At 64.7% G+C, this 40,454-nt stretch carries 34 protein-coding genes and 1 riboswitch; of the genes, 9 read left to right on the plus strand and 25 right to left on the minus strand.

What is annotated here, in order from left to right; translation table 11 throughout:
• The 6 genes from MUW49_RS05460 to MUW49_RS05485 all read right to left on the minus strand — a co-directional run.
• A partial coding sequence (locus MUW49_RS05460) for a hypothetical protein (protein ID WP_244812489.1) occupies positions 1–487 on the minus strand: 487 nt, incomplete at its 3' end.
• Positions 488–620: 133 nt separating this feature from the next.
• Complete coding sequence (locus tag MUW49_RS05465) at positions 621–3,413, minus strand: FAD-binding and (Fe-S)-binding domain-containing protein (protein WP_244812490.1); 2,793 nt, start codon at positions 3,411–3,413, stop codon at positions 621–623.
• The gene (locus MUW49_RS05470; RefSeq protein WP_244812491.1) at positions 3,413–4,057 is read right to left on the minus strand and encodes an LUD domain-containing protein; all 645 of its coding nucleotides are present in this window, start codon (positions 4,055–4,057) and stop codon (positions 3,413–3,415) included. The genes MUW49_RS05465 and MUW49_RS05470 overlap by 1 nt, the downstream gene beginning before the upstream one ends.
• Before the next feature lies 1 nt (position 4,058).
• A complete protein-coding gene (locus tag MUW49_RS05475; RefSeq protein WP_244812492.1) occupies positions 4,059–5,495 on the minus strand; it encodes a LutB/LldF family L-lactate oxidation iron-sulfur protein in 1,437 nt (478 codons plus the stop codon).
• Positions 5,488–6,279: a (Fe-S)-binding protein gene (locus MUW49_RS05480; protein ID WP_244812504.1), complete on the minus strand. Its 792-nt coding sequence runs from the start codon at positions 6,277–6,279 to the stop codon at positions 5,488–5,490. The genes MUW49_RS05475 and MUW49_RS05480 overlap by 8 nt, the downstream gene beginning before the upstream one ends.
• Positions 6,280–6,291: 12 nt before the next feature.
• Complete coding sequence (locus MUW49_RS05485) at positions 6,292–7,989, minus strand: L-lactate permease (protein WP_244812493.1); 1,698 nt, start codon at positions 7,987–7,989, stop codon at positions 6,292–6,294.
• A gap of 61 nt (positions 7,990–8,050) precedes the next feature.
• Here MUW49_RS05485 and MUW49_RS05490 point away from each other — a divergent pair, with 61 nt between their 5' ends.
• Positions 8,051–9,028: a LysR family transcriptional regulator gene (locus tag MUW49_RS05490; RefSeq protein WP_080767962.1), complete on the plus strand. Its 978-nt coding sequence runs from the start codon at positions 8,051–8,053 to the stop codon at positions 9,026–9,028.
• A 15-nt stretch (positions 9,029–9,043) separates the two neighbouring features.
• Here the strand turns inward: MUW49_RS05490 and MUW49_RS05495 are convergent, their stop codons facing one another.
• On the minus strand, positions 9,044–9,838 hold the full coding sequence (locus tag MUW49_RS05495; RefSeq protein WP_244812494.1) for an alpha/beta fold hydrolase: 795 nt from the start codon (positions 9,836–9,838) through the stop codon (positions 9,044–9,046).
• A 106-nt stretch (positions 9,839–9,944) separates the two neighbouring features.
• On the opposite strand from MUW49_RS05495, the gene MUW49_RS05500 reads away from it, so the two are divergent.
• The 3 genes from MUW49_RS05500 to MUW49_RS05510 are packed head-to-tail and all read left to right on the plus strand — an operon-like array spanning position 9,945 to position 11,195.
• On the plus strand, positions 9,945–10,316 hold the full coding sequence (locus MUW49_RS05500; RefSeq protein ID WP_244812495.1) for an MmcQ/YjbR family DNA-binding protein: 372 nt from the start codon (positions 9,945–9,947) through the stop codon (positions 10,314–10,316).
• A 3-nt stretch (positions 10,317–10,319) separates the two neighbouring features.
• Complete coding sequence (locus MUW49_RS05505) at positions 10,320–10,799, plus strand: GNAT family N-acetyltransferase (protein ID WP_244812496.1); 480 nt, start codon at positions 10,320–10,322, stop codon at positions 10,797–10,799.
• Positions 10,800–10,859: 60 nt separating this feature from the next.
• Entirely contained in the window at positions 10,860–11,195 is a 336-nt protein-coding gene (locus MUW49_RS05510) for a DUF3802 family protein (protein ID WP_244812497.1), read from the plus strand.
• A gap of 310 nt (positions 11,196–11,505) precedes the next feature.
• Here the strand turns inward: MUW49_RS05510 and msrA are convergent, their stop codons facing one another.
• Positions 11,506–12,138 (minus strand): peptide-methionine (S)-S-oxide reductase MsrA, encoded by a 633-nt coding sequence (msrA, locus tag MUW49_RS05515; protein WP_010674365.1) that lies wholly within the window; start codon positions 12,136–12,138, stop codon positions 11,506–11,508.
• A gap of 252 nt (positions 12,139–12,390) precedes the next feature.
• Between msrA and argA the strand changes: the two genes are divergently transcribed.
• Positions 12,391–13,719: an amino-acid N-acetyltransferase gene (gene argA / locus MUW49_RS05520; RefSeq protein ID WP_041215931.1), complete on the plus strand. Its 1,329-nt coding sequence runs from the start codon at positions 12,391–12,393 to the stop codon at positions 13,717–13,719.
• A 109-nt stretch (positions 13,720–13,828) separates the two neighbouring features.
• Positions 13,829–14,054: riboswitch (Lysine riboswitch) on the plus strand.
• An 87-nt stretch (positions 14,055–14,141) separates the two neighbouring features.
• Positions 14,142–15,494, plus strand: coding sequence for a lysine-sensitive aspartokinase 3 (lysC, locus tag MUW49_RS05525; protein ID WP_244812498.1), 1,353 nt, complete (start codon positions 14,142–14,144; stop codon positions 15,492–15,494).
• A 114-nt stretch (positions 15,495–15,608) separates the two neighbouring features.
• Here the strand turns inward: lysC and MUW49_RS05530 are convergent, their stop codons facing one another.
• The gene (locus MUW49_RS05530; RefSeq protein WP_010674362.1) at positions 15,609–16,703 is read right to left on the minus strand and encodes a hypothetical protein; all 1,095 of its coding nucleotides are present in this window, start codon (positions 16,701–16,703) and stop codon (positions 15,609–15,611) included.
• 251 nt (positions 16,704–16,954) lie between these two features.
• Here MUW49_RS05530 and MUW49_RS05535 point away from each other — a divergent pair, with 251 nt between their 5' ends.
• Positions 16,955–19,225 (plus strand): LTA synthase family protein, encoded by a 2,271-nt coding sequence (locus MUW49_RS05535; RefSeq protein ID WP_244812499.1) that lies wholly within the window; start codon positions 16,955–16,957, stop codon positions 19,223–19,225.
• A 478-nt stretch (positions 19,226–19,703) separates the two neighbouring features.
• Here the strand turns inward: MUW49_RS05535 and MUW49_RS05540 are convergent, their stop codons facing one another.
• From MUW49_RS05540 to MUW49_RS05565, 6 genes are all read right to left on the minus strand, one after another.
• Positions 19,704–20,021, minus strand: a complete 318-nt coding sequence (locus MUW49_RS05540; RefSeq protein WP_010674360.1) for a heavy metal-binding domain-containing protein — start codon at positions 20,019–20,021, stop codon at positions 19,704–19,706.
• A gap of 378 nt (positions 20,022–20,399) precedes the next feature.
• Positions 20,400–21,692: an NAD(P)/FAD-dependent oxidoreductase gene (locus MUW49_RS05545; protein WP_244812500.1), complete on the minus strand. Its 1,293-nt coding sequence runs from the start codon at positions 21,690–21,692 to the stop codon at positions 20,400–20,402.
• Between the two features lie 74 nt (positions 21,693–21,766).
• Positions 21,767–22,306 carry an alpha/beta hydrolase YcfP gene (gene ycfP, locus MUW49_RS05550; RefSeq protein ID WP_005331594.1) on the minus strand — a complete coding sequence of 180 codons (540 nt, stop codon included), beginning with the start codon at positions 22,304–22,306 and terminating at the stop codon, positions 21,767–21,769.
• A gap of 184 nt (positions 22,307–22,490) precedes the next feature.
• Positions 22,491–24,299, minus strand: a complete 1,809-nt coding sequence (locus MUW49_RS05555) for a M3 family oligoendopeptidase (protein WP_244812501.1) — start codon at positions 24,297–24,299, stop codon at positions 22,491–22,493.
• 78 nt (positions 24,300–24,377) lie between these two features.
• Complete coding sequence (locus tag MUW49_RS05560) at positions 24,378–26,168, minus strand: M3 family oligoendopeptidase (RefSeq protein WP_041212857.1); 1,791 nt, start codon at positions 26,166–26,168, stop codon at positions 24,378–24,380.
• 169 nt (positions 26,169–26,337) lie between these two features.
• Entirely contained in the window at positions 26,338–27,249 is a 912-nt protein-coding gene (locus MUW49_RS05565; protein WP_223937867.1) for a DUF808 domain-containing protein, read from the minus strand.
• 206 nt (positions 27,250–27,455) lie between these two features.
• Between MUW49_RS05565 and MUW49_RS05570 the strand changes: the two genes are divergently transcribed.
• Complete coding sequence (locus tag MUW49_RS05570; RefSeq protein ID WP_223937866.1) at positions 27,456–28,058, plus strand: DUF924 family protein; 603 nt, start codon at positions 27,456–27,458, stop codon at positions 28,056–28,058.
• A 54-nt stretch (positions 28,059–28,112) separates the two neighbouring features.
• Here MUW49_RS05570 and MUW49_RS05575 read toward each other — a convergent pair whose 3' ends face one another.
• The 10 genes from MUW49_RS05575 to hinT all read right to left on the minus strand — a co-directional run bounded on the left by MUW49_RS05575 (position 28,113) and on the right by hinT (position 38,130).
• Positions 28,113–29,732: a methyl-accepting chemotaxis protein gene (locus tag MUW49_RS05575; RefSeq protein WP_244812502.1), complete on the minus strand. Its 1,620-nt coding sequence runs from the start codon at positions 29,730–29,732 to the stop codon at positions 28,113–28,115.
• A gap of 249 nt (positions 29,733–29,981) precedes the next feature.
• Positions 29,982–30,896: a protein translocase subunit SecF gene (gene secF, locus MUW49_RS05580; protein WP_174213908.1), complete on the minus strand. Its 915-nt coding sequence runs from the start codon at positions 30,894–30,896 to the stop codon at positions 29,982–29,984.
• Between the two features lie 109 nt (positions 30,897–31,005).
• Positions 31,006–32,808, minus strand: a complete 1,803-nt coding sequence (gene secD / locus MUW49_RS05585; RefSeq protein ID WP_244812503.1) for a protein translocase subunit SecD — start codon at positions 32,806–32,808, stop codon at positions 31,006–31,008.
• Between the two features lie 148 nt (positions 32,809–32,956).
• Positions 32,957–33,424 (minus strand): hypothetical protein, encoded by a 468-nt coding sequence (locus MUW49_RS05590; protein ID WP_041212852.1) that lies wholly within the window; start codon positions 33,422–33,424, stop codon positions 32,957–32,959.
• 106 nt (positions 33,425–33,530) lie between these two features.
• A complete protein-coding gene (locus MUW49_RS05595; protein WP_039038970.1) occupies positions 33,531–34,391 on the minus strand; it encodes a DUF6279 family lipoprotein in 861 nt (286 codons plus the stop codon).
• A 51-nt stretch (positions 34,392–34,442) separates the two neighbouring features.
• Entirely contained in the window at positions 34,443–35,306 is an 864-nt protein-coding gene (locus MUW49_RS05600; protein ID WP_201872442.1) for a phosphotransferase, read from the minus strand.
• Positions 35,296–35,892: a penicillin-binding protein activator LpoB gene (lpoB, locus tag MUW49_RS05605; protein WP_010674346.1), complete on the minus strand. Its 597-nt coding sequence runs from the start codon at positions 35,890–35,892 to the stop codon at positions 35,296–35,298. Before lpoB ends, MUW49_RS05600 begins: the two co-directional genes overlap by 11 nt.
• Complete coding sequence (locus tag MUW49_RS05610; RefSeq protein ID WP_041212850.1) at positions 35,892–36,290, minus strand: YcfL family protein; 399 nt, start codon at positions 36,288–36,290, stop codon at positions 35,892–35,894. The genes lpoB and MUW49_RS05610 overlap by 1 nt, the downstream gene beginning before the upstream one ends.
• Before the next feature lie 68 nt (positions 36,291–36,358).
• On the minus strand, positions 36,359–37,780 hold the full coding sequence (locus MUW49_RS05615; RefSeq protein ID WP_041212849.1) for a hypothetical protein: 1,422 nt from the start codon (positions 37,778–37,780) through the stop codon (positions 36,359–36,361).
• Positions 37,780–38,130, minus strand: coding sequence for a purine nucleoside phosphoramidase (hinT, locus tag MUW49_RS05620; RefSeq protein WP_010674343.1), 351 nt, complete (start codon positions 38,128–38,130; stop codon positions 37,780–37,782). Before hinT ends, MUW49_RS05615 begins: the two co-directional genes overlap by 1 nt.
• A gap of 256 nt (positions 38,131–38,386) precedes the next feature.
• On the opposite strand from hinT, the gene MUW49_RS05625 reads away from it, so the two are divergent.
• Entirely contained in the window at positions 38,387–40,348 is a 1,962-nt protein-coding gene (locus MUW49_RS05625) for a methyl-accepting chemotaxis protein (RefSeq protein ID WP_348521182.1), read from the plus strand.
• Positions 40,349–40,454: the final 106 nt, after the last annotated feature.

A 40,454-nucleotide genomic window follows, 5' to 3' on the forward strand; every position in this document is an offset into this window, starting at 1 on the left:
GGATCAGATACCAGTAAGGTGCGAATTTGAGGCGGCAGGCCAGATCCGGGCAGAACACCCTTGTCTGGGTGGTCAACCGGGTGGTGCCGTTTGGCTGGCGGCTGGCCGAAAACCCCAGGGCCAGTTTTGCAACGCCTGGCGCCGCAAAGTCCAGATACGCCTGACTGTCCGCTATGGTCACCAGACCAAAGTCCGGCCGCCAGAACCGGCCGACAAGGCCGTAGAGCAGCGTGTTGTCGTCATGGCTGTCGAGCGGCACGAATCTGTCCAAGCCAAAGGGAGGCGGGCTGGCGCTCTGTTGGCGACCGAGAAGATGCCCAAGGCGCATCGGCACTTCCCGCAAGCCGATCAGGTGGCGAAAGGCCGGATCCGCTTCCGGTCGATAGTTGGACGCCGCCTGGATGACGGTGCGCGGGTCGGCGGCAATGTCGCGAGCGTGCTCTTCACAGAAGTGATAGGCAGGCAGATAGTGGTTTAGCGGCGTCATCAATCCTTCCTTGCCATCGTTCGTATCAGCATCGGCCCCTTTCATAGCACGTAGCACCAGACAAGTCCCGTTTTTAAGCCACCTTGTTCACCCCATTGAAAACGGCAGGATAGTTATCCTGCCGTTTTTTTCTCTATCTCGCCGCCTGATCCACCAGATAGAGGATGCTGTGATAGGGAATGCCGGCGTGCTGGCTGAGCCCCATTTCGCAGGTGCGGCTGTTGCTGAATCCCTGACGGCAATTGGCGGGGACCTGGTCAGGCAGGCTTGCCAAGGCGGCTGCGTTGAGCTCCGGGGTCATCAGCCCCTTGTCGCCGGCAAAGCCGCAGCACTGGATATGCTCAGGCACGATCACCTCGCGGGCACAGGCTCGGGCCAGCGCCAGCATCTTATCCCCCAGCCCCATGCGCCGGCTGCTGCAGGTGATATGGAGCATCACAGTCTCATCAAGGGGGGTCAGCTCAAGGTATGGCAGCAGGTGTTCCAGCACAAAGGTAGCGGGCTCGAACACCCGAAGGCCCTTGCCGAGCGCCCCCGAGAGCAGCCGCTGCACGCAGGGGCTGGTGTCGAGCAGCACGGGCCAGCGCCCCTGCTCGCTTGCCTGCCACAGGGCCTCGGCCAGCTCACTGCGCTTGGCTCCCGCTACCTCGCTCATCCCCTTGCTGTCATAGGGCATGCCGCAACAGAGCCCCTCAACTCTCGCCGGCACTATGACCCGGCAGCCCGCCTTCTTGAGCAGGGATAACACCACGTCCGGCAGTGACGGGGCCTCCTCCTGCTGGCCGAACACTCGACTGGCGCACGACGGCAGATAAACCACAGAGCGCCCGCTGGAGTCGTCATGGCTTCCCTCCCCTGGTGGCCATTGGTAGCGGCTCGGCCCCGGCAGGGTGGGCAGCCAGGCGGGTGTGCGCTGGCCGCTCAGATGGCGAACCCCGTTCACCAACCCTGCCAGCGCTTTCTCTCCCAACACCTTGCCGGCAATGGCTTTGAGGCCCAGCGCCCCACGGGCCGTGCGGGTAACGCCGGCGAAATGATCGGCGCTCCAGCGGGCGATGGGCACGAAGCGCTGGTACTTTTCGCTACGCAGCTTCTTGATCAGGCTGCCGGTGTTGATGCCGACAGGGCAGCGATCGGCGCAGAGCCCGGTGGCGGCGCAGGTCTCAATCCCCTGATAGTCAAACAGCCGGGCCAACTGGTTGGAGGGCTCATCGGCACGAGTGCGGCGGGCCAGTTCGCGATAGAGCACGATGCGCTGGCGCGGCGAGAGCGACAGGGTGCGCGAGGGGCAGACCGCCTCGCAAAAGCCGCACTCGATGCACGGATCGACGATGGCATCACTCGCCGGCATGGGTTTGAGGTGTGCCAGGTGGGCCTTGGGGTCGTCGTTGATGATGACGCCGGGATTGAGCAGGTTATCGGGGTCGAGCAGCGCCTTGATGCGCCGCATCAGCGCCATCCCCTCCGGCCCCCATTCCAGCTCCACATAGGGGGCCATGTTGCGGCCGGTGCCGTGCTCGGCCTTGAGGGACCCGCCAAAGCGCACCGCGACGAGCTCCGCCACCGCATCCATAAAGGCGCCGTAGCGGGCCACCTGCGCCGGATCCTCGAACCCCTGGGTAAAAACGAAGTGCAGGTTTCCCTCCAGCGCGTGGCCGAAGATGATGGCTTCACCGTATGCGAAGCGATCGAACAGTTGCTGCAGCCCCGCCACCCCTTCGGCCAGACGCTCGATGGGAAAGGCGACATCCTCAATGATGACGGTGGTGCCGGTGGTGCGCACCGCCCCTACCGCCGGGAAGAGCCCCTTGCGAATGGCCCAGAGCCCGGCGCTGTCGCCGGTAAAGGGCACAGAAGCGACCTGAGCGAACTCGGCCGCCATGGCCATCACCTGCTCGCAGCGATCCACCAGCTCCTCTTTCGATTCTCCATGCACTTCGATCAGCAAGGCGCAGGCAGCCAGATCCAGCGCCTTGATAAAGTCCGGCAGGCCGGGCTTGCCCGCTACCGAGCGAAGGGATCGCCCATCCATCAGCTCCACCGCCGCCACCGGCGCAGCTTTAAGGCGCGAGGTGGCCAGACAGGCCTGCTCAGCGTCCCGAAACACCAGCAGGGCCGACGCCTTGTGGGGGTATTCGGGCACGGTGTCGAGCACCACCTCGGCGATAAAGCCGAGGGTCCCCTCCGAGCCGATCATCAGGTGGGTGAGGATGTCGACGGGGTCCTCATGGTCGAGCAGGGCGTTGATGGCGTAACCGGTGGTGTTCTTGAGCCGGTACTTGTGGCGGATCTTGGCGGCAAGTTCAGTATTCGCCAGCACCTCGGCGCGCAGGGCGGCGAGCCCCGAGAGCAGCTCCGGACGCTGGGCCGCCAAGGCGGCGCGACTGTGAGGGTCGCCACTCTCCAGCACGGTGCCATCGGCCAGCAGCAGGGTCATGGCGTGCAGGGTGTGATAGCTGTTGTGGGCGGTGCCGCAGCACATGCCGCTCGCGTTGTTGGCGGCGATGCCGCCGAGCTTGCAGGCGTTGATGGAGGCGGGATCCGGACCAATCTTGCGGCCCAGAGGTGCCAGATAGCGGTTGGCATCGGCACCGATCACCCCGGGTTGCAGGGCGATGCGGGCCCCCTCGTCCAGAATGCGGTGGCCGCGCCAGCTGTCGGTCAGGGTGATGAGCACCGAATCGCTCAGGGCCTGGCCCGAGAGGCTGGTGCCGGCGGCGCGAAAGGTACACGGCAGGTGCAATTTGCGGCACACCGACAGCACGAAGCGCACTTCATCCAAAGAGTCGAGGCGCACGATGCGCTCGGGCACCAGGCGGTAGAAGCTGGCGTCCGTGCCGTGGGCCAATCGCAAGTCCGGGTCGCTCACCAGCCGCTCCGGCGGGATGCGCGAGAGCACGGCGGCGTCAAATTCATTCCAGCGCATCAGCAATCCTCCACCAGCACCACCAGCAGGCGACTCGGGCCATGGGCGCCGTAGGCCAGGGTCTGCTGGATGTCGGCGGTCTTGGAGGGGCCGGAGACCAGCAACAGATTGGTGGGCATGGCCTGCTGCCAGCGCCCGGCCGCCACCAGCCCCGCCAGGTTGTCGGCGATGGTGGAAGCCGCCAGCAGGGCGATATGGCAGGGGGGCACCAGGGACAAGGTGCGCGGCTCGCCGCCATCCGGCAGCAATACGAGCGTCCCGGTATCGGCGATGGCGCCCGCGCAGTGGGTAATACCCGCCTGACAGACGTCGAACAGATCGTCCTTCCAGCTTGCGAACTCGCCAGAGGGGATCAACACAGATCGCCCGGCGCAAGCCGCCGCGATTTCGACTTGCCAGCGACCGCCCTGGCCACAGGCCAGATGCGTCACGCCTTCTTCATTCAGCCAGGCGGCCAGATCTCGGGCCAGGGTTGCCTGTTGGACTGTGAGGATCTCGGCATGGCTGGCGCTGATCCCGGCAACAAAGCGCTCACGCCGCGCGCCGTCATCTGCCCCGCGCCAGGGCTGCCAGCCATGGGGAGTGCGGGCAATGGGGGTGGCGGCGCCGCGCAGGCGACTTAATATGGCCTCTTTGCTCGACATATCAGGACTCCTTCTTCTTCTGGCGCAGCAGGGCGTGCAGGCTCTGGGGGGCGGGTTTGGGGGCTTCGCGGCACTGGGTCCAGGGGCCCAGGTGTTTGGGCATCAAGCCCCGCAGACGACCGGCCACCCCGGTTGCGGCGTGATAGAGGCGCGGGTGGGTGGCGGCAAAGGCAAAGCCCTGCATGGCAAACGTCTCGAGCCGGCTCCTGGCCGCCCCCTGCCCCGCCAGCGGTTCGTGGCCGGGCTGTGCGTCGTGCTTGGCCTCCCGGCGCAGGCGCTGCAACAGGTCGGGAATGGGGATGCGCACCGGGCACACCTCGCCGCAGGCACCGCACAGGCTGGAGGCCGTCACCAGATCGCTCGTGCTTTCCAGCCCCAGCAGGTGGGGGGAGATGATTTTGCCGATGGGCCCCGGGTAGATGGTGCCATAGGCGTGGCCGCCGATGCGGGTGTAGACCGGGCAGTGGTTCATGCAGGCGCCGCAGCGGATGCACTGCAAGGTCTTGCGCAGCTCCTCATCCCGGTAAGCCTGGCTGCGGCCGTTGTCCAGCAGCACCAGGTGCACCTCGTCCGGGCCATCCAGCTCCCCTGCCCGGCGCGGGCCGCTGATGACGTTGAAGTAGGTGGTGATGGCCTGCCCGGTGGCCGAGCGGGTCAGGGCGCTGTAAAGGGGCGGCACATCGGATAAGCACTCCACCACCTTCTCGATGCCGGTGATGGCCACGTGGACCTTGGGCACCGTCGTACACATGCGCCCGTTGCCCTCGTTCTCGACGAGGCACAGACTGCCGGTCTCGGCCACCGCGAAGTTGACGCCGGAGAGCCCCATGCCGGCGCGGCGAAACTCTTCGCGCAGGGCCCGCCGCCCGGTCTGGATCAGGGCGTCCACGTCGGTGGTGGGGGTGAAGCCTTCCAGGTTGCCGGCGAAGGTGTCGCTCACCTCCTGCTTGTTCTTGTGGATGGCGGGCATGATGATGTGGGATGGGGTGTCGCCGTCGAGCTGGACGATAAACTCCCCCATGTCGCTCTCAAGGCAGCGGATGCCGTGGCGCGCCATCTCGTGGTTGAAGCCCACCTCCTCGCTCACCATGGACTTGCCCTTGACGATGCTGCTCACCCCGTGTTGCTGGGCGATGCGAAGGATGATGGCGTTGGCCTCGTCCGGCGTCTGGGCCCAGTGCACCTTTATGCCGTTGCGCTCACAGTTGGCATCGAGCTGCTCCAAAAGATCGGGCAGACGCGAGAGACAGCGCTGGCGAATTTGCTCCGCCGCATCGCGCACCGCCGCTTCTTCGGTGGGGTCGGCGAAGGCATCCCGGCGCTTGGCGCGCAGGTAATCCATGGCACCGCGAAAATTCTGGCGCAGCACCGGGTCGGCCAGGGCCGCCTCGGCCTGGGGATGGAAGCGGCGCGGCGAATACTTGGCGTGCTCACTCATGATGGGCCTCCTGTTTTTGCGCTTGTAAGCCCTGCGCCACTGGCTCGCTATGGGCGAGCAGGAAGCTCGCCAGATGGGTGGCGGGAAGCGTCTTGCCCTGATAGGCCAGGGATCCCTTGATGTTCAAGAGGCACCCCCAGTCTGCACTCACCAGGGTGTCGGCGCCGGTGGCCAGCAGGTGGCGGGTCTTGTCTTCGACCATGGCCTGGCTGATGTGGGGATGGCGCACCGAGAAGGTGCCACCAAAGCCGCAGCACTCGCTCTCGTAGGCCTGTTCATGCAAGGTGACGCCATCGAGCTGCCCCAGCAGGCTGCGGGCCGTGGTGTGTACCTGCATCTCGCGCCGGGCCGAGCAGGAGGTGTGCATGACGATGCTCGCCTCCCCCACCCCGTGCCAGCGCACCCGGCAGATCCGGGCCAGAAACTCGGTGAGCTCGAACACCCGATCGCAAAAATCGGCCACCTCGGGGCTCTCGGGGAAGAGGCGGCGGTAGTGGTGGTGCATCATGCCGCCGCAGGAGCCCGACAGCACCACCACCGGCCAGGGCTCGGGGAAGAGCGCCATCTGGCTTTGCGCCACCTTGCGCGCCTCCTCCTCGTGACCCGAGGTGTAGGCCGGCTGCCCGCAACAGGTCTGTTTCTCGACAAAGTGCACCCTTATCCCTTCCCGCTCGATCAGGGCGATGGCATCGAGCCCCGCCACCGGGTCGAACAGGTCCACCAGACAGGTGGCGTAGAGATAGACATCGGCCGGCTTGGCCGGGTAGACCCGCATTACCTTCATCACTTGCTCTCCTTACTTGAGCTGCAGCAGTGCGTCCGAGATGTGGAAGCTGTACATGAGCGCCAGCCCGATAAGGCCGGTGACCAGCAGGTAGTAGAGGGTCGGCAGCGCCGTCTTGCGCAGCGTCGCCCCCTCACGGCCGAGCAGCCCCACGGTGGCCGAGGCCGCCACCACGTTGTGAATGGCGATCATGTTGCCCGCAGCGGCGCCGACTGCCTGCAGGGCCAGCATGGCGGCGGTGGAGACCCCCAGGGTCTGGGCCACTTCAAACTGGAACTGGCTGAACATCATGTTCGATACCGTGTTGGAGCCGGCGATAAAGGCCCCCAGCGCGCCGATGGTGGCGCTGAGGGCCGGGAAGAACTCCCCCACCAGCCCGGCGGCAAAATTCGCGGTGGTCACCGGCATGCTGGCGAGATCCGCCCCGTTGACGCCGGAGTTGATGAAGATACGCACCATGGGCACGGTGAAAATCAGCACGAAGCCGGCGCCGATCAGGGTGCGGCTGGACTCGCTCACGGCGCGGCCGAGGGGCGCCAGGGCGCGGGCCTGAATGAGGGTGGCGAGCAGGGCGCAGAACACCAGCAGGCCCCCCGGCAGGTAGAGCGGCTCAATGGAGGCGCTGACCCCCTTCTCACCCAAGAGGTCGGTGAAGGCGAGGCTCACCGACAGGAGGCTAGCCTTGAATGCCGGGCTCACCCGGCTCGCCACCAGCAAGAGGGCCAGCGCCACATAGGGGAGCCAGGCCAGCATGAGCGACATGGGGCGGCCGGCAGCCTCTTTGAGATCGAGCTTGAGGGATCCCAACCACTCGGCGGGCCACTCTTTCTCGGGGGCGAAATCCCAGATGTTCTTCGGCACCAGAAAACCATGGCGCGCCGCCGTCACCACCAGAGCCAGCCCCACCAGGCCGCCGATGAGGGACGGGAACTCGGGGCCGAGCAGCATGCCGGTGAGGGCGTAAGGCACGGTGAAGGCGAGCCCCGCGAAAATCGCGAACGGCAGGATGGAAAGCCCCTCGGTCCAGCTGCGGTTGCGGCCAAAGAAGCGGGTCAGCATCATCACCATCAGCACCGGCATCAGGGTGCCGACGGTGGCGTGGATGAGGGCCACGTTGGTGGTCACCTGTTGCAGGTAGATGTCCCAGCTGCTGCCACCGGCGCTCAGGGTCTGGCCGATGGCCTGGTTATCCAGCCCCTTGTTGATGCCCACCAGGATGGGGGTGCCCACCGCGCCAAACGACACCGGGGTGGACTGGATCATCATGCCGAGCAGCACGGCGGCGAGCGCCGGAAAGCCGATGGCCACCAGCAGCGGCGCGGCGATGGCGGCCGGAGTGCCAAAGCCCGAGGCCCCTTCGATAAAGGCGCCGAAGCACCAGGCGATGATGATGGCCTGGATGCGCCTGTCCGGCGAGATGTTGGTAAAACCGCCGCGAATGGCGGTGATGGCGCCGGTGTGTTTGAGGGTATTGAGCATCAGGATGGCGCCGAACACGATCCAGAGCACGGTCACCGTGATCACCAGCCCCTGCAGGGTGGAGGCGAAGACCCGGGTCGGGCTCATCTGCCAGCCCCAGAGGGCGATGAACACGGTCAACAGGAAGGCGACGGGCATGGCGCGCTTGGCGGGCCAGTTGAGGCCGACCAGCAGCACGGCGGCCACCAGGATCGGCGAGAAGGCCACCAGGGCCAGCAGGGTGTCTGTCATCATTGCGTCCTTGTCCAGAGGGGTGCAGAGGCGCACCTTGTTGTTGTTTTGTTAAGCGGACGTGACCTTACCCTGTTCCTTTTTCGCAATATATGGAAATAATGAACAACATTCGTTCCAAAAGTTGATCAATATGGCCAGTACCGACGACCTCATCCTCTTCGCCCAGGTGGTGGAGGCCGGATCCTTCAGCAAGGTAGCTGAACAAAATTCCCTGACAAATTCAGTGGTTAGCAAGCGGATCGGGCGCCTTGAGGAGGAGCTCGGGGTGCAGCTCCTCTATCGCACCACCCGCCGGCTCACCCTGAGCGAGGCGGGCAAGGCGCTCTATCAAGGTGCCAAAAATGTGAAGGCCGCCGCCCTGGACGCCTTCGACGCGGTGGCGGGATTTGGTGAAAAGGTGAGCGGTCATGTGCGGATGTCGGTGCCCACCATCTCCGGCGAGCTCTTGCTCGCCGATGCGGTGGCCGATTTTTGCCAGCAGCACCCGGGGCTCACGGTGGAGATGTCGCTGGACAACCGCTTCGTCAACCTGGTGGAAGAGGGGTTCGATCTGGTCATTCGCACCGGCTATCTGGATGACTCGAGCCTGATTGCCCGCCACATTCTCGACTCCCAGTGGGTCATCTGCGCCGCCCCCGCCTATGTGCGCCGCTTCGGGGCGCCGCGGGAGCCGTCAGACTTGCTCACCCACAACTGCCTGCGCTACGCCTACCAGAGCACGGGGGCCTCGGAGTGGGCCTTCAAGGGGGAGGAGGGCAACTATCTGGTGTCGGTGTCGGGGAGCTTTTCAACCGACAACGCCGGCGCCCTGCGCAAGGCGGCGCTGGGGGGGCGCGGCATCGTCTATGTGCCACGCTGTCTGGTCTATCACGATCTGATGAACGGCGAGCTGGTGGATCTCTTCCCCGATCAAGTGGGCAAGAAGCTCGGCATCTACGCCGTCTACCCCTTCACCCGCCAGCCGCCGCGCAAGATAAGGCTGCTCATCGAGCACATCCGCCAGCGCTATCTGGAGATTGGCCACTACTTCATCTGAGGCCCTTGTCGGGCTTCAAAGAGCGGACGACGCCGCCTGACGGGAGAGAAACGCCAGGGACTGGCGGTTGAAGTGATCCGGCTGCTCCACGTTGCAGACATGGCCGCACTTTTCGATGATTTCGAGGCGGCTGTAAGGGTCGCGGGCCACCTGCTCACGCACAGGGGCGAGGAACATGTGATCCTCCTCCCCCATCACGTAGAGGGTGGGAATGGGCAGGGCCCGCTCGCGAAAGTAGCGCATCAGGGGGTTCACCTCGGTGGCGAGACGGAACCAGCGCTTGAACTCCTTCTGGCACAGCTTTCTGGCCTCGCGCACGAAGAGGTTGCGGGACTCCTGATGGTGCTGGCGCGGCATGATGACGAAGGCGAACAGGCGGTAGAGCCACATGTAGGGCAGGAAGTGCTGGCCGAGGCGGCCAAGCTGCACCAGCACCCGGGAGCGGATGTCGAGACGCAGGATGGCGCCGCCGAGCACCATGCTCTTGACTCGCTCGGGGCAGAGCTCCGCCAGGTGGCGGATGAGAATGGTACCGAGCGAAATGCCGACGAAGTGGGCATGGGGGATGCGCAGGTGATCCAGCAGACGCAGGATGTCCTCGGTCACGGCCCGAAAGCTGTAGTGCCCCTTTACCACCTGCTGCAGCTGGTTGGACTGGCCGTGACCGCGAAGGTCCAGCAGCAGCACGTTGAAGTGCTCCCGGTAGGCCCGCAACTGCTTGAACCAGATGGAGGAGCTGCCGCCCGCACCGTGCACGAACACCACCCAATCCCGATCGGGACCCAGTTCAAAGGTCTTGTGGTACAACATCTCATGGGCTCCCGGGGTGATGGGGGGTATACTCGGCGCGCATATTAACAGAAGGCTCACCCCGGTGAACATGCTTCCACCATGATCGGACCAGCCTGGAGTCCCCATGATCCTCGTTCAATTGCGTGAATTTTTGCTCAGCCAGCCCGGCGCCACCGAGGACACCCCCTTCGGCCCGGAGATCCTGGTCTACCGCATCGCCGGCAAGATGTTTGCCCTGGTGGACTGGCAGGCGGAGCCCCTCTCCATCAACCTGAAGTGCGAACCCGAGCTCGCCCTGCTGCTGCGGGAGATCCACCCCGAGGTGAAACCGGGCTGGCACATGAACAAGCAGCACTGGAACACAGTGACACTGAGTGAAGGCCTGTCTGACGATCTTTGGCAGGGCTGGATAGTCCACTCCTATGAGCGGGTGATGGCGGGCCTGCCCAGGGCGAAGCGGCCCCAGGCCCCCCGCGCGACCATCAGGGAGGGTTGACCCATGCCGTCTCCTTCTTCTCCCCGCATCGTCCCCCTCGAGGAGGCGCACATACCAAGGCTGCTGGATCTGTTCGAGCAGTCGGTACGCCGCCTGGGGCCTGCACACTACAGCCCGGATCAGGTGAAGCAGTGGGCCAGGGGCGCCCATCACCCGGGGCTTGCCAGCCAGTTGCGCGAGCACCATGGCTGGGTCATCGAGCAAGACGATGTGCCCCTTGGCTTTGCCACCCTGAGCGATGACGGTCATCTCAGCCTGCTCTACGTGAGCGCGGATCATCCGCGCCAGGGGCTCGGCACCCTGCTGCTGGAGCGGGTGCTGGCAGCCGCCAGCCAGATGGGACTTGGCAGCCTCACCACGGAGGCGAGCGCCTTCAGCCTCGCTCTCTTCCTGCGTCACGGCTTCCTGCTGACCGGATTGGAGACGGTGGAGCGCGGCGGTGTCCAATTTATCCGCCATCGGCTCCACTGCCGCTTGCCATGACGGGTTCAGCCACTAAAATACGCACCATTTCCCCAAGGTAATGAAGAAAGGGCAGCCATCATGGTGGTAGAGAGCGACGGTTACATTGCGCTGATCGAGTATCTGGTAGAGAGTCTGGGTCTGTTCGAGAACCAGCAACAAGGCGGCGGCGCCCAGACCATCGAGGATCTGGTGAGCAGCCGGGTGGCCGACAACCTGATGGCCATCTGCGAGCAGAACCCCCAGCTCGACCCCAAGGTGCGCTTCCTGATCATGCAGGAGGCCGATGCCGTGGTCGCCGACCTGGAAGAGGTGCTCTCCGCCGTCTGGTTGTCCGCCCCCAGCGAAGCCCAGCAAGCCTTCCTCATCGAGTTCATCGACCTCATCAAGAACCTGTTCGACAGCACCATCAGCTGATCCCACCCCTGCCGTGACGGCAAGGGGACGAGATGCAATGAGGCGAGGAGTGAGGCGGGACGCCCAATGAAAAATGAAAAGGGCCGCCTCATCGGGCAGCCCTGCTTGCTAGCATTGTCAATTCATCGCGCTTGTCAGAGTAATGAATTTCGGGGCAAAAAAATGTGTCTGGTCTTGGCAACCATCCGTGGTCGCTACCCTGTTGGTCAGCCAGGGTTCAGTTTAGTTCCCCACCTGACGCATTTTTTTCAATTATTTTTCATCACAATGACACGGGGGCCTGATGGCCCCCGTGGTATGCAATGACGCCTCAGCGATTCAGGCTGGGAGGAAGGCAGACGCCGATGCCCCCCAGGCCGCAATACCCCTCGGGATTCTTCTCCAGATATTGCTGGTGATAATCCTCGGCGTAATAGAAGGGGGCCAGCGGCAGGATGCGGGTGGTGATGGTGCGCCCGTCACCGCTCGCCGTCATGGCCTGCTGGTAGGCGGCCAGGCTCTGCTGGGCAATCGCCTCCTGGGTGTCGTCCCCGACGAAGATGACGGAGCGATACTGGGTGCCGATGTCGCCACCCTGGCGCATCCCCTGGGCCGGATCATGGTGTTCCCAGAACAGCTTGACGAGATCCCCATAGCTGATGACCTTGGGATCGAACACCACCTGCACCGTCTCGGCGTGGCCGGTCAGGCCGCTGCACACCTCCTTGTAGGTGGGATTGGGGGTCAGCCCCCCCTGATACCCGGCGGCGGTGGAATAGACCCCGGGCTGCTGCCAGAACAGACGCTCCACCCCCCAGAAACAGCCCATGCCGAACCAGGCAAGCTCCATCCCCTCGGGCCAGGGCCCCTGGGTCGGGTGGCCGTTTACTGCGTGCACCTGGCCAATCTCCAGCGCTTCCCGCCGTCCCGGCAGCGCCTCTGCCGGTGAAATAATCTGCTCCATATGCCCTGTCCTTGTATAAAACCCCGCGCAATGCGGCTGACGAAAAGGAACACCGAAGATATCAGGTTATTAGCCCGGATCAACCAGGGAGCGGCCCCCGGGGCTACCCTCCCGCCCTCGCCTGCGTCTCCCCCTCCCCGCCCGCACTGGTCAAAATGGCGACAAAAAAACATCAAGTCGATATTTAGTCTTGATTTGTGAATTTATTTTCATATATTGGGCAAATTGCTGCTTTTTTATGGAATGAAACACGTGCGTGAACGCGAACCCAGCCTGGTCCATGCCTTTCGGCAATCCACCCCCTATGTCAATGTGCACCGGGGTGCCACCTTCGTCCTGATGATCGGCGGGGAAGCCATTTGTCACCCCAATTTCGCCAACATCGTCAGCGACATCGCCCTGCTGCAGACCTTGGGGATCCGCCTGGTGCTGGTGTTTGGTTCGCGTCCGCAAAATGACGAGGCCCTGGCCCGCGCCGGCATCCAGGCCCAGTATCACAAGCGGATCCGGGTCACCGACGATGCCAGTTTCGCCATCATCAAGCAGGTGTGCGGCGGTCTGCAATACGACATCACCGCCCAGCTCTCCATGGGCCTCGCCAACACCCCCATGCAGGGGGCCCGCATCAGCGTGGTGAGCGGCAACTTCGTCACCGCCCAGCCGCTGGGTGTGGATGACGGCATCGACTTCTGCCACAGCGGCCGGGTGCGTCGCATCGATGTGGAGGGGATCACCCGCCAGCTGGATCAGCACGGCCTGGTGCTCATCTCCCCCATTGGCTGCTCGGTCACCGGCGAGAGCTTCAACCTGAGCTCGGAAGAGGTAGCCCGCCGGGTGGCGGTGGATCTCAAAGCCGACAAGCTCATCTGCTTCAGCAGCACCCAGGGGGTAATGGACAGGCACGGAGAGGCCATCTCCGAGCTCTTCCCCGAACAGGCCGAAGAGCTGCTGGTGGCGCTGGAGCAGGCGGGTGAAGAGATGTCAGGCACCGCCCGCTACCTGCGCGCGGCCATCGCCTCCTGCCGGGGTGGCGTGCCCCGCTCCCACCTGGTGAGCTATCAGGACGACGGCGCCATGCTGCAGGAGCTGTTCAGCCGCGAGGGGCTGGGTACCCAGATCGTGCGCGAAAGCGCCGAGCGGGCCCGGGCCGCCACCATTGAGGACATCGGCGGCATCCTGGACCTCATCCGTCCGCTGGAGGAGGAAGGGATCCTGGTGCGCCGCTCCCGGGAGCAGCTGGAGATGGAGATAGACAAGTTCACCATCATCGAGCGGGACGGCCTCATCATCGGCTGCGCCGCGCTCTATTGCTTCATGGAAGAAGCCATGGCCGAGATGGCCTGCGTCGCCATCCACCCGGAATATCGCAACTCCAACCGGGGGGACACCCTGATCGCCAAGGTGGCCGAGCGGGCCAAGCGGCTCGGCATCCGTCGCCTGTTCGTGCTCACCACCCGCTCCATCCACTGGTTCCGGGAGCGGGGCTTCGATCCCCTGGAAGTCGAAGATCTGCCGGTGGAGCGCCAGCGCTTCTACAACTGGCAGCGTCGCTCCAAGGTTTTGTCCAAGACCATTTCGTAACTGATTGATCTTGTGCCTGGTTAGCGTCAATTTTGTTCTTTTTTACGAACTCGATTGACAGTGCAATCCAGACCAAGGTATTTGTACATGCACGCCACCTGTCACAGGTGGCACCAGAAGAGGAGCGCTGCCCAGGCAGCCCAAGGGAGGACACCAGTGTCCGGTGAACTTGGGTCAGGGGGAGCAGCGCCGAGACGAGGCGAGTGACTGGACACCGCCACGTCGGCTGCGGGGGCTGAATCCCCCAGGTTGTCATCGGTAGTGGTCATCCCACACCGCGCCCCACCTTGGGGCGGGTACGGGATGGGCTCTGCAGGTGGAGTGCTTCTGGCCGGGATCCTCGCGTTTTCCTGCCATTTTTTGCCTCCTCCTCTCTATTTGCCCGATGAAACCGGATTTTCACCTTGAGACAGGAGTATGCAATGAACCCGATCAATGTCGCCAAGTTTGGCGGAACCAGCGTCGCCAATGCCGCGGCCATGAACCACTGCGCCGACGTGGTGCTGGCCAATCCGGCGACCCGGGTGGTGGTGCTGAGCGCCAGCGCCGGCGTCACCAACCTGCTGGTGAGCCTGGCTCAGGGTGAACTGGACGAAGCCGGACAGGATGCCCAGCTTGCCAGGCTTGCCGACATCCAGCTGGCCATTCTGGCCGCCCTTGGCAACCCGAGCGACGTGAGCGCCCTCATCCATGCCCAGCTCGGCGACATTCGCACCATGGCCCGTCAAGCCAGTCAGCATACCGACGCCGAACTCGCCGATCGCCTCATCGCCTGCGGCGAGCTGATGTCCACCCGTCTCTTTACCGAACTCCTGCACCAGCGCGGGGTCAAGGCCCAGTGGCAGGATGCGCGCCAACTGCTGCGCACCGACAGCCGCTTTGGCAAGGCCACCGTGGATCTCGCGGCAACCCGCGCCCTCTGCCAGCAGGCGGTGGGCCCGTTGCTGGGTGACAGCCTGGTCATCACCCAGGGCTTCATCGGTGCCGACGGCGATGGCCGCACCACCACCCTCGGCCGTGGCGGCTCCGACTACAGCGCGGCCCTCCTGGCCGAGGCACTGGACGCAGGCAGCATCGAGATCTGGACCGACGTGCCCGGCATCTACACCACGGATCCCCGCCTGGTCACCCGCGCCCGCCCCATCCCCGAAATCAGCTTCGTGGAGGCGGCGGAGATGGCCACCTTCGGCGCCAAGGTGCTGCACCCGGCCACCCTGCAACCCGCGCTGCGCCAGAACATCCCGGTGTTCGTGGGCTCCGCCAAGGATCCCGCCGCCGGTGGCACCTGGATCCGCGCCACCACCCGCAGCAACCCGCTGTTCCGGGCCGTGGCCCTGCGCCGCCAACAGGTGCTGGTGACCCTGCACAGCCTCAACATGTTCCACGCCTACGGCTTCCTGGCCGAGGTGTTCGGCATCCTGGCCCGTCACCGCATCTCGGTGGATCTCATCACCACCTCCGAGGTGAGCGTCTCCCTGACCCTGGATCACACCGGCAGCCAGAGCAACGGCGAACCCATCCTGAACGACAAGGTGCTGGCGGAGCTCGGCCAGCTGTGCAAGGTCGAAGTGGAGACCGGTTTCGCCCTGGTGGCGCTCATCGGCAACCGCATGAGCGAGGCGGCCGGGGTGGGCAGCCAGGTGTTCGACGCCATCCGCGAGCACAACATCCGGATGATCTGCTACGGCGCCAGCGCCCACAACCTCTGCTTCCTGGTCAAAGAGGACGAGGCGGGCCACATCGTCAACTGCCTGCACCGGGAACTGCTCGACTGAGTCGCCCCGGCGCTGGCACACCACAAGCCTCGTCCGCCCCATCACCCGGGGCGGCCTTCCCCACTCAGCAAAGAGGGGCGCCGCGGCGCCCCTCTTGTCACTCTTCTTTCACCATCAGCTGGTGACCAGGGTGGCCCGGGTGGGCAGCAGATTGGCCCGGATCTGCTCGCGCAGCCCTCCCAGCCGTTGCAGCAACCCGGCCTGACCGAGCCCCGCTTCGTCAGGGGCCAGATTGTCCACCAGGGCCGGGAAGTGCTCCCGTACCGCCTGCTCCAGCCAGTCGAGACGGCGCAAGGTGAGCGGGCCGCAGCTCTTGCCGCTGAGGTCGTCCAGGATGTCGAGCCGATGGCTGCGGTACATGTCGCGCCACCAGTTGGCCGCCAGCGCCTCGTCGCTTGCCAGCGCCGCACTCCACTCCCCCACCAGTCCCTGCATCCGCGCCAGCACGGGGGCGCTCGCCCCCTCCCGCGACAGGTATTGCAGCTCTCCCCTGGCCCAGGCGAGGCAGAGCTCGCGCCAGCGGCGAAACAGCGGCAAGGGATCCGCCTCGTCCAGCCAGAGCCCGGAGAGGGTGCGGGTTTCCAGCCGCTCAGGCACGTGGAAGTCGGGATCGGTGAGGCCGTTGGAGTTGAACTCGTGCAGGGGATCGAAGGGCCACATGTAGCCAAAATCGAACACCGAGATATGCTGGCCGTCATCCAGCAGGTTGCCCGGGCTCGGATCCCAGTCAAACCAGCCCCAGCGGGCCAGCTCCGCCTCCACCGCCAGCATCTGCGCCAGGTTGCGCTCGCAGAGCGTGCGCACCGGCTCCCCCCGCAACCAGGGGGAGACCAGCACCCCGGCCCGGGCGGAGCCGAAACTGGTACAGACCACGTTGGAGAGGATGGTGGGGTGCAGCTCCCGCAGGCTCTCTATCTCCCGACGCCGCTCCAGCTCGGTGAGAAAGGCGGTCTTGCCGTCCACATTGGCCACCAGAGAGTCCTGGCGGCAGCGTTTCAGGCACCAGTGGTGCCCCTCCACCTTGAGATGGAACACCTCGGCGGTGAGCCCGTGACCGTAGACCTTGACGACGTCCGGGTGATCCTCGGTCAGCCGGACGAGCTGGGGCAGCGGCAGGGGGCAGTCCCGCTCCCGCCCGATCCGGATCTCTTCTTTGCTCTCCAGCATCTGGAGCAATCTGGCCTGACGCGCCGCAACTTTGGGATTCATACATGTACCTCCAACCGTTACTGAGAGACTAAACAGCGCCCCCCTCCCAGACCAGCAGCAAAGGCTCATGATGACGCTTTCATCACAGAATGAGTGCCCCTGGCGGATCGGGATCACAAATTGCTTCACAGTGCCCATCACGGAATATTCATCTTGTTGTCATCAAATTGACATCAAGGAACAAGCCACGCACCATCGGGTCAAAATAGAGGCAGTCGTCGCTGCCATGACCGCTCCAAGGATGAGCCCTTATGAATGCCCCCGTCACCGGCCACCGCCCCGCCTCCCAGCCCCTGGCCGGGCTGTTGCTGGGTCTGCTGACCGCCCTGCTGCTGCTGACCCTCGCCCTGCCGCTGCTCAACCCCGTCAGCTGGCTCGGGCGTGCCGCCCCCCTCATTCTGGGCCCGGCGGATCAGCCCATCGCGACCCTCAATCGCTACAGCCTGCTCTACAAAAGTGACAACCGGGGCTTCTATCTGGTGGTGCGCAGCCAGTGGCAACTGCTCAAACCCCTGCAGGAGGGAGACAAGGTGCGGGTGGAGCTGCTCAACGACAAAGGGGTGCGCATCGATCAGCTGAGCCAGGCGGTGGACAAGCGCCAGAAGTGCCGCAAGGAGCGCTGCACCCTGAGCCTCAACAGCGCCCTGCGCGCTCCCGACGACGCCCTGGACAGCCGCTACCAGCTGCGCATCGGGCTGCTGCTGGCAGACAGGCCGGAGAGCGCCGAATACAGCCAGATCCTCCAGACCCTGCCGGAGCGCGGTTTCAACCTCCTCTACCTGATGACCAGCCTGCTGCTGGTGCTGCTGGTGAGCGCCGCCGTGCTCAAGACCCTGCTGCCGCGGCTGCGCCGAAGCTACCGCGCCCGGGTGGCAGGCAGCCTGCTGCTCGGCAACCTCACCTTCGTGCTGCTCCACGGCTTCGTGGTGTTCAAGCTGGGGGAATTCCTGTTCTGGTCGGGCTTTCGGCCAGAGCACTACTACCTCGCCTGGGGCAGCATGGTGCTGGGCTGGAGCCTCTGCGCCCTCGCGGGCTTCAGTCTCTATATGGGGCTGCTCTTCACCGCCCTCTCGGGCATCGGGCTGCTCGCCAACTTCATGAAGATCGCCATCTACGGGGTACCGCTGGGGGGGGACGATCTGGGCAACCTGCTGGCCCTGCTGCACATCCTGCTCGATCAGCACCCTGTGGTGCCGGTACTCGTCGTGCTGGGGCTCCTTTTTCTGGTGTGGCGTTTTGCCCTCTCCCGCTGGATCCTGCGGGGCTTGCTGCGCACCGCCGCCGCCACCGCCGCCTTCTTCGCCCTCTGCGTGTTCGCCACCCAGACCGGCAACAAGCTGCTCGGGGCCAACATCCGCTACGTGGACAGGGCGGTGAACTACCACAGGGACATCATCCGCGCCGGCCCCGGCCTCTACCTGTTCAACCTGGTGGACGAGATGCTGCAAAGCGGCAACGTGTTTCGCTACCCCTTGCAGATCAACGAGCGCACCCCGGAGCTGAGCCTGCCCGCCCAGCCCAGGGCTCCCCGCTTCGATCTGGTGATCGTGCTGCAATACGAGTCGCTCTGGCTTGACTGGCAGGGCCGTCTCTGCGCCCCCGCCCCCACCTTGAGCCTGCCCGCCAGCGTGGCCCAATGGCGCAAGACCATCCACTCCCCCACCACGGGCGGCATGACGGTGCTGGCGGAGTTCGAGATGAACACCGGCCTGCCGGTGGGCCTGCTCAAACAGGGGGTGGTGCCCTACTACTACCTCTCGGACAAGGTGCCCGGCCTTGCGCGCAGCGCAGCCCAAAGCGGCTACCAGACCCTGTTCGCCCACCCCTATGTGGAGAAGTTCTGGGGCCGCGCCAAGGCGATCCCGGCCCTCGGCTATGAGGAGCGCTGGTTCGATACCCGCTTCACCGCCCTCGAGCACAAGGGGCTCTACATCTCCGACGATGCCCTCATCGATCACCTGCTCAAACGCAGCAACCAGGACGATCAGCCCCTGTTCGCCTACGCGGTCACCATGCAGGGGCACGGCCCCTTCGACGGGGATCGCTACCGGGCCCAGCAGCGCAGCGGCGCCTGCCCGGATCAGAGCCCGGCGGATACCCAGTTGCTCAACACCTACTACACCGGGGTGGTGGATGCCATGGCCTCCCTGGAGCGGCTGCTCAAGACCCTGGACAGCTCCGGCAAGCGCTACCTGGTGGTGGCCTTCGGGGACCACCAGCCCTTCCTGATGTCGGCCGGCAAGGGCATCCACGGCGCCAAACCGCCACGGGATGCCAGCTACCAGATCCCCATGATGGCCTTCACCCGGGCCGGGGACGGGCTGGATCTCGCCCGCCAGTTCGACCCGGTGCGCCAGCTCTACCAGATGGGGCAGGCCACAAGGCAGCTGCTGGCGGGGGACCTCACCCCCATCCGTGACCAACCCCTGCTCCACCCGGTGCTCGGGGAGGAGAAAGGCTTCGACCCCTCTCCCCTGGTGCCGCAGATCCGCGCCAGCTTCCGGCCCGATGCATTGCCCTGATCGATTGAGACACGAGGGACACAGATCCTTGCAGCACCTTCCGGCCCGATGCCCTGCCCTGATCCGCAGCGAACTAGCAGACGACAAAGAGGCCGCCCGGGCGGCCTCTTTTTATGGGCGGGATGCGAGTACAGTGCCGCCTGCACCTCGCCATGTTCGTCCCGACCTGGGCTCTACGACCCCTGACAGGTCATTTTTTGTTTAGACATATCAAACGATAACTCATTATCGAATAGTAAAATTGAACAACTTTGCCGACCTTCAGGCCCTGTGCCCCCCATGTTCCCGCACCTTCTCCGGGCCGGGCCGCTTTTTCTCTCATTCCCGACCAGCCCAGAACCATCGGGGCATTCGATACGTTCAGGCCTTGAGCCCCACTCACTTGCACCCACCTTTGCGCGTCACACCCGACAAAAAGCCGACCTCGGGGTCGGCTTGTGACGGGGCGTTTGGCCACGCAGGGCCGGACGCTGGCGGGCTAGATCACCACGGCGGTGCCGCTGATGCTGACCATCAGCATGCTGCCGTTCTGGCCCACCACCTCGTAGTCGATGTCGATGCCCACCACGGCGTTGGCCCCCAGCGCCTGGGCACGCTCCTTGAGCTCCTCGAAGGCAATCTCCCGGGCCCGGGCCAGCTCTTTTTCGTAGGCGCCGGAGCGACCGCCGATGATGTCGCGGATGCCGGCGAACAGATCCTTGAAGATGTTGGCGCCGAGGATGGCTTCGCCCACGACGATGCCGCGGTACTCGCGAATGGTCTTGCCTTCCAGGGTGGGGGTGGTTGAGAGGATCATGAGGTCTCCTGTGAGTTGGGCTGGGTGCGCGAAGCACCGTTGCCGTCATGGTAGCAAGGTGTTGGCCAAAGCATAAGCCCGGCGTGGCCAGGGGCTTCAAGCACAGCACCCGCCAGGTTCATCAAGGTGCCATCCATACGGCCTGTGTCGTGACACTTTCCCCCGCAAAGCGACCTTGGGCACCGGTGCTGGGGAGAGGGCTTCCGGCCACGATGAAAGCGGGACCTTGATGATGCAGACACGACTGCAGTTGCCTAGGCCCTCTGCGTCTTCGCCCTGGACGGCGGCAGGCGCTGTCAGGAGCGACTCGCGTCGGCCATAAAAAAAGGAGAGGCAAGCCTCTCCTTTTTGATGTTCGCAGCGGCAGCCGCCATGCACTCAGTGCAGCTTCATGCTCGGGCGCAGCACCCGGTTGATGCGGCCCACCAGCATGATGAGGCCGGTCTTGATGTAGCCGTGCAGGGCCACCTGGTGCATCCGGTAGAGGGAGATGTAGACGATGCGGGCGATGTAGCCTTCTACCATCATGGAGCCGCGCATCAGGTTGCCCATCAGGCTGCCCACGGTGGAGAAGCGGCTCAAGGAGACCAGGGAGCCGTGATCGTGGTAACGGTAGGGCTTCATCTCGCCGCCATTCATCTTGGCCAGGATGTTCTTGAACGCCTGGGTCGCCATCTGGTGGGCGGACTGGGCGCGGGGCGGCACGAACTTGCCGTCCGGCTGCAGGCAGGCGGCGCAGTCGCCGATGACGAAGATGTTCTCGTCCCGGGTAGTCTGCAGGGTCTCGTGGACCACCAGCTGGTTGATGCGGTTGGTTTCCAGGCCCGCTATCTCCTTCATGAAGTCCGGCGCCTTGATGCCCGCGGCCCACACCATGAGGTCTGCTTCAATCAGCTCCCCATCCTTGGTGTGCAGGCCCTCGGCGGTCGCCTCGGTGATCATGGTGGCGGTGCGCACGTCCACGCCCAGCTTCACCAGCTCCTGATGGGCGGAGCCGCTGATGCGCTCCGGCAGGGCCGGCAGGATGCGGGGGCCCGCTTCCACCAGGGTCACCTTGAGACTGTCGGTGGTGAGGTTCTTGAAGCCGTAGGCGTAGAGCTGCTCCACCGCGTTGTAGAGCTCGGCAGAGAGTTCGACGCCGGTGGCGCCGCCGCCAACGATGGCGATCTTCACCTTGTCACCGGGCTGGTATTCGGTGGCGAACTGCAGGAAGCGGTTCATCATGCTGTTGTAGAAGCGGTGCGCCTGGGAGGGGCTGTCCAGGAAGATGCAGTGATCCTTGATGCCCTTGGTGTTGAAGTCGTTGGAGACGGAGCCGATGGCCATCACCAGGATGTCGTAAGCCACTTCCCGCTCGTTGACCACCAGGGCGCCGCTCTCGTCGTGGATGGGGGCCAGCACGATGCGTTTCTCGTCGCGCTTGATGTCGGTCAGGCTGCCGAGCTGGAATTCGAAGCCGTGGTTCTTGGCGTGGGACTGGTAGCTCAGGGCATCGATGCCCGCATCCATGGAGCCGGTGGCCACTTCGTGCAGCAGGGGTTTCCACAGGTGGGTACGATTGCGATCCACCAGGGTGATCCTGGCCTTGTTCTTCTTGCCCAGCTTGCGGCCCAGGCTGGTCGCAAGCTCGAGACCACCGGCGCCACCGCCTACAACGACAATATTCATCATGATGATTTTCCTTGGTTCCTCAAAACGAAAGGGAGCCATTGGCTCCCTAAAACGAAATCGGTTGACGTGATGGCTCAGGCTTCTTTGAAGGCCTTCATCCGTTGCAGATGGTGCGAGATGTTCTTGAACTTATGGGTCTCGCGCTCATCCCATACGATGTCGTAATAGTTCTTCAATTCACGTTCAGTGTCCCGATTATCGCGAATTTCATCCTGAACGGAAAGGATGCACAGGCAGTTTCCTGAATTTTTATTACGAAATTCGGTTACACACTTGGTGCCGATGTCCTCGTACTCTTCCGGCCTGTCGATCTTGCCCTGCATGTTCTCTTCCGGGTGCAGGTTGGGGTTGAAGACCACCTGCTTGATGCCGCACAGAAACCCGATCCGCTCGCTCCAGTAGCCACCCAGGCCCACGCCGCAGATGAGGGGTTTGGGATCCGTGCTCATGTCGAGCTGCTTCTTCACTTCCTTGAGCAGGTGGCTCATGTCGTGGCGGGGGTGAACCGTGCTGTAGTGCACGAAACGCACATCATCATCGATAAACTGCAACTGCAGCACTTTTTCATGATTGCCGGGGCTGGTGGCATCAAAGCCATGCAGATAGATGATCATGGACAAGACCTCAAAAACTGTGTCGGTTCTATCGAAACTACCCCAGCGACAGGGCCTTGCGCCACCAAAACATCCCACTTTCTTGCTTTGGATCACGCCCCTTCGGGCCACCAAACCGCGCGTCGGGGCCGCTGTGGCAGCGCCATGCCCCGGCGGGACATGGCGCAAACCGGGTCTGGCGAGGTTAACTGCCGCACTGGGCGAAGCGCGCCACCGCCGCTTCCACCAGGGCCAGGCTCCCCTGCCAGAAGGCGGGTTTTCGAATGTCCTGCCCCAAATGCCGTTCGACCAGTTCTTCGGCGCTCATGCGACCTGTGTCTCGCAGCAGAGCGCGGTAGGCCTTCGCCACCCCCTCCTCCCCTGCGGCCTGGCGGCTCATCAGCTGCTGATAGACCCCGAGGCTGAACAGATAGCCAAAGAGGTAGGGGTAGTTGTAAAAACCGAAGCCCGCGATGGAGAAGTGCGCTTTGGCGGCCCAGAACAGGGGGTGATAGCGGTCAAGGCTCTGCTCGTACCAGCGCCCCCAGGCCTCGTCGGTGAGCCCCTTGAGCCGGGCCGACGACACATAGCCCTGCTCGCGCTCGGCCACCAGGGCCCGCTCGAAGTCGAAGCGGGCCGGGATGTTGACCAGGAAGGTGGCGGCGCCGTCGGCATCCGCCCAGGCGATGGCCAGACGCTCCTCGGCGCTTCGGGCCTGCTCGTAGAGGGCGCTGCGCACCAGGGTCTCGGCGAAGATGGAGGCGGTCTCCGCGAGCGTCATGGGGTAGCTGCGCTGGCTCATGGGCAAGTCGCGGATGAGCCAGTTGTGCCAGGCGTGACCGAGCTCGTGGGCCAGCGTGATGACGTTGTCCATGGTGCCCGCATAGGTGATGAAGACCCGCGGCTCCACCGGCTCGGCAAACTTGGTGCAATAGGCCCCGGTGCGCCGGTTGGGGGTGGGGGCGGCATCAATCCAGCCGCGCTCGGCCATCATGCGGGCAAAGTCCCCCATCTCGGGGTCAAAGCGCGCGAAGGCCTGGACGATGATGTCGACCGCCTCCTCGAAGGGGATCTCCCGGCGGCTGGCGGCAGGGGGCGGCGCAAAGAGATCCTCCGGCCCCAGCACCTCGAGGCCGAGATGACCGGCCATCAGCCCCAGGGCCCGCTGGCCCAGATGACGGGCCTGCCAGGTCTCCGCCATCAGGGTATCCAGGGTCGCCCGCTCGATGTGGCTCTGGTGGCAGGAGAGATCCAGGGCATCGAGGCGCCGGTGTTTGCCGCGCTGGCGCGAGAGCTCCAGGCGCCAGCCGTTGAGGGCGTTGAGGATGGCCGCCACCGTATCCTGCTCCCCTTCCCAGCCGGCGCTGATGGCATCGAAGGCCTCTTTGCGCAGGGCACGATCCGGGCTGGAGAGCAGGTTGCTCGCCTCCGCCAGCCCCATCTCGCGACCCGCGATCACCAGCCTTATCTTGCCCACCAGATCGTTGTAGAGGTTGCCCCAGGCGTGCAGGCCATCGGTGCCAAGGCCGATGACCAGTTGCTCCGCCTCCACCGGCAGCCGCTGATCCTGCAGGCGGCGCTCGTGGTGCAGCCGGTACCCCTCCTCCCCGAGCAAGGGGTCAGCCATCAGTCGCTCAAACTCGGGCGCAGGCAGCCCCAGCATCAGATCTTCGATGGGGGCCAGCGTCTTGAACAGATCCGCATTGAGGGCACGGGCCCGGGAGGCAACCTGCTTGGCGAGGGGATCCCGGGCGTCCTGGCTCCCCTTGCAGGCGGCCAGCACGGCGATGTTCCAGCCGATGTCGCGAATGCGCCGGGCCCGCAGGCGTACCTCCCTGAGGAAGTCCTGCAAGGCGCCTGGGGTGCGCGGAACCTGGGCCAGTCCCTCGATAAAACCGCTCAGCTCGGCCAGGCTGGCGCGGGCCAGGCTCATGTCCGCCTCGAGGACACAGCTGTCGAGGGAGGGGTAGATGTGATCATTTTGCCACTGCTGTGGATAGACTCGTTGTTGCATCGAACGCTCATCGTCAGGGACGGGCCTGGCCCGTCGTGAAATCCAGGTGGCCAGAGCCACCACCTTCGCGGGCAGGCATCACACCAGCCGCTCGAGGCGCACCACCGCCTCTTCCACATAGCGCAGGCTCTCCTGCCAGAACCCGGGTTCGCGGATGTCGACCCCCAGGTGCTTCTCCACCAGCGCCTCGGCGCTCATGCGGCCGGTATCTCGCAGCAGGGCGCGATAGGCGGGCACAAACTCGCCCCCGGCCCGCGCATGCTGGGCATAGAGCCCCAGGCTGAAGAGATAGCCAAACAGATAGGGGTAGTTGTAGAACCCGGACTCGGCGATGGAGAAGTGACCCTTGCTGGCCCAGAACAACTCGTCATACTGGCTGAGGGCGTCACCATAGCACTGCTGCTGCGCCGATTTCATCATCTCCCGCATCTGGCTCGCCCCCACGTAACCCGCCTCCCGCGCCGTCACCAGGGCGCGTTCGAAGGCAAAGCGGGCGGGGATGTCGAGAAGCAGGCTCGCGGCCCGCTCCCCGTCCAGCCAGGCGATGGCCCGGCGCTGCTCCACCTTGTCGGTGGCGGCCAGCAGGGCATCGCGCACCAGGATCTCGGCAAAGAGGGAGGCGGTCTCCGCCAGCGTCTTGGGGTAGCCCCGCTGTTCGAAGGGAAGATCCCGCAGCAACCAGCTGTGCCAGGCGTGGCCGAGCTCATGGGCCAGGGTGATGACGTTGTCCATGGTCCCCTCGAAGGTGAGGAAGACCCTTGGCTCGGGCGGATCGGCATACTCGGTGCAATAGGCGCCACTTCGCCTGTGCTCGCTCGGGGCGGCATCAATCCACCCCTTGTCGGCCATCATGCGGACAAACGCCCCCATCTCGGGATCGAAGGCGGCAAAGGCCTCCATCACCAGATTCAGCGCCTGCTCGAAGCCGAACTTGCCGTGCACGGCCTGGGGCGCCGGGGCAAAGAGATCCCAGGGGGCGAAGTCGGTGATCTGCTGGGCACAGGCCATGGCCCTCAAGGCGCGGCGCCCGAGCTCCCTGTGCTCCCCGGCCGCCGCCATCAGGGTCTCCAGGGTCGCGCCCGTGATGTGCTCCTGATGGCAGGTGACCTCGAGGGCATCCAGCCTGCGCCCCTTGCCACGCTGGCGGCCGAGCTCGTTGCGCCAGCCGTTGATGGCGTTGAGAATGGCGGTCACCGTCTCCTGCTCCGCCTCCCAGGCGCCCTGGATGGCGTGCCAGGCACTGGCGCGCCGCGCCCTGTCCGGGTGGGCGAGCAGGTTGTCCGCCTGGGCAAGCCCCATGGGCACCCCCTCCACCACCGGCAGCAGCCGCCCCACCAGGTTGTCATAGAGATCCCCCCACCCCTGCAGGCCGTCTACCGCCAACCCCTCGATGAGCTGCTCGCTCTCGAGCGAAAGCCACTGATCCTGCTGCGCTCTGTCGTGATGGATGTGGTAGGCCAGCTCGAAGAGTTCGGGATCTTGCAGCAGGGTGCGCACCAGTGACTTGGGGGCGCGAACCCAGAACAGGTCCACCGGCTTGCTGCGCTGGGCCAGGGTCGCCTCCAGCTGCTGGCCCCGGGAGAGCAGTACCCGGGCCTCCTCGTCGCGCCCGTTCTGGCTCAGCCGGTTGTAACCATAGACCTGACTGTTCCAGGCCAGGCTCTTCACCCCGTTGGCCTCGCGGCGGATGGCCCGCAGCAGGTGGCGCAGGGCATTGGCATCCGCAACGGGATGGGCGGGATCCGGCAGGTCCGCCAGGAGGGCGTCAAGCCGGGTGAGGGCGCGGGCAGCCTCCTGGAAGGCGGCCTCGATGGCAGGATCGTCGGGGGCGGCATAGATGTGATCATCTCGCCAAACGGGTGGTTTCATGGTTGTCCTTGTCTGTTTGCGTCCATATCGGGTCACCCCGCCTCTGCGGGCGGGTGAAACCGGATAGTACGAAGGGGGCCAGGCACTTGCCTAGCCCCCATTCGAGGCAACCGGCAGAAGAGCGCCCCCGGGTGCGACGGCCCCTGTCGGCCCTCCCCCGACAAGCGACCTATTTGGCGGGCTGAAGCTTGCTCACCAGGGTCATGGCCACCACCAGCACCAGCCCTGCCACCACGCCGGCCAAGGCGCTCAGCAGGGTGGGCGTCACCACGGCCAGTACCCCGCCGACCCCGGGCAGGGCGGCCACCGTGTCCGCCGTCCCTTCGATGAGATGATGGAGGAAGGGCCAGCCATGGACCAGAATGCCGCCGCCGACCATGAACATGGCGATGGTGCCCACCAGGGCAAGCAGGTGCATCAGACGGGGCGCCGTCACCAGCAGCCCCTGCCCCACCGCCCGGCGCACGGCGCCGCCATCGGGCTTTTGCAGCAGGTGCAGACCGATGTCGTCGAGCTTGACGATGAGCCCCACCAGGCCATAGACCCCGACGGTCATCAGCAGGGCGATGCCCGCCACCACGGCGATCTGCAGGCCCAGGCTCGACCCCTGCACGGTGCCGAGGGCGATGACGATGATCTCCGCCGAGAGGATGAAATCGGTGCGAATGGCCCCCTTTACCTTCTGGCGCTCATAGGCCTCCAGATCCTCGGGCACCGGCGCCGCCTGATGCGCCTCTTCCTCGTGGGGCAGGAACTTGTGGACCAGCTTCTCCGCCCCCTCGAAACAGAGGTAGGCCCCCCCCAGCATCAGGAGCGGGGTGATGAGCCAGGGGATAAGAGCACTGATGGCGATGGCGGCAGGCACCAGGATGAGCTTGTTGCGAAACGACCCCTTGGCCACCGCCCACACCACCGGCAGCTCACGCTCGGCCCGCACCCCGGAGACTTGCTCTGCATTGAGGGCGAGATCGTCCCCCAGCACCCCGGCCGTCTTCTTCGCCGCCACCTTGGTCATCAGGGCGACATCATCGAGCACGCTGGCAATATCATCGAGCAGGGTCAACAAACTGGCTCCGGCCATATCTGGCATTCCTTCTATTGAGTGGGACACATCCGGGCTGCCCCGGTCAGGGTGATGAGGGGGTCAGGGGACCACGGGCCCATCCGGGGATCACCCTTTGGGGCAAAAGATGGCACAGTGTAACGGGAAGCCGCCACGGCGGCAGCCCCCCATGGCAGATCCCCTGCTCCGTTTTCACCTCACGGCCACCGGCCCAAGGAGTTCCCATGCAACCCTGGCAACCTCTGCTCGATTTCTGGTTTGGCGATGACGCAGACGACGCTCCCCGTGCCGCCCGTCAGCCCCCCCTCTGGTGGGGCAAGAGCAGCGAGACCGATGTCCTGCTGGCCTCACGCTTCGGCGAACTGGCGGCCCGTGCCGCAGCGGGCGAGCTCGCCCGTTGGGAGGACGATCCCGCAGGGCGCCTGGCCCTCATCCTGCTGCTGGACCAGCTGCCGCGAAACCTTCACCGCCACACCCCCGCCGCCTTCGCCCAGGACGACAAGGCCAGGGCGCTGTGCCTCAAGGGGCTCACCCTCGGGGTCGACAAGGGGCTCTCGCCGCTGGCCCGGGTCTTCTTCTATCTGCCCCTCGAGCACGCGGAGTCCAAAGAGCAGCAGGCCAGAAGCGTCGCCCTGTTCGAGGCCCTGGCCGACGAGCAGGCCACAGACCCGGCCCGGACCACCTTCGAAGGCTTTGCCGACTTTGCCCGCCGCCACCAGGTGATCGTCGATCGCTTTGGCCGCTTCCCCCACCGCAACGCCATCCTGGGCAGGGCGAGCACGGAGGAAGAGGCCGCCTTCCTGCAACAGCCCGGTTCGGGGTTCTGACATAAAAAAATCCCCGCCATGGGCATGGCGGGGAGAGAACAACCGATCCGCACCTCACTGGATGCGATAGCGGGAGATCTGCTGGTGGATATTCTCCGTGGTCACGTTCAGCTCCTCTGCGGCGGCGGAGGTCTCCTCCGCCGTGCTGCTGGTCTGCTGCACCACCTGGGCTATCTGCTCGACCTGGAGGGCGATGGATTCCGCCGCCGAGGTCTGCTCGCGGATGGCCAGGGTGATCTCGCCGACCTGATCCATGACGCGATGGGAGGCCTGGCGGATCTGGGTGATGATGGCCCCGCTTTCCGTCGCCATGGCCACCCCTTGCGCCACCTTCTCCTCCACCAGGACCATTCTGGCCACCGTGGCCTCGGACCCTTGCTGGATAGCCTCCACCGTCCTTGAGATCTCCTGGGTCGACTGGGCCGTCCGCTCCGCCAGCTTGCGCACCTCGTCGGCGACCACCGCAAAGCCGCGTCCCTGCTCACCGGCCCGCGCCGCCTCGATGGCGGCGTTGAGCGCCAGCAGGTTGGTCTGCCCCGCCACATCGTTGATGACGTTCACCACCCCACCGATGCGGGAGATCCCCTCCCCCAGCGCCGTCACATCGCGGGAGGCCTGACGAATGGCGTCGGCGATGTCGTTGATGGCGAGCACAGTGCGCTCTATGGTGGCCCCGCCGTCACTGGCGAGCTTGCCGGATTCATTGGTGATGCGGCTGGTCTCCTGGGTGCGCTGGGAGATGTCCGTGATGCTCACGCTCATCTCCTCCACCCCGGCGGCGATAAGGCTGGTGGCGTCATTGGCCTGACTCGCCGACTCCGCCATGTGCTGGGCCGCCTGGGAGAGGGACTCTGCCGTGCTCTTGATCTGCAGGCTGCCCACTGAGAACTCGGTGAAGGTCTGCTGCAAGGTGTCCAGCAGGCGGTTGACCGCCGTCAGCGTCTGGCCGATCTCGTCCTGCTGGCTCACATTGGCCCGCAGGGTGAAGTTCAGGTCGCGCTGGATCTCGGACAGGGTCGCCATGGCCAGACGGAGGGGATTGACGACCTGCCTGAACAGCCAGAGAAAGAGCACCAGCGTGAGGGCACCCGCGCCCACCGAGATGAACAACAGGGCCTGCATGCTGCTATCGGCATTCTGCTCGCCTCGCAGCTTGACGGCGTCACCTTGCTGGATGTTGAAGTGGACGTGCTTGTCGATGGCCTGGGAAAGCTGCTCAAACAAGGGGGCAAGCTCCTTGTCGATCGCCTCTCTGGCCTCCACATTCTTGTTCTCGCGGGACAGGCGCAGGACGTCTTCAGAGGCCTTGCCGTACTGGGCAACCAGGCGCCGATCATCGGCGACGAGCTGCCTGTCCTCCTCATTGGAGATCATCCCGCTTTCATACTGGCTCAGCAGGGCGTCCATCTTGGTGTGAAGGGATGCAATGCTCTGCTCTATCTGACTCATCTTGCCGTCGTCGGTGTTGAGCACGTGCGCCTGGATCAATGAATGCAGGGCGTAGAAGTCTGTTTGTATCTCCTTGATCGTGGAAATGCTGGGGACTGTGTTGTCTGTTACATAGCTGAGATCCGCATGGGCGGAGGAGAGTCTGCTGATACTGAACCAGCTGAGACACCCCAGGGCCAGCATGACCAGCAGGGCAATGAGTTGAAGCCGACGAGCGATATTCATGAGTGCTTACTCCATCCATAGACTCCCTGCCAGGGTAGCCGATGCGGGCCCCGAAAATAGCGCCTAAAACATGCATTTCATTACACTTTTCAACTTCTGCTCGGCCGCGTCACACCCGCCGCCCCAACCCGGCCTTCGGGACCGCCGCCCCCCTCTGGCAGAATGGAAAAAGGAAGGCATTCGCCTTCCTTTTTTGCCCGGGGCGGCCGCACTGGCCGCCCATGAGCCCCGTGACAGGGCGCTCGCCGGTCACGCCGCCTCGGCCAGCTCCTCCTCTTTTTTCTGGTAGGCCTGGGGGGAGAGCCCCAGCAGCTCCTGCACGGTGGAGGCCACCGTGATGGAGGAGAGCGTCCCCACCAGGATGCCGGCGAACAGGGTGAAGGAGAAGCCGTAGAGGGCGTCGCCACCGAACAGGAGCAGGGCCCCCACGGTGAAGAGGGTGGTGCCCGAAGTGATCATGGTGCGGCTGAAGGTGGCCTTGATGGCCACGTCCGAGCACTCGTGGATCCCCATGCGGGTACGAGACCCCAGCAAGTCCCGCAACCGGTCCGAGATGACGATGCTGTCGTTGAGGGAGTAGCCTATCACCGCCATCAGGCCCGCGATGACGTTGAGGTCGAACTCGATGTCAAAGAGCGCGAGCAGCCCGATGGCCACCAGACCGTCGTGCAGTACCGACACCAGGATGCCGATGGCTTGGCGCCACTCGAAGCGCACCGCCAGGTAGGCGGAGATGGCGAGCGAGGCCACCAGCACCGCCAGCATCCCCTGCTGGAACAGCTCTGCGCCCACCTGGGGCCCGACGATGGTGGTGCGCAAGAGCTCCACCGGCAAGGCGAGTTGCTGCCCCAGCATGGTCGCCAGATCCTCCGCCGCCCAGGGCAGCGCGTGGGGGGGCAGCTTGATGAGCCACTCGCCGGGCACACCGGCGCCGTGCAGCTCCACCACCCCCGCCAGGGGCGCCGTCAGCAGAGCATTGAGCTCATGGGCCTCTTTCAGGGTCTGGATGCGAAACTCCAGCAGGATCCCGCCGGTGAAATCGAGCCCGAGGGCGAGCCCTTTTGTCGCAAGGATGGCCACGCAGGCCAGGGTCAGCAGCACGGAGGCCCACAGCCCGATATAGCGCCAGCGGGTCAGCCCCATGGCCAGGATCATTCTCAGCATTGTTCTTCCCTCGACGTCAGGTGGTTCAGGCTTCCCGGCAGGAAGCGGTCGGTGCGCAGGTCATGCAGACTCACGGGCGCGGCGTCATGGTGATGAAGTCGGTTCATGGTCATACCCTCAGCAGCTTGGCGCGGCTGTTGCCCCACAGGGGGTTGATGATGGCGCGGGTGCCCCAGATGCCGGTCACCATGCTGGAGATGAGCCCCAGGATCAGGGTGATGGAGAAGCCCTGCAGCGGCCCGGAACCGATGGCATAGAGCACCACGGCGCAGATGAGGGTGGTGATGTTGGCATCGAAGATGGTGCGAAACGCCGAGCGATAACCAAAGTCGATGGCGTTGGCCAACGAACCCCCTTCCCGCAGCCGGTCCTTGATCCGCTCAAAAATCAGCACATGGGTATCCACCGCCATGCCGACGGTGAGCACCAGACCGGCGATCCCCGGCAGGGTCAGCACGGCCCCCGGCAATACCGCCAGCATGCCCACCTGCATCAGCAGGTTGGCAACCAGCGCCGTGATGGTGACCCAGCCGAACTTGCGATACCAGGCCATCATGAACAGCATCATGCCCGCCATGCCGAACGCCAGGGCGGTGAAGCCCGCCTCGATGTTCTGCAGACCCAGGGTCGGGCCTATGCTGCGCTCCTCCAGGATCTTCAGCGGCGCGGTGAGGGCCCCGGCCCGCAGCAGCATGGCAAGCTCCTGGGCCTCGGGCAGGCTGCCAATCCCGGTGATGCGGAACTGGTTGCCAAGGGCGGTCTGGATGGTGGCGACGTTGATCACCTCGCTTCGGGCGCGCAGCTTGCCTTCGGCGTTGGTCTTGTACTCGGTGAAGACGGTGGCCATGGGCTTGCCCACGTGCTGGCGGCTGAACTGGTTCATCTTGCTCCCCCCCAGGGTGTCGAGCACGATGTTGACCTGGGGCTGCCCCATCTCCCCCATGTTGGCGCGGGCATCGACGATGTGCTCGCCGCTCAGCACCGGCTGGCGGGCCAGCCCCACTGCCTGGCCGCTGCGATCCGCCATGAAGAAGCGGCTGTCGGCCTTGGCTTCATAGAAGGCCAGGGACGCGGTGGCGCCGATCACCTCTTTCGCCTGCTTGGGGTTGTGCACCCCCGGCAGCTCGATGCGGATGCCGTCCTGCCCCTGACGCACCACCGAGGCCTCGACGATGCCGAGCTCGTTGATCCGCTTTTTCAGGATCGACAGGTTCTGGGTCACGGCGTTGTTCACCAGCAAGGTGCGCTCGGCGTCGCTCAGCACCAGGGTCAGTGCATTGCCGGAGCGGCTCAGTGTCCACTGATCCTGGCGGGTACCGGCACTCTCCTTGATGATGGAGAGCCAGGCCTCCTGCCCCGTCACGTCGGGCAGGGTGACGGCCACGCTCCCCTGGGCGGTGCGCATCACGCTGGCGCCGCGCAGGTTGGCCTCGCGAAAACGGGTGCGCAGGGTATCCACCAGGTTCTTGGTCTGGTTGTCGATGACAAAATCCACGTCCACCCCGATCAGCAGCTGGGAGCCACCGCGCAGGTCCAGCCCGAGCTTGATGGGATCGGCGCCGAGCCGGCTGATCCAGGCCGGGGCGTTGGAGTAGAACTCCAGGGTCAGGGCGGCGCTGTCCAGCCCCTGCTGCTCCAGCAACTGCTTGGCCAGTTGCTGCTCCCCCTGGCTGGCGAACACCAGCGCTATCCGGCCACCCTGGGCGATCTGCTTGAGGGGGTCGATGTGGTTCTCGGCCAGCAGGGTGCGCTGCGCGTCGCTCAGGCGCGACTGGCCGTGCAGACCGAGGGAGGGCTGCTCACCGAAGAAGGTGGGCAGGGAATAGAACGCGAACGTGACCAGCATCAGCAGCAACAGGGCGTACTGCCACAGGTTCATGCGGTTCAACACGGTATGACTCTTTTTTCTCATGAAATCGGCCTCTGTCAGGCGATGGCAAGGGGCGACACCGGGGTCGCGCCGTGCAAAAAAATGAAACAAGACAGCCTAGCCGTTCACTAAAAGTGAACAGCAACAGAGAGAAGATGAGGCAACAGGTGGCAAGCTGACCCCATCGGGGTCAGGCGAGGAAGCTCTGGGCGAAGCGGTACTGCAGATGCCGGCGCTGCAGGCGGCGCCTGTGAATGCCGGCGAAGTGATCGCGAAAGCTCGTCCCCGGGTAGAAGAGGGCGGCATAGAACAGCAGGCCGCACAGCAGCAGCAGGATCGCCTGCTGGGACCAGCTCATCACCAGCTCGTAGACCACGCTGCCGGGCTGATGATCGCGGCTCAGGGAGTGCTCGAGGCGCAGCAGGTGATTCTGGTGGGAGCCGACGAACTTGACGATGCCATCGTCACTGCCGCTGACGCCGTGGGCCGCCGGGCTTGCGTCGGCAGGCGCCGCCCCCTCCGCCAGCGAGTGGGCCTGCTGGGCCGAGGGCTGGAACGCGGGTACCTTGACCCCCTCCACCGAGAGGGTAGAGAACAACAGTGCGAGGGTGATGAGCAGGGTCATCGCCGCCAGTTTCACGTTGTCGGTCAGGTTCAAAAGTTAATTCCCACACAATAGAAAGGGCAAGCTACCACAGCCTGCCCCACAAGAACAAGGGCGGCAGGCCCGGGGCCCGCCGCCCTTGTGTTGTCTCATCGCGTCCTCAGCGGCTGCGGGTCATGCCCTCGAAGTCCTCGGCATAGTCCTTGAGCAGGGTGTAGAGGTGGGCCCGCTGGGAGAGATCCATGGAGTGGCTGAGATCACTCAGCCACTGGATGGTGCGCTGGCGGGACTGGTCCGTGTAGCCGGTGAAGCGGCCATCCATCAGGCCGTCCCCCTGCTGGAGCAAGCGGGTCAGCTCCTGGCCGAAATCCGGGCTCTGGCGCTGTTTCATCAGCCGATCCAGCTCCTTGGTCCAGGCCTCCTGAAAGTCGAGCCAGGGGGCCATCATCTCGTATTGCCACTCGGCCCACTGCGTGATGAGGGGCTCCTGGGCCGGCTTCACCTTGCCAATCCAGAACACCAGGCGCTCGTTCATCTTCTCCCGAAAGCCCTTGATCATCTCGGCCTTCGACTGGGTGGCAAAATCGTGCTGACGCTCCTGCTGGCGCGTCACCCGATCGGCCATGAAGCGAGCCACCTGCTCGTCGGTCAGGGTCTTGGCGAGGCGCACCGTGCGGGGAATGGCGTTCTCCAGGGTACGGGTCAGGCTCGCCTGGGTTCTGTCCAGATGCAGGGTCACCTGGGCAGGGCTCATGGGGCTGGCCACCGCCTTGGCCAGGGCGTCGAGATCCCGGGCATAGATGGGCAGCTCATGCTGCCGGTGCCAGGCCATCAGCCCCTTCACCTCCTGGTCCAGCAGCTTCTTCTGGCTGCGGTCCAGGGAGAAGTAGTCGTCCAGTTGCCAGACGATGGCCGAGTCGAGCCAGTAGTAGATCACCCGGGTGGCGCAACCCGTCAGCAGCAGGCAGAGCAGCAGCAGGCTCCAGCTACGCGGTTGACGCCATGAGAATGTGGTCACCATGCATGCCTCCCATTCATTGAATACACGCGTCGCGCGGGCCGTTGCCGGGCATCACTCCAGGCGCTGGCGGTTGATGTCGATCAGGGCCTGATACTCGGGCCCGGGTTGCTGTTCGGCCATCAGCAGCGCCCACAGCAGGCCGATGTAATCGACCCAGGGCAGGAAGGCATCGGCCTGGAATCCCCGGGGCCCCAGCCCCGTCGCTGCCCCGTCCATGGCTTCAAGATAGCAGCTCTCCAACTGGCACCGCTGCTCTTCGCTCCAGCCGTGGGTGCGCTGAATGCTGGCGACCTCGAACCCAGGATGACCGGCGGCGCCGTACTCCCAGTCGATGACCCAGGGCCGCGCCCCCAACAAGTTAGCCGGATTGAGATCGTGATGGCAAGGGAGCCAGCAGTCGTCCGGCTCCCGGCTCGCGAGCAGGGCCCGCTCCAGGGTGGGCAGCCAGGGAGGGATATGGGCCAGACGCTGCCGATACCCGCCGCTGTGGGCCCGCACCGCCATCACCACGGTCGGCACCGGCAGGCGGTGCAGCCGCACCAGCACATCCGCCATCAGGCGGGGCTGCGCGGCGAGAGGCGGCGCCTGCTCGGCCCAGTTGGGTTCGTCGCACCACGCCAGCAGCATCAGGCCGGTGGCGGGATCGCCGTGATGACAGGGCAACGCCAGCCCCTGCCCCACCGCCCCCTGGTAGAGCTGCCACTCGGTGGCCCGGTCGATGCCAAGGCGCACCGGATCCGGATGACCGCGGCGCAGGAAGGCCTGCTCGCCAGTGGGGAGACAGAGCCGGTAGTTGCCGTTGGTCAGGCCCTGGCCCAGCGGCTCAAGGCGCCCCTGATCCCAGGGCGCCGGCAGGCTGGCGAGGAGCGCCAGCTCCGCCAGATCCCCCTGCCCCCGCGGGTCCTCACCAGCCAAAGGTGGACTTCTTGGCCTGTTTGCGGATCTCTTTCTGATCGGCCCACAGCAGTTCGCCGTTCTCCACATCCATCAGGTTCATGGTCATCTGGTAGTAGACGTCCTTCACCTTGCCGTTGTCCTTGACGATGCTGGCGAGGTTGCCATAGACCATGTAGCGGGCACCGGTCTGCTTGCCGAGCCGCACCATGGTGGCGGGATCCACCATGCCGCTGCCCTGCTGGTATTCGAGCTGCTGCTTGACCGCCGCCACCTTGCTCATGTCCACGAAGCGGAACTTGCCCGAGCGCAGCAGCTTGGTGCGGATAGTGTCGGTGATGGCCTCGGTGTCGATGTGCTCCGAGGTCTTGTTGCGGATGGAGTCCATGAACATCACCGGGCGGCCCCCGGCGGTGATCTCGCTGGTGGCCGGGGACGCCAGCATGGAATCCGCCATCTTGTCGGCGATGGCCTGCAAGTCGGAGGAGCCGTAATCGACGGTCACCGTCTCGGTCTCGGTGGGATCGCCATAGCTGACGGTGGTGCTGGAGCAGCCGCCCAGCAGCAGGGCGCCGGTCAGGATCAGCAGGGCATGATTCATTTTCATCAGTAGGATTCCTCCATCACTTCGCGAACGTAAATCCGGTAACCCCGGGCGGCCGGGCTCGGCGCCAGGGCGGACAGGGTGCGGGTCTGGTAGCCATGCAACTTGAGGGGGGTCCAGCCGCGGCCATCGCTGGCCACCTCCTGCCCCGCGTCGTCATACCAGTAGAAGAGATATTGCAGCCTGTTGTCACCACGCTGGGTGCTGGCCGCCGCCACGTTGACCTGCAACAGGCCGTTCTGCTGGCGCCGGCTGAGTTCGGTCAGGGTGACGTTGACGTTTTGATGCTGCTCGGCCACCGCCGCCGCACCGGCCGCGCCATAGAGCGCCACGCCGGAAGTATTGGTGGCACAGCCCGCCAGCAGCAGAACCAGGCCCAGGGCCAACCCTTGTGCTTTCATCTTGCTCTCCTTGCCGGTGGCCGTCGGCCCGACCGGTCATTCATCTGAGTTGCCATATCCGGTTCCCCCTAGAGGGGCATCACCCGGGTCGTGAGCCCGCTCCCCAGGCGCTGTACCCACACCAGGGTGGTGCGCCCGGCGTGGACGCTGAGTGGCAGGGTACGCATGGCGCTGCCCGCCCCCAGGGTCAGGGTGACGTTCCCGGCCGGGACCATCCCCTGCCAGCTCGAGGCCTTGGCGGGCAGCGTCAGCCAGCTGCGGGTATCCGCCCGCTCCGAGAGGGTGTTGAAGATCCCCACCAGGATGTTGCCCACATCCCCCCCCTCCTTGGCGGCGGTGCGCCGCACCTGCTCCTTGGCCACCAGCCGCAGGGCCTGCCGGGTCAGCATGCCAGGCAGCCGCTCCTGCAGATCCTTGGCCGCCAACGCCTCCAGCCTCACCAGCTCGCTGGTCTGCGCCACCCCCTTGCCCACCGACAGGGTGAGCGGGGCGCCGTCGCTGGCCCGATTGTCGTAATAGGGCACCGCCACGGTAAAGGTACGAAAATCGCCGCTGGAGGTGGAGATGGGCAGCGGTAGGAAGAGCTCACGGCGCGCCGGGATGAGGCCATCTTCAAACAGCACCACCAGCTGGCCCTGATCCTTGGCCAAGGGCGGCGCCTTGCGGCCCATCCGTTGCTCGGTCTCCTTGAGCTCCTCGGGAGAGCCGCGAAGCCGGGCCAGGCGCAGCAAGGCATCCTGCAGGCTCTGGTTGTCCGGCGCTATCTGGTAGCCGCGCTGGTAATCGACCCAGGCATCGTTGAGATCCCCGGCCGCCTCGTAGAGCACGCCGGAGAAATAGAAGGTGTAGGCGTTCTGGAAACCGTTTTTCACCTGGCCTATCAGGCGATCGAGCTCGGGGGCGCCGCGCGACATCAGCTGGCGCATCTCCCCGGCTTCGTCCTCCTGCTCCCCCTCCTGCGCGGCCTTGCGCACCTCGTCGGCCCGCCGTTTAAGGGCCTGCTCCTGCACCTGGTTGGCACGGCGCACCTCTACCAGGGCGCCGTCGGCATCCCCGCGCTGCAAGTAGTTGAGCGCCAGATAGTGGTGCAGCATGGTGCGCTCGTAATCGGGCGCCTGGTAAGCCAGGGTCTGATCGTTGGTGAGCAGGCTGCCCGCCTGGGCCAGTCCCTGGCTCAGGCGGTACTCGGCCTGATTGTCTTCCCACGCAAGCCGGCTGTCGGCGGTGGCAAAGGCCTGCTTGCTGGGGCCGTCCTGACCCGCCAGCCAGGCGATGCGCCCCTTCTCCAGCTGGTCGAGCACGAAGGTGTCGTCCCCCGGGGTCGATTCGCGCACCTCGGGCAGGGCTTCGGCGGCATGGCCCAGCAGCAGCTGGTTGCGCAGAGGCACCATCTGATCCGAGTAGGAGACGAACATGTCTTTCCACTGGGAGGCACAGCCTCCCAGCAGCAGACCGGCCAACAGCAGGCCGGTCGACGGGACGAGGCGCATCACAGGCTCAGCAGGGGTCCCAGGGGCTCGCCACCGACCAGGTGCAGGTGGATGTGATAGACCTCCTGCCCGCCGTGGCGGTTGCAGTTCATGATGAGGCGGTAGCCGTCCTCGGCGATGCCCGCGTCGCTGGCGAGCTTGCGGGCCACGGTGAACATCCGGCCCAGCGCCAGCTCGTGATCCGGCTCCACATCGTTGACGGTGGGGATGAGCACGTTGGGAATGATCAGGATATGGGTCTTAGCCTTGGGCTGGATGTCGCGAAACGCGGTCACCAGATCGTCTTGATAAAGGATGTCGGCGGGGATCTCCTTGCGGATGATTTTGCTGAAAATGGTTTCTTGCGCCATGGGTAACTCCTTTATAGGAAAAAGAAAATTCAATACAAAGCTCAAGCGGCTCCCAAACAGGCCGCCGCAACGCGCCAAGTGTGACACAAGCCGACATTTGGCACAGCCGTTGTCCCAATCGCTTCAGTTATTGTGAAGAATACCGATAGCGAGGAGACGTCCCGCGAACCACAACGGCATCCCCTTCGGGGCATGCAGGGTATCAAAGGGACGGGGTACTCAGGCAAGGGACTTTTGCACAGACAGCGGGACAATAATGAAACAAACAATGTCAGACCTCTCGATCCTACAGAGAGTCTATCTGGGCTTTGCCATCCTGGTCGCCGTCATGGTCGCCAGTGCGGTACTGACCTTTCGCGGCCAGAGCGAACTCAGCGGCGCCCTGGATCAGGTGACCCAGGAGTCCATGCCGCTGGTACTCGCCAGCAGCCAGACCCAGATAAGCCTGCTCAGCGCCAACAAATGGCTCACCGACGTGCTGACCGAGCAGGATCTCAAGCAACTGCCGGCGGAAGTGGCCGAGTTGCAACAGGCCAAGGGCCAGGTCGACAAGATGGTCGCCAGCCTCAAGCAGCAGGTGGCGGTGCATCCCCAATTGCAGGCGGACATGACAGTCCTCGTCAAGCTGGTGGATGACTACCTGCAACTGACCCAGACCCTGCCCGGCGAACACGAGGCCCTGCTCACCCGGCTGCACAAGGTCAATCAGGCCAAGGGCCAGTTCCAGGTCAGCCTGCCCCAGTTCAAGAAGAACCTGGGGGACATGATGGTCACCATCGACGACAGCTTCATCAAGATGCTCTCCGAGACCCTGACCACCAAGCTATCCGCCATCGAGCTCTCCACCATGGATGCCCTCAACCAGAGCATCCCCGCCCCCATCGAGGCGGCGCTCAAGCGCAACAAGATGCAGATCGAGGGCTTCAACAGCACCATCAAGGATCTCCAGGGGGAGCTCAAGGACTTCGACAACAACATGGGCCACTACGTCCATGGCTTCGTGCGCGACACCACGGGCAATGACGGCGTGCTCTCCCAATACCTGGCCCTGATGAAGCAGCAGCAGGCCATGCGCGAGCAGAGCAAGCAGGCTAGCCAGCTCATCCTCAGCATCCAGAACAAGCTGGAGGGGATCACCGCCCAGAGCCAGCAGCTGATGAACGCCAGCATCCAGGCCTCCGATCGGGTGCAGACCCAGAGTACCCTGACCCAGGGGATCAGCATCGCCATCGCCATCTTCGTCGCCATCCTGGTGGCCTTCACCCTGGGCAAGGCCATCCGCCGCCCCCTGAAAGAGCTGCTGCGGGTGCTGACCGAGGTGACCCAGGGTGACATGACCCAGCGCGTCGGCTTCAAGAGCCAGAACGAATTCGGCCAGCTCGCCAGCCAGATCAACCTGCTGATCCACCAGATGGGGGATGTGCTCAAGCAGCTCTCCCAGGCGTCGACCCAGCTCAACAGCGCCGCCCACGACAACCGCCACACCACCGAATCGGTGCGGGCGGATCTGGAGAAACAGCGTCAGGAGACCGCCTCGGTCGCCGCCGCCATGACCCAGATGGAGGCCTCGGTGCGGGAGGTGGCCCAGGCCGCCAACCAGACCCTGGAGCGGGTGCAGGATGTGGAGAAAGCCTCCGAGATGGGGCGCAAAGTGATGGCAGGCAACATCACCACCACCCACCAGCTCGCGGGCAAGCTGCAGCAGACCGGCAAGGTGATTGGCGACGTGAGCGCCATGAGCGGCCAGATTGGCAACATCCTCGACGTCATCCGCGGCATCGCCGAGCAGACCAACCTGCTGGCCCTCAACGCCGCCATCGAGGCGGCCCGCGCCGGCGAGCAGGGACGCGGGTTTGCGGTGGTGGCCGACGAGGTGCGCAACCTGGCTGGCCGCACCGCCCAGTCCACCAGCGAAATCCAGACCATGATCGAGAACCTGCAGCAAGGCGTCGCCCGGGCAGTCAACGTGATGCAGGAGTGCTCCCGCGAGATGGACAGTTGCGTGGATCAGAGCTCCCAGGCCAACAACGCCATGGAAGAGGTACAGGGCATCGTGGTGCTCATCAGCGACATGTCCAGCCAGATAGCCTCCGCCGCCGAGCAGCAGCAGGCCACCAGCGCCGACATCGCCACCAACCTCAACCGCATCTCCGACATCTCGGATCTCAACTATCAGGGCATCATGTACAGGATCTTTAGCTACAACCAATTGAAATAGATAGAAAAAAGGCTTCGTTTGTGATCTGATTTAATCGCAAAAAAAACCGACACGCCCGAAGCCATGACTATTATCAATGCAACCCAGTACCTCAAGCAACTTCTTA

Origin of the sequence: Aeromonas sp. LsrichE-8G (assembly GCF_022869435.1) — a bacterium.
Lineage (GTDB): Bacteria > Pseudomonadota > Gammaproteobacteria > Enterobacterales > Aeromonadaceae > Aeromonas > Aeromonas caviae.

Bases quoted from the DNA above. Each gene is read 5' to 3' on its own strand.
- MUW49_RS05595 (WP_039038970.1), bottom strand. From the start codon at position 34,391: ATGGTGACCACATTCTCATGGCGTCAACCGCGTAGCTGGAGCCTGCTG.
- MUW49_RS05475 (WP_244812492.1), bottom strand. From the start codon at position 5,495: ATGAGTGAGCACGCCAAGTATTCGCCGCGCCGCTTCCATCCCCAGGCC.
- lpoB (WP_010674346.1), bottom strand. From the start codon at position 35,892: ATGAAAATGAATCATGCCCTGCTGATCCTGACCGGCGCCCTGCTGCTG.
- MUW49_RS05510 (WP_244812497.1), top strand. From the start codon at position 10,860: ATGGTGGTAGAGAGCGACGGTTACATTGCGCTGATCGAGTATCTGGTA.
- MUW49_RS05610 (WP_041212850.1), bottom strand. From the start codon at position 36,290: ATGAAAGCACAAGGGTTGGCCCTGGGCCTGGTTCTGCTGCTGGCGGGC.
- hinT (WP_010674343.1), bottom strand. From the start codon at position 38,130: ATGGCGCAAGAAACCATTTTCAGCAAAATCATCCGCAAGGAGATCCCC.
- secD (WP_244812503.1), bottom strand. From the start codon at position 32,808: ATGAGAAAAAAGAGTCATACCGTGTTGAACCGCATGAACCTGTGGCAG.
- MUW49_RS05625 (WP_348521182.1), top strand. From the start codon at position 38,387: ATGAAACAAACAATGTCAGACCTCTCGATCCTACAGAGAGTCTATCTG.
- MUW49_RS05560 (WP_041212857.1), bottom strand. From the start codon at position 26,168: ATGAAACCACCCGTTTGGCGAGATGATCACATCTATGCCGCCCCCGAC.
- MUW49_RS05615 (WP_041212849.1), bottom strand. From the start codon at position 37,780: ATGCGCCTCGTCCCGTCGACCGGCCTGCTGTTGGCCGGTCTGCTGCTG.
- MUW49_RS05505 (WP_244812496.1), top strand. From the start codon at position 10,320: ATGCCGTCTCCTTCTTCTCCCCGCATCGTCCCCCTCGAGGAGGCGCAC.
- MUW49_RS05570 (WP_223937866.1), top strand. From the start codon at position 27,456: ATGCAACCCTGGCAACCTCTGCTCGATTTCTGGTTTGGCGATGACGCA.
- msrA (WP_010674365.1), bottom strand. From the start codon at position 12,138: ATGGAGCAGATTATTTCACCGGCAGAGGCGCTGCCGGGACGGCGGGAA.
- MUW49_RS05495 (WP_244812494.1), bottom strand. From the start codon at position 9,838: ATGTTGTACCACAAGACCTTTGAACTGGGTCCCGATCGGGATTGGGTG.
- MUW49_RS05465 (WP_244812490.1), bottom strand. From the start codon at position 3,413: ATGCGCTGGAATGAATTTGACGCCGCCGTGCTCTCGCGCATCCCGCCG.
- MUW49_RS05480 (WP_244812504.1), bottom strand. From the start codon at position 6,279: ATGAAGGTAATGCGGGTCTACCCGGCCAAGCCGGCCGATGTCTATCTC.
- lysC (WP_244812498.1), top strand. From the start codon at position 14,142: ATGAACCCGATCAATGTCGCCAAGTTTGGCGGAACCAGCGTCGCCAAT.
- MUW49_RS05470 (WP_244812491.1), bottom strand. From the start codon at position 4,057: ATGTCGAGCAAAGAGGCCATATTAAGTCGCCTGCGCGGCGCCGCCACC.
- MUW49_RS05485 (WP_244812493.1), bottom strand. From the start codon at position 7,989: ATGACAGACACCCTGCTGGCCCTGGTGGCCTTCTCGCCGATCCTGGTG.
- MUW49_RS05540 (WP_010674360.1), bottom strand. From the start codon at position 20,021: ATGATCCTCTCAACCACCCCCACCCTGGAAGGCAAGACCATTCGCGAG.
- MUW49_RS05535 (WP_244812499.1), top strand. From the start codon at position 16,955: ATGAATGCCCCCGTCACCGGCCACCGCCCCGCCTCCCAGCCCCTGGCC.
- MUW49_RS05555 (WP_244812501.1), bottom strand. From the start codon at position 24,299: ATGCAACAACGAGTCTATCCACAGCAGTGGCAAAATGATCACATCTAC.
- MUW49_RS05565 (WP_223937867.1), bottom strand. From the start codon at position 27,249: ATGGCCGGAGCCAGTTTGTTGACCCTGCTCGATGATATTGCCAGCGTG.
- MUW49_RS05500 (WP_244812495.1), top strand. From the start codon at position 9,945: ATGATCCTCGTTCAATTGCGTGAATTTTTGCTCAGCCAGCCCGGCGCC.
- secF (WP_174213908.1), bottom strand. From the start codon at position 30,896: ATGCTGAGAATGATCCTGGCCATGGGGCTGACCCGCTGGCGCTATATC.
- MUW49_RS05545 (WP_244812500.1), bottom strand. From the start codon at position 21,692: ATGATGAATATTGTCGTTGTAGGCGGTGGCGCCGGTGGTCTCGAGCTT.
- MUW49_RS05530 (WP_010674362.1), bottom strand. From the start codon at position 16,703: ATGAATCCCAAAGTTGCGGCGCGTCAGGCCAGATTGCTCCAGATGCTG.
- MUW49_RS05575 (WP_244812502.1), bottom strand. From the start codon at position 29,732: ATGAATATCGCTCGTCGGCTTCAACTCATTGCCCTGCTGGTCATGCTG.
- ycfP (WP_005331594.1), bottom strand. From the start codon at position 22,306: ATGATCATCTATCTGCATGGCTTTGATGCCACCAGCCCCGGCAATCAT.